At 44.2% G+C, this 57,671-nt stretch carries 52 protein-coding genes (1 of these 52 only partly in view); 27 read left to right on the top strand and 25 right to left on the bottom strand.

Annotated elements, in window-relative coordinates:
• The 3 genes from JO154_RS07985 to lpdA all read left to right on the top strand — a co-directional run.
• A protein-coding gene (locus tag JO154_RS07985) for a DNA translocase FtsK (RefSeq protein ID WP_291943513.1) crosses the window boundary here: on the top strand, window positions 1-1,242 show its final stretch. The gene continues 1,428 nt to the left of window position 1, outside the view; the window shows 1,242 of its 2,670 coding nt (coding positions 1,429-2,670); its start codon lies off the left edge, out of view; the stop codon is at window positions 1,240-1,242.
• A gap of 131 nt (window positions 1,243-1,373) precedes the next feature.
• On the top strand, window positions 1,374-2,039 hold the full coding sequence (locus JO154_RS07980) for an outer membrane lipoprotein carrier protein LolA (RefSeq protein ID WP_291943511.1): 666 nt from the start codon (window positions 1,374-1,376) through the stop codon (window positions 2,037-2,039).
• Window positions 2,040-2,107: 68 nt separating this feature from the next.
• A complete protein-coding gene (gene lpdA / locus JO154_RS07975; RefSeq protein ID WP_291943508.1) occupies window positions 2,108-3,514 on the top strand; it encodes a dihydrolipoyl dehydrogenase in 1,407 nt (468 codons plus the stop codon).
• A gap of 74 nt (window positions 3,515-3,588) precedes the next feature.
• On the opposite strand, the gene JO154_RS07970 is transcribed toward lpdA, so the two are convergent.
• A complete protein-coding gene (locus tag JO154_RS07970; protein WP_291943505.1) occupies window positions 3,589-6,408 on the bottom strand; it encodes a S8 family peptidase in 2,820 nt (939 codons plus the stop codon).
• A gap of 503 nt (window positions 6,409-6,911) precedes the next feature.
• Between JO154_RS07970 and JO154_RS07965 the strand changes: the two genes are divergently transcribed.
• On the top strand, window positions 6,912-7,736 hold the full coding sequence (locus JO154_RS07965) for a M57 family metalloprotease (RefSeq protein WP_291943502.1): 825 nt from the start codon (window positions 6,912-6,914) through the stop codon (window positions 7,734-7,736).
• A gap of 305 nt (window positions 7,737-8,041) precedes the next feature.
• Here JO154_RS07965 and JO154_RS07960 read toward each other — a convergent pair whose 3' ends face one another.
• Both JO154_RS07960 and JO154_RS07955 read right to left on the bottom strand, forming a co-directional pair.
• On the bottom strand, window positions 8,042-8,308 hold the full coding sequence (locus JO154_RS07960) for a LytTR family transcriptional regulator DNA-binding domain-containing protein (protein ID WP_291943499.1): 267 nt from the start codon (window positions 8,306-8,308) through the stop codon (window positions 8,042-8,044).
• Between the two features lie 27 nt (window positions 8,309-8,335).
• The gene (locus JO154_RS07955; protein ID WP_291943496.1) at window positions 8,336-9,433 is read right to left on the bottom strand and encodes a sensor histidine kinase; all 1,098 of its coding nucleotides are present in this window, start codon (window positions 9,431-9,433) and stop codon (window positions 8,336-8,338) included.
• 130 nt (window positions 9,434-9,563) lie between these two features.
• On the opposite strand from JO154_RS07955, the gene JO154_RS07950 reads away from it, so the two are divergent.
• The gene (locus JO154_RS07950; protein ID WP_291943494.1) at window positions 9,564-11,729 is read left to right on the top strand and encodes a S46 family peptidase; all 2,166 of its coding nucleotides are present in this window, start codon (window positions 9,564-9,566) and stop codon (window positions 11,727-11,729) included.
• A gap of 171 nt (window positions 11,730-11,900) precedes the next feature.
• Here JO154_RS07950 and JO154_RS07945 read toward each other — a convergent pair whose 3' ends face one another.
• Both JO154_RS07945 and JO154_RS07940 read right to left on the bottom strand, forming a co-directional pair.
• Entirely contained in the window at window positions 11,901-12,788 is an 888-nt protein-coding gene (locus tag JO154_RS07945) for a class I SAM-dependent methyltransferase (RefSeq protein ID WP_291943492.1), read from the bottom strand.
• 48 nt (window positions 12,789-12,836) lie between these two features.
• Entirely contained in the window at window positions 12,837-14,384 is a 1,548-nt protein-coding gene (locus JO154_RS07940; RefSeq protein ID WP_291943489.1) for a methylmalonyl-CoA mutase, read from the bottom strand.
• Window positions 14,385-14,405: 21 nt separating this feature from the next.
• Here JO154_RS07940 and JO154_RS07935 point away from each other — a divergent pair, with 21 nt between their 5' ends.
• Entirely contained in the window at window positions 14,406-15,386 is a 981-nt protein-coding gene (locus JO154_RS07935) for a M23 family metallopeptidase (protein WP_291943486.1), read from the top strand.
• Window positions 15,387-15,414: 28 nt separating this feature from the next.
• On the opposite strand, the gene JO154_RS07930 is transcribed toward JO154_RS07935, so the two are convergent.
• From JO154_RS07930 to JO154_RS07915, 4 genes are all read right to left on the bottom strand, one after another.
• Window positions 15,415-15,942, bottom strand: a complete 528-nt coding sequence (locus JO154_RS07930; RefSeq protein WP_291943484.1) for a hypothetical protein — start codon at window positions 15,940-15,942, stop codon at window positions 15,415-15,417.
• 136 nt (window positions 15,943-16,078) lie between these two features.
• A complete protein-coding gene (locus JO154_RS07925) occupies window positions 16,079-17,272 on the bottom strand; it encodes a pyridoxal phosphate-dependent aminotransferase (RefSeq protein ID WP_291943481.1) in 1,194 nt (397 codons plus the stop codon).
• A 144-nt stretch (window positions 17,273-17,416) separates the two neighbouring features.
• On the bottom strand, window positions 17,417-18,130 hold the full coding sequence (locus JO154_RS07920) for a DUF4397 domain-containing protein (RefSeq protein ID WP_291943478.1): 714 nt from the start codon (window positions 18,128-18,130) through the stop codon (window positions 17,417-17,419).
• Window positions 18,131-18,182: 52 nt separating this feature from the next.
• Entirely contained in the window at window positions 18,183-19,376 is a 1,194-nt protein-coding gene (locus tag JO154_RS07915; protein ID WP_291943474.1) for a serine hydrolase, read from the bottom strand.
• A gap of 217 nt (window positions 19,377-19,593) precedes the next feature.
• Between JO154_RS07915 and secDF the strand changes: the two genes are divergently transcribed.
• Complete coding sequence (gene secDF, locus JO154_RS07910; RefSeq protein WP_291943471.1) at window positions 19,594-22,764, top strand: protein translocase subunit SecDF; 3,171 nt, start codon at window positions 19,594-19,596, stop codon at window positions 22,762-22,764.
• Window positions 22,765-23,026: 262 nt separating this feature from the next.
• On the opposite strand, the gene JO154_RS07905 is transcribed toward secDF, so the two are convergent.
• The 5 genes from JO154_RS07905 to nusB form a co-directional block, all read right to left on the bottom strand.
• Complete coding sequence (locus JO154_RS07905; protein WP_291943468.1) at window positions 23,027-23,326, bottom strand: iron-sulfur cluster assembly accessory protein; 300 nt, start codon at window positions 23,324-23,326, stop codon at window positions 23,027-23,029.
• Window positions 23,327-23,375: 49 nt separating this feature from the next.
• On the bottom strand, window positions 23,376-23,975 hold the full coding sequence (coaE, locus tag JO154_RS07900) for a dephospho-CoA kinase (protein WP_291943465.1): 600 nt from the start codon (window positions 23,973-23,975) through the stop codon (window positions 23,376-23,378).
• An 87-nt stretch (window positions 23,976-24,062) separates the two neighbouring features.
• Complete coding sequence (yajC, locus tag JO154_RS07895) at window positions 24,063-24,407, bottom strand: preprotein translocase subunit YajC (RefSeq protein ID WP_291943462.1); 345 nt, start codon at window positions 24,405-24,407, stop codon at window positions 24,063-24,065.
• Window positions 24,408-24,436: 29 nt separating this feature from the next.
• Window positions 24,437-24,874, bottom strand: a complete 438-nt coding sequence (locus JO154_RS07890; RefSeq protein WP_291943458.1) for a DUF1573 domain-containing protein — start codon at window positions 24,872-24,874, stop codon at window positions 24,437-24,439.
• Window positions 24,875-24,910: 36 nt separating this feature from the next.
• Window positions 24,911-25,807, bottom strand: coding sequence for a transcription antitermination factor NusB (gene nusB / locus JO154_RS07885; RefSeq protein ID WP_291943455.1), 897 nt, complete (start codon window positions 25,805-25,807; stop codon window positions 24,911-24,913).
• A 295-nt stretch (window positions 25,808-26,102) separates the two neighbouring features.
• On the opposite strand from nusB, the gene JO154_RS07880 reads away from it, so the two are divergent.
• From JO154_RS07880 to JO154_RS07865, 4 genes are all read left to right on the top strand, one after another.
• Complete coding sequence (locus JO154_RS07880; protein ID WP_111590811.1) at window positions 26,103-26,384, top strand: co-chaperone GroES; 282 nt, start codon at window positions 26,103-26,105, stop codon at window positions 26,382-26,384.
• Window positions 26,385-26,445: 61 nt separating this feature from the next.
• Window positions 26,446-28,080, top strand: coding sequence for a chaperonin GroEL (gene groL / locus JO154_RS07875; protein ID WP_291943451.1), 1,635 nt, complete (start codon window positions 26,446-26,448; stop codon window positions 28,078-28,080).
• 131 nt (window positions 28,081-28,211) lie between these two features.
• Window positions 28,212-28,709, top strand: coding sequence for an FKBP-type peptidyl-prolyl cis-trans isomerase (locus tag JO154_RS07870; RefSeq protein ID WP_291943448.1), 498 nt, complete (start codon window positions 28,212-28,214; stop codon window positions 28,707-28,709).
• Window positions 28,710-28,765: 56 nt separating this feature from the next.
• The gene (locus JO154_RS07865) at window positions 28,766-29,272 is read left to right on the top strand and encodes an FKBP-type peptidyl-prolyl cis-trans isomerase (protein WP_291943447.1); all 507 of its coding nucleotides are present in this window, start codon (window positions 28,766-28,768) and stop codon (window positions 29,270-29,272) included.
• Between the two features lie 81 nt (window positions 29,273-29,353).
• Here the strand turns inward: JO154_RS07865 and JO154_RS07860 are convergent, their stop codons facing one another.
• Window positions 29,354-31,654, bottom strand: coding sequence for a S41 family peptidase (locus JO154_RS07860; protein WP_291943444.1), 2,301 nt, complete (start codon window positions 31,652-31,654; stop codon window positions 29,354-29,356).
• A gap of 192 nt (window positions 31,655-31,846) precedes the next feature.
• Between JO154_RS07860 and JO154_RS07855 the strand changes: the two genes are divergently transcribed.
• Window positions 31,847-33,274: an L-serine ammonia-lyase gene (locus JO154_RS07855; protein WP_291943441.1), complete on the top strand. Its 1,428-nt coding sequence runs from the start codon at window positions 31,847-31,849 to the stop codon at window positions 33,272-33,274.
• A 134-nt stretch (window positions 33,275-33,408) separates the two neighbouring features.
• Entirely contained in the window at window positions 33,409-36,210 is a 2,802-nt protein-coding gene (locus JO154_RS07850; protein WP_291943438.1) for a hypothetical protein, read from the top strand.
• Here the strand turns inward: JO154_RS07850 and JO154_RS07845 are convergent.
• The 4 genes from JO154_RS07845 to JO154_RS07830 all read right to left on the bottom strand — a co-directional run bounded on the left by JO154_RS07845 (window position 36,176) and on the right by JO154_RS07830 (window position 40,976).
• Window positions 36,176-36,661 carry a hypothetical protein gene (locus tag JO154_RS07845; protein ID WP_291943436.1) on the bottom strand — a complete coding sequence of 162 codons (486 nt, stop codon included), beginning with the start codon at window positions 36,659-36,661 and terminating at the stop codon, window positions 36,176-36,178. The two genes, JO154_RS07850 and JO154_RS07845, sit on opposite strands and share 35 nt — an antisense overlap.
• Window positions 36,662-36,677: 16 nt before the next feature.
• Entirely contained in the window at window positions 36,678-37,157 is a 480-nt protein-coding gene (locus tag JO154_RS07840; protein WP_291943433.1) for a hypothetical protein, read from the bottom strand.
• Between the two features lie 54 nt (window positions 37,158-37,211).
• Window positions 37,212-39,860, bottom strand: coding sequence for a valine--tRNA ligase (locus JO154_RS07835; RefSeq protein ID WP_291943431.1), 2,649 nt, complete (start codon window positions 39,858-39,860; stop codon window positions 37,212-37,214).
• A 99-nt stretch (window positions 39,861-39,959) separates the two neighbouring features.
• Complete coding sequence (locus tag JO154_RS07830) at window positions 39,960-40,976, bottom strand: GntG family PLP-dependent aldolase (RefSeq protein WP_291943429.1); 1,017 nt, start codon at window positions 40,974-40,976, stop codon at window positions 39,960-39,962.
• Between the two features lie 329 nt (window positions 40,977-41,305).
• Between JO154_RS07830 and JO154_RS07825 the strand changes: the two genes are divergently transcribed.
• The 4 genes from JO154_RS07825 to JO154_RS07810 all read left to right on the top strand — a co-directional run bounded on the left by JO154_RS07825 (window position 41,306) and on the right by JO154_RS07810 (window position 44,599).
• A complete protein-coding gene (locus tag JO154_RS07825) occupies window positions 41,306-42,163 on the top strand; it encodes an RNA polymerase sigma factor RpoD/SigA (RefSeq protein ID WP_012793808.1) in 858 nt (285 codons plus the stop codon).
• Window positions 42,164-42,369: 206 nt separating this feature from the next.
• The gene (gene trxB / locus JO154_RS07820) at window positions 42,370-43,320 is read left to right on the top strand and encodes a thioredoxin-disulfide reductase (protein WP_291943427.1); all 951 of its coding nucleotides are present in this window, start codon (window positions 42,370-42,372) and stop codon (window positions 43,318-43,320) included.
• Window positions 43,321-43,395: 75 nt separating this feature from the next.
• Complete coding sequence (locus tag JO154_RS07815) at window positions 43,396-43,746, top strand: dihydroneopterin aldolase (RefSeq protein WP_291943424.1); 351 nt, start codon at window positions 43,396-43,398, stop codon at window positions 43,744-43,746.
• 97 nt (window positions 43,747-43,843) lie between these two features.
• Entirely contained in the window at window positions 43,844-44,599 is a 756-nt protein-coding gene (locus JO154_RS07810) for a tetratricopeptide repeat protein (protein ID WP_291943423.1), read from the top strand.
• A gap of 62 nt (window positions 44,600-44,661) precedes the next feature.
• Here the strand turns inward: JO154_RS07810 and JO154_RS07805 are convergent, their stop codons facing one another.
• Entirely contained in the window at window positions 44,662-45,993 is a 1,332-nt protein-coding gene (locus JO154_RS07805) for an MATE family efflux transporter (RefSeq protein ID WP_291944174.1), read from the bottom strand.
• A gap of 90 nt (window positions 45,994-46,083) precedes the next feature.
• On the opposite strand from JO154_RS07805, the gene JO154_RS07800 reads away from it, so the two are divergent.
• The 5 genes from JO154_RS07800 to JO154_RS07780 all read left to right on the top strand — a co-directional run bounded on the left by JO154_RS07800 (window position 46,084) and on the right by JO154_RS07780 (window position 49,932).
• A complete protein-coding gene (locus JO154_RS07800; protein WP_291943421.1) occupies window positions 46,084-46,959 on the top strand; it encodes a DUF3822 family protein in 876 nt (291 codons plus the stop codon).
• Between the two features lie 44 nt (window positions 46,960-47,003).
• The gene (locus JO154_RS07795) at window positions 47,004-47,504 is read left to right on the top strand and encodes an RsmD family RNA methyltransferase (protein WP_291943419.1); all 501 of its coding nucleotides are present in this window, start codon (window positions 47,004-47,006) and stop codon (window positions 47,502-47,504) included.
• 25 nt (window positions 47,505-47,529) lie between these two features.
• A complete protein-coding gene (gene coaD, locus JO154_RS07790) occupies window positions 47,530-48,006 on the top strand; it encodes a pantetheine-phosphate adenylyltransferase (protein ID WP_291943416.1) in 477 nt (158 codons plus the stop codon).
• An 11-nt stretch (window positions 48,007-48,017) separates the two neighbouring features.
• A complete protein-coding gene (locus JO154_RS07785) occupies window positions 48,018-48,449 on the top strand; it encodes a hotdog fold thioesterase (protein WP_291943415.1) in 432 nt (143 codons plus the stop codon).
• 175 nt (window positions 48,450-48,624) lie between these two features.
• Window positions 48,625-49,932: a hypothetical protein gene (locus tag JO154_RS07780; RefSeq protein WP_291943413.1), complete on the top strand. Its 1,308-nt coding sequence runs from the start codon at window positions 48,625-48,627 to the stop codon at window positions 49,930-49,932.
• 42 nt (window positions 49,933-49,974) lie between these two features.
• On the opposite strand, the gene JO154_RS07775 is transcribed toward JO154_RS07780, so the two are convergent.
• Window positions 49,975-50,616 (bottom strand): NUDIX domain-containing protein, encoded by a 642-nt coding sequence (locus JO154_RS07775; RefSeq protein WP_291943411.1) that lies wholly within the window; start codon window positions 50,614-50,616, stop codon window positions 49,975-49,977.
• Between the two features lie 84 nt (window positions 50,617-50,700).
• Between JO154_RS07775 and pyrE the strand changes: the two genes are divergently transcribed.
• Together pyrE and JO154_RS07765 are read left to right on the top strand one after the other, a co-directional pair.
• Window positions 50,701-51,336, top strand: a complete 636-nt coding sequence (gene pyrE, locus JO154_RS07770; protein WP_291943407.1) for an orotate phosphoribosyltransferase — start codon at window positions 50,701-50,703, stop codon at window positions 51,334-51,336.
• Between the two features lie 48 nt (window positions 51,337-51,384).
• Window positions 51,385-51,756 (top strand): heavy metal-associated domain-containing protein, encoded by a 372-nt coding sequence (locus JO154_RS07765; RefSeq protein ID WP_291943405.1) that lies wholly within the window; start codon window positions 51,385-51,387, stop codon window positions 51,754-51,756.
• Between the two features lie 103 nt (window positions 51,757-51,859).
• Here JO154_RS07765 and JO154_RS07760 read toward each other — a convergent pair whose 3' ends face one another.
• Complete coding sequence (locus tag JO154_RS07760; protein WP_291943403.1) at window positions 51,860-52,315, bottom strand: LEA type 2 family protein; 456 nt, start codon at window positions 52,313-52,315, stop codon at window positions 51,860-51,862.
• 394 nt (window positions 52,316-52,709) lie between these two features.
• Here JO154_RS07760 and JO154_RS07755 point away from each other — a divergent pair, with 394 nt between their 5' ends.
• Both JO154_RS07755 and JO154_RS07750 read left to right on the top strand, forming a co-directional pair.
• Window positions 52,710-53,339, top strand: coding sequence for a WbqC family protein (locus JO154_RS07755; RefSeq protein ID WP_291943401.1), 630 nt, complete (start codon window positions 52,710-52,712; stop codon window positions 53,337-53,339).
• A gap of 244 nt (window positions 53,340-53,583) precedes the next feature.
• Window positions 53,584-54,987, top strand: coding sequence for an arginine decarboxylase (locus tag JO154_RS07750; RefSeq protein ID WP_291943398.1), 1,404 nt, complete (start codon window positions 53,584-53,586; stop codon window positions 54,985-54,987).
• A gap of 414 nt (window positions 54,988-55,401) precedes the next feature.
• On the opposite strand, the gene JO154_RS07745 is transcribed toward JO154_RS07750, so the two are convergent.
• The 3 genes from JO154_RS07745 to JO154_RS07735 form a co-directional block, all read right to left on the bottom strand.
• On the bottom strand, window positions 55,402-55,737 hold the full coding sequence (locus JO154_RS07745; RefSeq protein ID WP_291943396.1) for a hypothetical protein: 336 nt from the start codon (window positions 55,735-55,737) through the stop codon (window positions 55,402-55,404).
• A gap of 21 nt (window positions 55,738-55,758) precedes the next feature.
• The gene (locus tag JO154_RS07740; protein WP_291943394.1) at window positions 55,759-56,292 is read right to left on the bottom strand and encodes a hypothetical protein; all 534 of its coding nucleotides are present in this window, start codon (window positions 56,290-56,292) and stop codon (window positions 55,759-55,761) included.
• A 184-nt stretch (window positions 56,293-56,476) separates the two neighbouring features.
• Entirely contained in the window at window positions 56,477-56,917 is a 441-nt protein-coding gene (locus tag JO154_RS07735; protein WP_291943392.1) for an Hsp20/alpha crystallin family protein, read from the bottom strand.
• Between the two features lie 238 nt (window positions 56,918-57,155).
• On the opposite strand from JO154_RS07735, the gene JO154_RS07730 reads away from it, so the two are divergent.
• Window positions 57,156-57,569, top strand: coding sequence for a BrxA/BrxB family bacilliredoxin (locus JO154_RS07730; RefSeq protein WP_291943390.1), 414 nt, complete (start codon window positions 57,156-57,158; stop codon window positions 57,567-57,569).
• Window positions 57,570-57,671: the final 102 nt, after the last annotated feature.

Genomic DNA, 57,671 nt, shown 5'->3' with positions numbered 1-57,671 from the left:
TTAAGTCTTTCTGCGTTGGGTATCCGTATCATAGCGCCTATCCCCGGAAAAGGTACGATCGGTATTGAGGTGCCGAATGTGAAGAAATCCATCGTTTCGTTGAAAAATCTGCTGGCTTCGGAAAAATTCCAGAACAGCACCATGGATTTGCCGATCGCCATTGGTAAAAAGATTGATAATGAGAACTTTATAGCGGATCTGGCCAAAATGCCACACTTGCTGATGGCCGGTGCTACCGGTCAGGGTAAATCCGTGGGTATCAATACGTTACTAGTATCTCTACTCTATAAAAAGCATCCTTCCCAACTGAAGTTTGTATTGGTCGATCCGAAGAAAGTGGAATTGTCTCTTTACAAATTGATTGAAAAGCATTTCCTGGCCAAATTACCAGGAGAGGACGACGCCATCATCACGGATACCAAGAAAGTTATCCATACGTTGAATGCACTTTGTATAGAGATGGATTTGCGCTACGACCTGCTGAAAGAAGCCGGTACCCGCAATATCAAGGAGTATAACGCCAAGTTCACCCAGCGTCGTCTCAATCCGCAGAAAGGCCATCGTTACCTGCCGTTTATCGTACTGGTGGTGGATGAGTTTGCGGATTTGATCATGACAGCAGGTAAAGAGGTGGAAATGCCGATAGCGCGACTAGCGCAGTTGGCCCGTGCCGTGGGTATTCACTTGATCATTGCCACACAACGTCCGTCTGTAAACATTATCACCGGTACCATCAAAGCGAACTTCCCGGCTCGTATAGCCTTTAAGGTATCTTCCAAAATAGACTCCCGTACCATCCTGGATATAGGCGGTGCGGAGCAATTGATTGGTCAGGGGGATATGCTGGTATCCTTTAACGGGGAGCTGGTGAGGCTGCAATGTGCTTTCGTGGATACACCAGAAGTGGAAAGCGTGGCTGAATTTATCGGGAATCAGAAAGGGTATCCGGAAGCCTTCCTGCTGCCGGAATATGTGGACGAAAAAGATCCGGAAGGCAGGGAATTTAGCCTGAGCGATCGCGATCCATTATTCGAAGAAGCTGCCCAGGTGATTGTACAGACCCAGCAGGGCTCCACCTCATTGCTGCAACGTAGGATGAAGTTGGGATACAACCGTGCAGGGCGACTCATGGACCAGTTGGAAGCAGCCGGTATTGTGGGCCCGAATATGGGAAGTAAAGCCAGGGAAGTATTAGTGAAAACAGACTCAGAGTTACATGAAATTCTTAATGATTTGTTATAATCAATTAAGTAAAATGTGAATATGACGTCGCTTTCATTGAAATATCCGATTTTTGAGGCACTAAAATGACAATATTGACCTGTCGGCATACCATTTGACAAGATAGGTCAACAAATAAAAAAAGAACTACGATGAAGAAATTTGTATTAACAGGAATGTTGCTGAGCGGCATTATTTTCGGCGGTATGGCACAGGCCCAGAGCAAGGTTGCGAACGACCCTAAGGCCAAGACTGTACTGGATGGAGTAAGCGCCAAGTTTAAGACCCTGAAATCCGTAGTCGCCAATTTCGTATTGAAAGTAGAAGGAGCCAATAACAGTGTAACCGAATCTAAAAAAGGTACGGTGTATATGAAAGGCCCTAAATACAAGGTGACCATGGAAGGCCAGGAGATCATCAGTGATAATAAAACTTCCTGGACTTATGCAAAGGATGTCAATGAGGTAACTATCAACAACGTAGATCAGAGCAGTGGTTCCATTACCCCGGCGAAACTGTTCACCAATTTCTACGACAAAGACTTCCTCTACCGCCTGAACTCAGAAACCACCGAAAAGGGCAAGGTGCTGCAGAACATTGAAATGACGCCTACAGATAAATCTAAGAATATCTTTAAAGTGATTGTTTCTGTGGACAAAAAAGCCCAAAATATTGCCAAAATGAAGGTTTTTGAGAAAAATGGCAATCATTACACGTACGAAATCACCAATTTCACACCCAATGCGCCAGTTACAGACGCTACTTTCATCTTTGATGCGAAGAAATACCCTGGTGTAGAAGTGGTAGACCTGAGGTAATTAATTCCAAATACCGGAATTCACAATTAATTTCTACCTTTGGCAAGTTTCAAATAAAAATAAACAATATGGCATACGACGTAATCGTAATTGGTAGTGGGCCCGGCGGATATGTGGCTGCTATCCGTGCTTCTCAGCTGGGATTTAAAACCGCTATCGTGGAAAGAGAAAACCTGGGTGGTATCTGTTTAAACTGGGGCTGTATTCCTACTAAAGCATTATTAAAATCTGCACAGGTATTTGAATATATGCAGCATTCCAAAGATTATGGTATCTCCGTTGCGGATGCACAGGTTGACTTCCCGGCAGTGATCAAACGTAGTCGTGGCGTTGCTGATAAAATGAGCAGGGGCGTTCAGTTCCTCATGAAAAAGAATAAGATTGATGTGTTGATGGGTAATGGTAAATTAAAGGCGAAAGGCCAGGTAGAAGTTACCGATAAAGACGGTAAAGCTACTGTTTACGATGCCAAACATATCATCCTCGCTACAGGTGCACGCGCTCGTGAGCTGCCTAACCTGAAAATCGACGGTAAAAACGTTATCGGTTACCGCGAAGCACTGGTACTGCCAGAACAACCTAAATCCATGATCGTGGTAGGTTCCGGCGCTATCGGCGTTGAATTCGCTTACTTCTATGCTACTCTCGGTACTAAAGTAACTATTGTTGAGTTCATGCCTCGCATCGTACCGGTAGAAGATGAAGATATCTCCAAAGAACTGGAAAAAATCTACAAGAAGAAAGGCATTGAAATCATGACCAATGCTTCTGTAGAAGCAGTAGAATCTACTGGCAAAGGCGTTAAAGCTAAAGTTAAAACCGCTACTGGCGAAATCTCCCTGGAAGCAGACGTAGTATTGAGCGCTGTTGGTATCGCTGCCAATATCGAAAATATCGGTCTGGAACAACTGGGCGTTAAAACCGACAAAGGTCGCGTAGTAGTGGATGGTTACTACCAAACCAACGTTAATGGCGTTTATGCTATTGGTGATATGGTTCCTGGTCAGGCACTCGCACACGTTGCTTCTAAAGAAGCGATCGTTTGTGTGGAAGCTATCGCTTACAACGAGAAGAAATATGCACACAAACCTGCTACCATCGACTATATGAACATTCCTGGATGTACTTATTGCGCTCCTGAAGTAGCATCTGTAGGTTATACTGAAAAAGCTGCACGTGAAGCTGGTTACGAAGTGAAAGTGGGTAAATTCCCATTCTCTGCTTCCGGAAAAGCTACTGCTGCTGGCGCTCCAGAAGGTTTCGTAAAAGTAATCTTCGATGCCAAATACGGCGAATGGCTGGGTACACACATGATCGGTGCAAACGTTACCGAAATCATCGCGGAAACAGTAGTTGCTCGCAAACTGGAAACTACTTACCAAGAAGTGCTGGATTCAATCCACCCGCACCCTACTATGAGCGAGTCTGTAAAAGACGCGATCGAAGTAGCTTACGGCGAAGCAATCCACCTGTAATGTTTACTTACTTAATTAAGCATACACGAAAAAGCCCTCGCTTCTGCGAGGGCTTTTCTTTTTCAATGATATCATTACTGTTTTACAAATTTCCGCGTGAATATCCGGGCGCCATTCCAGTAAATAACGCAAGTATACATGCCCGCCGGCAATGCAGCCACACTAATGCCCTCTAAGGTATTGGTAATCGTAGCCCTAATTCGCACCTTTCCGCTCATATCTGTGATGACTACTTGTCGCTCTCTTACCTGTGCATCCATAATGCCCAGCGTAGTTACAACAGGGTTAGGGAATAGCAAGATATTCCCAGAAATAGGCAGTTGCACCGTAGATATGTCAGAATAAATGGTACGTCCATCGGTGGTGGTGAGCATTACCCGGTAATACATGATGCCTTCCCAAGTATGGGTATCGGTGTAATAATAGAGGAGGCTACCACTAGAAGGAACTGTTTGTAATGTTTCCCATGTTTTGCCGTTATAACGTTGCCAGGCAATAGTTTTCAATTTGTATTCCGTAGCAAGCGTTAAGGTGAGCTGTACGGAGTTGTCTGATGTTCTGTCGGCTATCAAGGCACGCACATAACAACTTACTCCTTGTTTGGTAAAATCGAGCGTATAGCCGCGCTGACCTTCCCATCCGGATTGGTGTATGGGACTCACCGCGAAATAGGTAGAATTCAATTGGGATTTAGGTATTATGAGGAAGGTATCCCGGAGTTGCTTAAAAGGCTGCAATGCGGTTTTTCCCATGGTGTACAACTGGTATGCGGAGGCATTTGTAACAGGGCTCCAGAAAAGCAATACACTGTCGGCGCAATTGAATCCTACTTTAATATTAACCACCGGAGAGATCCCAAATACTGGCGAAATGAAGGCGGTATCTGGCAGTTGAAATTTCAGCATCGCTTTACTGAAAACAGCCGGTGTAAACCAGCCCAGGTGTTCCGCACTGATAGGGAGTCCGCTGATAATAGTACTCCAGGTACGACCACTGTCAAGACTATACGAAATAGCTCCATTTCCTGTATAAGTTGTTTCCCAATAGAAATTAACATCTGTGTTGGCAGATAACAAGGTATTGGTGTCAGGTTGTTGCCATACGAAGGTTTGTTTAGGAATAAACTCGTAGGCGATGTACCAAGATTGATTACCGCGTAATTGTTTGGCTTGTACCGCAATATGGGCGATGCCGGCAGCGGGATTATCGATGGTAACCTGTTCCACATTATTCAGCGTGTCTATACCTCGTTTGGCTGAGGCGGCGAGGGAGTCTGCTTGTGGGTATGGGTTCAGTACCCAGGGTAGATAAGTTTGTCCATCGGTACCGGTTACACGTAGATCCAGGTCGTTGATCAATGCTTTAGGGGCATTGGCAGCGGCTGCGGGGTCATTCCAGCAGAGGGTAATTTTTACCGTCTGTGTGTTGGCGGGAATGGTAATATCACTGGTAGTAGTATTGTTGTTGGTGGCTCCGCCGATGATATATCTTTTGTCCTGAAGGGTTTGCAGGGCGTGGGCTGCGTGTAGGTTACCAAAACCAGATTTATAATCCGGCATTGCCCCCGTCGGGCGTTTGGCGCTATTGATCAGGATGGCTTTGAGTAAAGCAGATGGCATGGCCGTAAAATGTAGTTGACGCCAGGCATCTTGTACCATCGTTACCACCCCACTTACTGCCGCGGCAGCGCCAGAAGTGCCGTCTTGACCGAAGGCGGAGATCTCTGGTTTAATACGCCCATCATAGGCGGGGCCATGAGAAGCGAGCGAAAGAAATCTGCCGTCAGCATCCGTACCACCCGTAACGATTACATTTTTTGCCTGTTTGAAATTGCCAGAGAGATTCGCATACACGAGGTTTTGGTAGGTTCCTGAAGTCGGAGTCTGGGTACCGATATTACCGGCGGAAAACACGTGTACGATGGTATCTGCAGTAGCTATTTGCTGGTCGTAGGCAGCGGCCTCGTTGCCATAATAGTTTTCAATCGTAGTACCGTAGGAGTGGTTTTGAATGGTAATGTTATAATTACGATAGTAGGTACTGGTATCGGGTAGCAGACTTTTATTAAAATCCGAACTGCTGATACCAGCGCCTGGAGCGGCGCCTAACCCTAGTGCGCCCGTATTACCTGCCCCCGCGATGATAGTGGCCATGGTACTGGCGTGGGAGGTAACATTGGGAGAGGCATCCGGGTTATATATGATTCTTCCTGCAAGGTCAATATCAGTGGTGTCAAACCGATCCTCTTTAACGGAAACGGCTATACTTTTTCCATTGAAATTGGGAAAGAATTGTTGCGCTACATTGATCCGATTGACGTATGGATTGGCGGTATTGACAATCATTTCAATATGGGCTTTCCTGACCTGGTCGGCAAAGTGGATCTGCTCTTGGCAGATGAATGCTTGCCAATCGGCTACGGCCAGCCTTATCACCGCAGTGTGATAATCTTTCCGGTAGCTGATGATATGTGTAGCAGGTGTGTTAGGAAGCGAATCTTTGAAACTAACCTGAACGGCTATACTATCAGTTGCAGGGAGTAGCGTTATACTTGTAACCAGGTTGTCGCTGGCTTTCCAGTTGCAATTAGCGATATCAGCATAGTCCATATTTTTTTTCAGGTGAAGATCTCTAGGAATTGCAGATAATATAAAGCAATTGCTGCTAAGTACTTTCAGGAGTCCGTACGGAGATAATTTCAATACAGGTACGGATTTATTGAATTTCACGAGGTAATAGGTTCCTGGCTGTTGAGCGAGCGTATCCGCTGGGCGTAGGGTACTGTAGCGCAATCGCATGCTGTCAGTTTTTCCCGCATCCTGCGCAGCGGTCATAATGCAGGAAAATGCCAGGAAAACCAGCAGGAAAGGGAATTTGGGAAGATAGTAGTTCATGCGGGAAAAACAAAAAAGCTGTTATTTACTTGGCTTCAAACGTCAATAAAACTATAGAAATAAAACGTGTATCCCAATTTTTTTCTGAGAGTTTGCAAAATGTTTTTTTTAAATTCAGCGAAAATCGTAATATTGGTAACATAAGTTGTAAATGAAAAACATCGACAAAATCTAAGCTTGATCGCACAACATTTTAGTGTTAGTTAACTTATACGAAGAGCAAATCTGATAACCAGTCAAACTGGTAACCTTAAATCATCATCAATCATTAGAAAAGCTGCCGTTTTTGGATAAAACCACGTGACTGTAGTTTGCTTAGCATTAATTATTGATAAATCTGAGAGCCGTTAAATTGAGCAAACAAGCACTGTACAGCACTATAGTCATCACCGTGTATCCTCCATGAATGATAGTTCAATACTGTTGAATTATTGATCTGCCTGTTTATTAAAAAAACAGTAGTCAGGAATATTTTTTATTCTAAAAACCCAAAATCTGAGTCTATGAAAAAACAGACACTTAGTGTTCTTTTCTGTCTGATGGCTGTATTTGCCATTGTTTCCTGTAACAAAAACAATAGTAAAACCGAATCCAAACCCCAAGAGGTTAGCGATGCGACTTTAGCCCAGATCAAAGCCTATGGCTTCTCTACAAACGATGTTCACGCCACTGACAATGGTGTAATTGTAGAAGGAGATATCTTCCTTTCTCATGAGCAATTAGCACAAAAAGTTAGTGGTCCTACTTTGCAAGTGGCTAATACAGAGCAGTATCGCACTACCAACCTGGTAACTGGTCTGCCTCGTACTATCACTGTACTGGTAACTGGTCTTGGTAGCGCATTCATCGCAGGTGCTGATACCGCTATCGCCCGTTACAATGCACTGGGACTGCGTATCAAATTCCAACGCATTACTTCTGGTAAAGCTACTATCACTATTCAGGGCTTTAACCAAGGTCCATCTGGTGGTTACATTACTTTAGGTTCTTCTGGTTTCCCTACTAGCAGCGGCAACCCTTATGGTACAATCAAGATGAATACCAATCAGTATGCTTATGGATCTAATCCAAATGTTCTGTATGTAGGTTCCGTTATCCAACACGAAATTGGCCACTGTATTGGTATGCGTCATACCGACTATATGGACCGTTCTTATAGCTGCGGTGGTACTCCTACCAACGAAGGCACTGCAGGTGTAGGCGCTATTCAAATCCCTGGTACTCCTAGCGGTCCGGATGCTAACTCCTGGATGCTGGCATGCTCCAACGGTGGCAACCGTACTTTCAATGCCAATGATGTCATTGCAATGAACTACCTGTATCACTAATCGATTATAGGTGTAAGTAACTGGGAGATGCAGCCCGGGTTTCCCCCAAGACTAATTTTGGGTGTAAATCTGTCGAGCACATTTGGTTGCATCTCCCTAATACTTCCTGACAATACTTCCCACCGGTTTATCTAGTTTTTTTCTTTTTATCTCCATGGAAAAGAACCTTTGAGAAAAATCAATTGCATCAATATCCTGAATGTAAATAATGGCTGTAAACCCCTGCCAAACACAAGAGTAGACATCGGGCATTGCGATAAGGATGGTTACTACTACGGCTATACGAAAAATGAATATTTAGGTGATCATATCTCCCTAACAGCTACAATAAAACTACGATGTATTCTACTGAACCTATTGGTAGGAAGATGGTCTACCATTTTCTTCAAGATCATTAAAGTCATCACCGGTGGCGCATCATGCAGACGTATCCGGAGGTAGTCTTTCAGCCTTTCAATATATTTTATGCGATGCGTGTTGATTTTTAGCTCCTGGTAAGACGAGTGTACCACGATGTAATCCGTTTCCTTTTCTTCCGGTCGCTGTGGCATCAGTACAAACACTTTCTCCATCGAGCGCTCAAACGCGCTAGCGGCTCATCATCTATCACTATGTATTTTATCTCCATATAGTCCATCCAGTATGAGTGATACGAAAAAGATCCCATTCCGACTTTCAGTGGTCAACTGGTATCTTTCAGGATACAGATGTTCTAGCCGTTGCTTCGTATTGGCAATCCCAATGCCGGTGCGGTTTTCCTGCGGAAAGGATTTAAAAACGCGATTGGTACATTGGAAATGTACTTGGTCTGCGGTGATATCCAAGCGGATCTGAATTTCTGTTGCTTCATGATTACTGACACCAAATTTGAAGGCATTCTCCACAAAAGGCAGTAAGACCAATGGTGCAATACACTTAACACCAGGATCTCCAGTGATGGTGAATTGTACCTGTGTTTGTTTGCTAAGACGTAACCGTTGGAGATCAATGTAATCCGTCAGACATCCTATCTCTCCTTGCAATAACACATAATTCCGATTTTCTTCCGTTACATATCGCAACATATTCGACAGCTTCATGATACTGGGAGCAGCGAATTCATTATGGGTGATGGCCAGCGAATAAATATTGTTGAGTGTATTAAATAAGAAGTGCGGATTAATCTGCGCCTTCAGAAATGATAGCTCCGCCTGTGTTTTACGGGTTTCTGCATATAAAGCACGCTTCTCTGTTTGTCGCCAGCGATGTGTTGTTTCAATCGCCGCACTCAATGCGATGGTTAGCATAAACAGGAAGAAACTGATGTAATCCGGATGGAATCCCATTCTTACTGGCCCCGGAGGAAATCCGGGTGGGATGGGATGTCCTGCTGGTGGCTGCATACGAGGCGGATGCGGAAACCGCATCAACAAATGATCGAAGGGCTGCATCAGGTTGACCATCAGCAGCAACAGGATGATGGAAAGAAAATATAACAGGTACTGTTTCCTGAAGAACAATTGAGGCAACAGAAAATTTGTATGAAAATAAAAGAGTGCCGAATAAGTGATGACAAAAACAAAGAATTCCGGAGAGAATAATATGGCAAGTGCACGATTGCCATCGGTTTGTCCACCGACAAACAGCAGAGGTAAACTAATAAGTAGTAGCCAACCCGTTAGGTGGGCCAGCACAACAGAAGATTTTAACTGCATCATGCACGACAGAATTTAATACGCTTTTGAAATTTGGTTCAAAACGGCCAATATTCTGCTATTAACTCTGTAAACAACGGTATTATGTCGATGAATGATGTAAATTGCCAGCTTTATTAAAAGAATATAGGATATGTTGCTAAAATCAGTGAAGTCATGGATGCTGCTGGTACTTGTAGTACTGACGCAGCAAGTTTATGCTACTGAGGGAATGTGGTTACCGCAGTTGCTCTCCAATCTCAATGAAAAAGAGATGAAAGCTATGGGTATGAAAATCAGCGCCTCAGATATTTATAACATCAATAAAGGTAGCTTGAAAGATGCTATTGTTAGCTTTGGAGGTTTCTGTACTGCTGAAGTAATTTCCTCTCAAGGATTACTGCTGACTAACCATCACTGTGGTTATGATGCTATCCAGAAGCATTCTTCGCTGGAACACAATTACCTGGATCATGGGTTCTGGGCCAGAACAGCAGCCGAAGAATTGCCAAACCCAGGTCTTACCGCTACTTTTATCGTACGCATAGACGATGTGACCAAAGCTGCTACCCAAAATGTGAAAGCGGGTATGACAGAAAAGGAAAGACAGTCTGCCATTGATAAACAACTGGAAATCATCAAGCAACAGGTGAAGAAAGAATCCTGGCAAGACGCGATGATCAAACCTTTCTTCGAAGGCAATAAATACTATCTCTTTGTAACGGAAACTTATAAGGATGTAAGATTGGTAGGTGCGCCTCCCTCTTCTATCGGTAAATTCGGTTCTGATACCGATAACTGGGTATGGCCACGTCATACAGGCGATTTTAGCATGTTTCGCATCTATGCGGGTAAGGATGGTAAGCCAGCTCCTTATTCCCAGGATAACGTGCCTTTAAAGCCTAAATACTTCCTGCCAATTTCCATGAAAGGGGTGAAGAAAGATGATTTTACCATGGTAATGGGCTTCCCTGGCCGTACCACGGAATATCTCCCTTCTGAAGCGGTAAAACAAACCGTAGAGGTCCTGGACTTTGCAAAAGTAGGAATGCGCGACGCTGCCCTGAAAATCTGGGATGGCTATATGCGTAAAAATGAGCAAATCAAAATTCAATATGCCGCCAAATATGCTTCTACTGCCAACTACTGGAAGAAATGGCAAGGAGAGATGCTGGGGGTGAAAAAAACAGACGGTATCGCTAAAAAGCAACGTTATGAAGCGGAATACAATCAGTTGCTGAATGCGAATCCAGCTCTGAAACAACAATACGCTGGTGTACTGGATACCCTGAACGCACTGTATATCAAAATCAATCCATACGCACAGGCTCGTGATTATTACAACGAACTGGTGAAAAATGCGGAAATCCTGACTGCTGTGGATAAACTCATCGCTTTTGCGGATGATGTGGAAAGTCAAGGTGCTGGCCAGTATAATACCCTTAAAGATAAATTCATGGCATCCATGAAGGCTTTCTACCAGAACTATAACGCTGGTGTAGATAAAGATGTATTTATCAGCTTAATGGATATTTATGCTGCAAGAGTTCCAGCGGATTTCCGTAGTACCCGATTCAATACTTTATGGAGCAGCTTTAACAGCGATAGCCGCAAACTGGCGGATCAAGTATTTGCGTTGTCTAACCTGACATCCATGGATAAACTGTCGGCCGTAATGCAACAGCCGCAACAGGCTGCCCTGGCTACACTGGCAAAAGATCCTGCTGTGCAATTGGCTATTGTATTGCGTGAAGGTTATCGCGAGAAAGTAGCACCAGACTTAAATGCCCTGCAACTGGACATCAACAAGCGTCAACGTACTTATATGCAGGCGCAAATGGATGTTTTTGCGGGTAAAAAGAACTTCTACCCAGATGCAAACAGCACCTTGCGTGTTACTTACGGTAAAGTAGATGGCTACACGCCGGCAGATGGTATCAAGTACGATTACTATACCTGGTTGGATGGTGTAATGGAAAAATATATTCCTGGAGATTATGAGTTTGATGTGCCTGCAAAACTGATAGAGCTATATAAAAACAAAGACTACGGCAAGTATGGCGTAAATGGCAGAATGCCGGTATGTTTTATCGCGTCTAACCATACTACAGGCGGTAACTCTGGAAGCCCTGCGCTGAATGCAAACGGCCAACTGATCGGCCTGAACTTCGACCGTACCTGGGAAGGTACCATGTCTGATATCAACTATGATCCGTCTATCTGCCGGAATATCATGGTGGATATTCGCTATGTATTATTTGTAGTGGATAAATTCGCCGGTTGCAAACGCCTGGTGGATGAAATGAAATTGGTATACTAACAAAACTCTTCTGTCTGTCGTCCCTGCCCGCAGTGTATGGACGAGGAAAAGAGGATTTATCAAAAAGCATGTTGTCCCTGCCCAGCGGGCAGGGACAACGAAAAAAAGAGAGAAGGGAATTGATGTCGCAGACATCAATTCCCTTCTCTCTTTTTTTATATTTAGATCAGCTTACAGTTTACATTCGTAAACAATAGAACTACATCTGTCTACTTCCTTCAGTCCTCTTCTGTAAGAGCGTAAGCCCTGGAAGAAACCGGCCAGCAGCCTGCTTTTCCCGGTCTTATATTTTTCACTCAGCAAGCTTACATAGAACCCATCGAACACCATCGGATGTTTTTTAACTACCTTGATGTTATGTTGTGCCAGTAAAGATTCCATAGAAGTAGGAGAGAAGTGGTACAGGTGACGAGGTACATCGTAAGCCGCCCAGAATGCTTTATAATAGCTAGCATCCAGGGAGGTATAATTAGGTACGGCAATAATGATAGCACCGCCTGGTTTTACCAATTTACGGAGTTGGTCCAGGTAGTGGTGAAGGTCGTGTACATGTTCCAGTACATGCCACATCGTGATAGCATCGAATTCCTCTGCCGGGAGGGAGAAGAGTTGCTCTATTGGGAGCGCTTCTATACCGTACAATTGTTTGGCATTGGCACGGGCGGTTTCATCTGGTTCTAGTCCGGTTACGTCCCAACCTCCTGTTTTCATATAATGCAGGAAGGCGCCAGTTCCGCTTCCGATGTCCAGCAGTTTGCCCTGCTTTAGGCCAGTGGCAGACCTTACCCAGTTCTGTTTGGAACGCAGCGTGATTTTTCTAACGCTGTGATACAAGCGGTTGATTAAACCTTCCCTGGTTTCTGTGTGAGAAATGTATTCCTGTGACTGATAGTATTTGCCAATGCTGGCGCCATCTGGTACATTTTGTGTGAATCTTCCAGAACAGCCTCCGCAATGCCAGATACCGAAATTTTCTTTAGATACAGTGTAGTCTTTAGCAGTAAGCACTTCGTGAATTTGTGAGGAACCACAAAGCGGACAAGTATTACGGTAAATCAAAGTAATGCAGTTATTTTTTTGGCAAGTTAATATTAAAATATTTTATCCTTAGTGGTATTCTCCCCATTCGGCGCGTAACGCATCTGCAATTTCGCCGAGCGTAGCCAGATTTTCCACTGCTTCCACTACGAGCGGCATCAGGTTTTCATCTGTGTGTGCAGCCGCGCGGATACGTGTCAGTAAAGCGTTTACAGCGTCATTATTACGACGGGAGCGAAGATCTTCGAGGCGTTCTGACTGTACCTTCCGGATACTGTCATCCACGCGGAATACTTCCGGCGGTGTATCATCTTTCGTGGTAAATTTATTGACGCCTACTATTATTTTTTCATTGTTCTCAATTTCTTTCTGGTATCTGTAAGCACTCTTGGCGATTTCATCTTGCACAAACCCTTGTTCGATTGCGCTAACAGCGCCTCCCATGGCATCGATTTTTTGAATCAGTTCCCAGGCTTTGGTTTCCACTTCGTTGGTCAATGCTTCTACATAAAAAGATCCGGCTAATGGATCTACCGTATCAGCAATGCCACTTTCAAAACCTACGATCTGTTGTGTACGCAGGGCTATACGGGCAGCTTCCTCTGTTGGCAGAGACAAGGCTTCATCATAGCCATTGGTATGAAGGGATTGGGTACCGCCCAAGGTGGCAGCCATTGTTTGCACGGCTACACGTACTATATTGTTCAACGGTTGTTGTGCAGTGAGGGTACTGCCGCCCGTTTGTGTGTGGAATCGCAGCATCTGCGCCTTTGCATCCGTAGCGCCCAGTTCTTTAGTGATCTGTGCCCACATACGTCTGGCAGCACGGAATTTAGCCACTTCTTCAAAGAGGTGATTATGTGCATTGAAGAAGAACGACAAGCGTTTGGCAAATACGTTAATGTTCAGGCCTTTTTCAATAGCAGCTTTCAGATAGGCCTTCCCGTTAGAAAGGGTGAAAGCTAGCTCCTGTACTGCATTGGCACCGGCTTCACGAATGTGATATCCAGAAATGGAAATGGTATTCCACTTAGGTACTTCCCGACTACAATAATCAAAGATATCTGTGATTATACGCATGGAAGGTTTGGGTGGGTAGATGAAAGTCCCTCTGGCGGCGTATTCCTTCAATATATCGTTTTGTATCGTTCCTGAGATTTGCTTCAGATCTGCACCTTGTTTTTTAGCAAGTGCGATATAGAGTGCCAGCAGGATGAAGCCTGTGGCATTGATGGTCATAGATGTAGAGATTTTTTCCAGTTCAATTCCTTTGAACAATCGCTCCATATCTTCCAGCGAATCGATGGCTACTCCTACTTTTCCTACTTCTCCTTCTGACATGGCATGATCAGAGTCATATCCAATTTGTGTGGGAAGATCAAAGGCCACACTAAGTCCCATAACACCCTGACTTAGCAGGTAATGGTATCTGGCGTTAGAAGCTTCTGCAGTGCTGAAGCCAGCATACTGGCGCATTGTCCAGAGCTTGTCGCGGTACATGGTAGCATGTATACCTCTAGTAAACGGGAATTCTCCCGGCAGTTCGTGCATAGGCACTTCCTGGGTATACACCGGTGCGATAGAGATGCCTGAATCGGTCTGAATATTTTTTTCCATCTTAACTATAGTATCATTGCAATGTTACATAATTATTACGGTACTTCGTGGCTGGGAAAAATATTGATATTTGCAGATAAGTTAACTTCGTCTATGATTATCTACGCCTTATTGGGGTTGACCTTATTACTGGCTTTTGTCAGTCTGCGCCTGATATGGAAGGCGGGAAGCCGTCCCCTGAGGGTATCGTATAGTTACCTGGTAGCAGGCATTTCCCTTGGTCTGTTTCTTTATCTCTATGGTACCTGGGTTTATCTCAGTATTTATGCAAATTATTTGTTTGGAATACTCGCCCTGTTGTTTTTGTTTACTGGAATTTTTAGGAAGAAGAACAAAGCCGCAGTAGCACCAGCCTCTTGGCGTTTCCGTGCCAACCTTTTAATGTCGATGCTCCTCCTGGGCCTGACGGTGCTTTACTTTACTGGCACCACCGGTAGCAGCGATGTAGTGAGCCTTTCATTTCCGTTTAAAAAAGGTAATTACTTCGTCTTACAGGGTGGGAAAGGCTTACCCACTAACGTATTTCATTTTAGTCTGCGTGGGGCTGTGTATGCCATGGATATCGTAAAACTCAACCAGTATGGAGGTCGGGCAGACAAAGTGTTTTCAAAACGGTTGTCTGACTACGAAATTTTCGGCGATACATTATATGCACCGTGTAACGGTCGAATAGTGAGGGCTTATAGTAACAATCCGGACAATATTCCACCCAATATGAAAAGGGGCCCTAAAAATACGAATCAGGTACTGCTGGAAACGGATAGTACTTATATTTTCATGGGACATCTGCAGATGAACAGTGTGTTGGTGCGGGATGGGCAGGAGGTCGTGGCTGGTCAGCCGCTGGCTTGTATTGGGAATTCAGGCTTCAGTACAGAACCGCATTTACATATTCAGGTACATCGCCGCCAGGAGGGGATTCCCTGGTACTTGGGTCGCCCGATGTATATTCATTTCAACGGAGAAGGCTACCTGTTGAATGAAGTAATTCATAACAGATAGCCTTCAGTTGTGTGCAGTATTACCGCACTTATTTCATAATTTTTTTTGCTTCTGCGTTGATGATCTGTGCTACAAGCTCAGAGGGAGAGGCGCCTGCTTCCACGAATACTTCCAGGATATGTTTGTTGAGATCCATGGCCTGCGCTTCTGGGCCCAGACCTATGGCCACCTGGTTGATGACCGTAATGGTCTGATCTTTCAGGGTTTTAACGGCGTCCCATGCTTGGCTGGATACATAGATCTGCTGTGTTACATTGTGTTCATATTCCGCCTTGATATGGTGTACCAGGGCCATTTGCATGTCTACAGCACTCATACCTGGCTGGTAGATACGACCGATCAAGTTCTGTGGCGCAATACGGTCTACATACAACGCCATTCTTTCATAAGCCTGCAACTGCAAGGGAAGAATGGTACTGCGTTCGCCGCTGGTGGTCGCAACAGCCGGCTCCAGTGGCTGGGCAGGTTTCTTCTTGATCATATCCTTAACCGTACTGTATACCATCCAGATAGCTCCCGCGGCAAGTACGATATACAGTAATTTCTGCGTATCCATTGTATTGATTCAGGTTTTGAAATACAAATATAGAAAACAATTATATATAACTCTATTCACTAAAAAGGGATTTTTTAATTTTCGCTGTTATACAGTCCGAAAATTAAAAAATCCCCAGCATATTGGAAAACGAGGATTATTTCAGTTTGCCAAGCCACTCCTTCATGCGCGCTGCGCCTGCCTGGAGTTTGTCCATGGAGGTAGCGTAGGAGAGACGGATGCAATTAGGCTGCTGGAAGGCGCTACCAGTAACGGTAGACACATGTGCACGGTGTAAGAGGTACATGCAAAGGTCATCTGCATTTTTAATCATGTCTCCTTCGAAGGATTTGTTGAAGTAGGCACTAACATCCGGGAACATATAGAACGCTCCTTCCGGATCATTCACTTTCAGTCCTGGGATGGCTTTCAGCGCCTCATGAATATACTCCCGACGTTTTTTGAACTCGGCTACCATTTCATGAGCGGAGTCGAGACTGCCGGTGAGGGCAGTTACAGCGGCTTTCTGGGTAATGGAGCAGGTAGCGGAGGTAAACTGGCTCTGGATTTTATCGCAGGCTTTAGCGATTTCCAGTGGCGCAGCGAGGTAACCCAGGCGCCAGCCTGTCATCGCAAATCCTTTACTGAGGCCGTTGATAATGATCGTTCTATTTTTCAGGTCACCAAATTGAGCGATACTTTCGTGAGCGCCCACGTAGTTGATATATTCGTAAATCTCATCGGAAATGATGAAGATCTCAGGATGCTTTTCAAATACTGCTGCCAGTGCTGCCAGTTCATCTTTTGAGTAAACAGAACCGGTAGGATTGCAGGGAGACGAGAACATAAACAGCTTGGTCTTTGGCGTAATAGCCGCTTCCAACTGTGCAGGTGTTATCTTGTAATTGTTTTCAATGCTGGAGGGTACGAATACTACTTCGCCTTGGCAAAGTTTCACTTGTTCGGAATAAGTTACCCAATATGGAGTAGGGATGATGACCTCATCACCAGGATTTACCAATGCCAGTACAGCATTAGCTAAGGCTTGTTTAGCGCCGGTGGTCACTACGATCTGTTCTGGCGTGTATTCAAGACCGTTATCACGTTTCAATTTATGCACAATAGCTGCACGCAGGTCAGCGATACCAGCTACTGGTGTATAATGGGTAAATCCTTCGTCGATGGCTTTCTTGGCAGCCGCGCGAATATGTTCGGGCGTATCAAAGTCAGGTTCTCCAATACTAAGGTCCACAATGTCTATTCCCTGGGCTTTCAGCTCACGTCCGAGCTTGGCCATTTTGATTGTCTGCGGCTCTGAAATGCGAGAGAGCCTTTCTGCAAGTTGATTCATAAGCTAAATGTAGGATTGACCTGAGCAAACCTACAGAAAAAAAAGAAAAATATCTTCGAAAGATATTGGGAGGTGCCGTATAAACGCAGAATGGACCGGATGTCCGGTCCATTCTAGGTTTGCTGGTAGCAATATTTTCAGGGCTTAGTAAGCCGCATAAATAACGTTGGTGCTCAGTTTGTCATTACCAGTGCTGTTAGCATTGCCAGTCAGGTAACCGGTATACACTGCACCAGTAGTCATAGAACCTACTGAGAGGGAATTATTGGTGGCCAGAACGGAGTCGCTACCTGCTTTTTTCACAGTAATAGAAGTCACGTTCACCAGGTTGGTCAGCAGTTGCAGACTAGGGTCGAAGCTGTCTCCCACAAAGTTTACATTGGAGGCAACTTTGTTACTACCTAGGAAAATATCCACAGGACCCGCATTTTCAGACATATTGTAGAAACGGAAGTTCACTGCAGTAGCACTGTAGTTAGACAGGTCTGTGCTAACAATAGCGGATCTGATAGGCTTAATGCCGTAGATGAACAATGAATAGTACTTCAGGCTATCCAACTGGGCAGAAGAAGATGTCAGCACGGAATCAGAGGTTCCGTCAGTCACTTTGTAAGTGTATTGTCCGCCATAATTTCCGAAAGCAGAACCGATAGGGCCCGTGAGTGCGGTTTTGTTCTTTTTAGTTCCATTTTCATACAGGTTGATGGAACCTGGATAGGTAGACGTATTAGCTAACATCATCCAAAAAGTAGGTCGTTGGTTGGCAACGTTTACATTGTTTTTCAGACAGGAAGTCAGCCCCAGTGTGGTGGCTATGAGCATAACAATAGCCCCGATACGCATTTTCTTAGTTAGCATCTCTCAGTTTTTATTTTGTATGAATTTTTATCTTTTTTCAGTTGTTCTCGACTTAGACCTTTGGTTGAAAGCGGCTCAGGTCTGGTATTACTTTCCTCGGCCTTTCCAGTTCCATCTCATAAATCATTGCTCCTAGTGCCTGTAGGAATGGTTTTCCAATATTTTCAAATGAATGGTGGTCATCACCTAAGATGCCATCCTTGTTGACATAGACCGTGGCTGACAAGAGGAATTCAATATTATTTCTAAAGTCAGCAATATAAGCAGTGTCCGTCAAAAATCCATATGCCCAACCTGGCTTATTGAATATCCGTATATCTGACGGGATGTTTGCTTGTTTGTTGCCTCCGTACAGTAAGAACTTTACATAAGACTGGTGGTACTGTTGTGGATCATATACAGGATCGGTTGATTCCGCAGGATATTGCGACATACAACGATACAAAAAATCATAATCACTTTCATTTAAACGGTAACGTTGCTCATTTGTTACAGCCTCCGGAAAAAAAATACTGCGCATGATTTCATGGAGGGATGCCAAGGGTAACCGATTGCGGATGGAGAAGTCCATCGGACCTTCCTGTAACACGCCTTTATGGTCATACCAGGCTTTCCCGATGCGGTCTTCTCTGGCGGCAAAGGCCAATTGGCTACAGGTATCAGGCTGCTCATAAATCACCTGATCCTGGTGTTTGAATTGCATGCCATTGGAATACCGGTTCGCTTCCTCGTGCAGCGGGAGGCCTACCCGATGCCGGATTTGCACATCTCTGTATCCGTTTTCCCATAGTCGTCTATTAAAAGCCTCTTGGCCAATGAACTCATACAGGCGGTTATAGGCGTCGTTATCACTAATCAGGAATATTTTTTTGATATAGTGTGCAATGGATGCCTGTCCAGATGCCGCTGAATGGTCTTGCTGCACGCCGGTATTGACGCCTGGAATAGAATTAATATATAATGGTGTATGTATATTTAAATTATTAATATCTAAATCTCGAATCTTTTCCATCGCCAGGATGGCAGCAGGAAGTTTGACCGTAGAAGCGGGGTAGAAGTAGCCGCCCGTCTGGAAATGGTAATCCCGGAACAGTGGTCGTTGCTGTTCATTCCGGTCAATCCGGGTATAAATGATTTGTAGCCGGTAATCTTTTGCCTGGCTGAAAATAGCCTCCAGTATACCTTTTCTATGCCTCCACCAGGATTCCCGGAAATTATCTATTGGTCGATAATAAAGGGTTTGCATATATTTGTCGGTATTAACGCGCTGTAAAGCAATGGAAATATATTGAATTCCAATAGAAACCAGAATCGCAGATTTGTAATTTTTTTGTGCCAACATACCCGTAAACACAAGCCGGTAGCTAATTTGCGCCTATTTTCGAAAGGGCTTTAATATATCAATTTAAATTCTATCTTTGCAACTCTTAAAAATTTTTTATTATAAACCCGAAACAAACAATATGCAACTTAAAGGACTGGTAAGATTTTTTGCCATCGCACTGATCCTTATCTCTTTGTACCAATTGTCCTTCACGTTTTTGGTGCGGAACTATGAGAAGAAGATAGAGCAGCAGGCCGAAACCGATGTGGCCAAAGAATATCCCTCCGCCGACAAGAAATATCCTGGTGATTCTACATTACAGGGGTTCTATTCTGATACGCTGAAGGGTTTTGTAAAACAAAGAAGACAAGAGATCGTGGATAGCACCAGCAATAAAGAGATTGCAGGGTTTCCATGGAACGTTACCTACAACAAGGCGAAAGAAAAGGAACTGAACCTCGGTCTGGACCTCGTGGGTGGTATGAACGTAGTACTGGAAGTAAGCGTTGAAGATGTAATCCGCGCTTTATCCGGTCAGTCCAAAGACCCAGCTTTCAACAAAGCACTGGACCTGGCTAAAGAGAAAAGAAAAACTAGCCAAACAGACTTTGTTACTTTGTTCGGGCAAACTTATGCGGAGGTTGCTCCAGAGGGCAAACTGGCGAACATCTTCGCAAACGCATATCAGAAAGATATCAATTTCAACTCTTCCAACCAGCAGGTACTGGACATGATTCGTAGAGAATCACGTGCTGCCATTAAAAATACCTATATCGTACTGCAAAAACGTATTGATAAATTCGGTGTGGCACAACCAAATATCAGCCTGGATGAAAATAAAGGTCTTATCTCTGTAGAACTGGCCGGTGTAGACAACGCTGAACGCGTTCGTAAATACCTGCAAGCTACCGCTAACCTGGAATTCAGAGAGGTATACAAAAACAGCCCTGAAGTATTCCAGACCATTCTGACCCCTATGAACGAGGCGGTTAAGAATTCTCTGGGTAATGCTCCTGAAAAAGTAGATACCGCTAAAGCGGCTACTACTACTGCTGCCAACACTAAAGCTAATCCTGCTGATACTTCAAAAGACGGCAGTCTGAGCGACTACCTCGCTAAGAAAGACTCTGGTAAAGGCGCTAAAGCTGATACCGGTCTGATTGCTAAAGATGCTAAACTGAAAGCTGCACAGAAAGAAAATCCGCTGTTCACCATCCTGTTCCCTCGCCTGGATCAGAACAATAACATTGTTCCTTCTCCTAGCGTTGGTTTCATGATGCCTAAAGATACAGCTACCTTCCGTCGCTACCTGGCGATGCCTGCAGTACAAGCGGTTCTCCCTAAAGATGCCGTTTTCGCTTTCGGTCCTGAAAACAAAACTGATAAACACGGCCCGCTGGAAGTTTATATCCTGAAAGTAAACCCAGCTAACCCTGCTCCACGCGTTGGTGGCGATAGAGTGATCGAAGCGCACCAAGACGTTGACCAGAACAACCAGCCTGAAATCAGCATGACCATGGATAACCAGGGTGCACACGAGTGGAGAAAACTCACTGCTGAACTGGCTCCAACCGATCATAACAATCCTGCTACCTTCAACTACGTTGCGGTAGTACTCGATAACATCGTTTATTCTGCTCCTTCTATCCAGAATGAAATCGCTGGTGGTCGTTCTTCTATCACTGGTAGCTTCACTCCAGAAGAAGCAGGTGACTTGGCTAATATCCTGAAATCAGGTAAAATGCCTGCTCCTGCAAAAATCGTTCAGGAACAAATCGTAGGACCAACCCTGGGTGCTGAATCCATCGCGGCTGGTGCTAAATCCTTCCTGATCTCTTTTGTTATCATCTTCGTACTGATGCTGGTTTACTATAACAGCGCTGGTTGGGTTGCGAATATCGCACTGATCCTGAACCTCCTGTTTACCTTCGGTATCCTGTCGTCCCTGGGCGCTACGCTCACAATGGCTGGTATCGCGGGTCTGGTACTCACTATCGGTATGGCTGTGGATACAAACGTAATCATCTTCGAAAGAATCAAGGACGAACTCACCCACGGTGAATCTTATCAATCCGCTATCGAAAAAGGTTACAAAAGATCACTGGCTCCTGTATTGGATGGTCACGTAACTTCCTTACTGACAGCTTGTATCCTGTTCTACTTCGGTCTCGGTCCTGTACTGGGCTTCGCAACTACCCAGATCATCGGTCTGTTACTGTCCCTGTTCTGCGGTATCCTGGTTTCCCGTATGGTTACTGACTGGTGGACTAACAAGAAAAGACACTTCGAATACTTCACGCCAATTTCTCGTAAAGTATTCAAACACGCTGCTTTCGATTTCGTTGGTAAACGTAAAATCGCTTACGTGATCTCTGCATTCGTAATGGTAGCTGGTATCTCTTCTTTCTTCCATGGTTTCGATCACGGTATCGATTTCTCTGGTGGTCGTAGCTTCACCGTTCGTTTCGAACACCCAATGAACTCTGACCATGTAAGAGAAGCCCTGAAACAAGAATTCGGTTCTGAACCTTACGTGAAAACAATTGGTAACACCAACCAGTTGAACATCACTACTGCTTACAAAATCGAAGAACAAAGCATTGAAGTAGATAAAGAAGTTACAGATAAACTGTACCACGGTCTGAAAAAATACTACAATACGAACGTAACACCTGAAGTATTCGCTTCTCGTTATATCGTTGGATCTCAGACAGTATCTCCAACTATCTCCGATGACCTGCGTGCAGGTGCGGTAAAAGCAACAGTGCTGTCTATCGTAGTAATCTTCCTGTATATCCTGCTGCGTTTCAGCAAATGGCAATATTCGATCGGTACTATCTTCTCCCTGCTGCACGACGTACTCGTTACCCTGGCAGTATTCTCTTGGTGCAGAAGCTTCGTTCCATTCACATTGGAAATTGACCAGCACTTCATCGCGGCTATCCTGACCGTTATCGGGTTCTCCATGAATGATACCGTTATCGTGTTCGACCGTATCCGTGAATACTTCCGTACCGGCGCACATGGTAGAGACCGCGATACTGTTATCAATAAAGCGATCAACGATACCCTCAGCCGTACAGTGATGACATCTCTGACTGTATTCCTGACCATCTTGATCCTGTTCATCTTCGGTGGTGAAGTAACCCGTGGCTTTGCATTCGCAATGTTGATCGGTGTAATCACCGGTACTTACTCCTCTATCTTCGTAGCGGCTCCAGTACTGGTAGACTTCGACAAGAAAAATGAACTGGCGAACGAAAGCGATGTACTCGCTGCTTCTAAGAAAGATCTGGCTAGCAGCAAATAGTAAGCTTCCTATTAGAGAAAATGTTTGATAGATATAAGGCTGTCTCTTCGGAGACAGCCTTTTTTATTTGGTTGCCTTCTCCTGAATCCTGCTGCCAGCGCAGCGCCACCGCCCGAAGGGCGGAATAAAAAAACCAACATCGAAGATGTTGGTTTAAATACAATAATTCATATTGTTGAACAGTAAAGTTGACATCTTCGATGTCAACTTTCGAGGTTCCGGGCTTCGCCCGGTTGCTGCCGCAAAGGCAGATATGTAAAGACTATTGCGGCGTAATAAATACAAATCCGCTGCCCTGGTCATTTTGCTGGTAATCTACCTGCATCCCTGCCAGGTACATACTATGTGCTTTCTTGATAATGACCGGAATGCCTTCAATATCCAATAACTGGTCATCTTCAGCTTTATCGTCAAATCCAATCATATAGCCCATGCCGGAACAGCCGCCACCTTTTACGCCTATACGTAGATAGGGGAAGGATGCGGTAGTAGCCAACAACTGTTTCACCACCAATTGCGCGGCGGGAGTCAGCGTTAGGAGCGCCATCTTGCCTGCTTCCATTTTTCAAAGTTTAGAAGTCAAAGGTAGGAAATGGACCGCTGAAAAAAGGTTATTGCTTTTCCTTTGCGAGGGCGAGGAGCTGCTCGTGTAATGCCAATACCTGTGGGATGACCATATGTTGCTCATCATTATAGACCACATAGTCGCACAAACGCATTTTAATCACTTCATCTATTTGTTTATAGACGCGTGCCAGGACGTCGTTACGGGAGATATTGTCCCGCTTCATCACTCTATGTACACGAAGGGGGAGTGGTGCGCTTACGCCAATGATTTTATCCAAGTAATGGAAGGATTCTGTTTCAAAGAGGAGAGCGGCTTCCTTGAGTACATAAGGGGTTGTCTGTTCGGCAGCCCATTTGTCGGAATCGAGGATGGTAGCCGGATGTACAAGGGAATTCAGGAGTTCGAGCTTACTTTTATCGTTGAAAACGATCGTGGCCAGGTGTTTCCGGTTTAGCGTGCCATCGGCGCCATAGACCTGGTCCCCAAAATGATAGCTTACCTTGTTTGCCAGGTCTTTATCCCTGACAAGAATATCTTTTGCTTTTTCATCGGCGTAATATACCGGTACGCCCAGTAATTCAAATATTTTGCTAACGGTGCTTTTGCCCGAGCCGATGCCTCCTGTGATTCCAACCTTTAACATACTATCCAATTTAATGAAAAATGCATAAAACAAAGCCGGTGCAAAGAATTTATTCTCTGCACCGGCTGAAATATGTAAGCGGGCTAATTAAGCCTTAACGCCAGTAGTTCTTTGTTGTAACTGTTGGGTGTATTCCATGCTGATAGTAGAACGCTCGATAGTCAGGTAAGTACCTGCAGCTACTTCCAGTACCATTGTACCATCATCATTGAATTTTTTCACTTTACCGTGAATACCAGCAATGGTAACGATTTTATCACCCTCTTTCAGGTTTTCGATAAACAGTTTTTGCTGTTTAGCTTTTTTAGTCTGAGGACGGATCATGAAAAAGTACATTACTACGAACATACCACCAAAGATCAGCAGAGATGGTAAAGAGCTAGCACCACCGCCTTGTGCAGGAGCTGCTAATAAAACATTCAGCATTGTCATTTATAATTGATTTTAATAGTTTAATTTAATTACTTGCGGATAATATTACAGCGGATAATAGGCCCTTCCTGGAAAGCGCCGCCATTGTTCAAACGGAGCGATACTTCTTTCTGGGTATATCCTTCTTTACCTGCACTGTCAAATATTACCTTAATGAAGCCGGATTGTCCTGGTTTTAGGGGCTCTTTAGGCCATTCTGGTACTGTACAGCCACAGCTAGAGATGGCATCCTCAATCACTAGATCCTGTTTGCCAGTATTGGTAAACTTAAAGGAGTATTCTACTTTCTCACCTTGGGTGATCTCACCGAAATCATGGATCTTCTCCTCAAAAGTGATCGCAACATCTTTGTTGACGATGGTTTTAGACTGAATGGAATCCATAGCAGCAGCTTTCCCAACGGCATTGCCATTACAGGCAGCCAGGAAGAAACAACCAGAGGCAAGGAGATAGCACAGTGTTTTCATTGTTGATGCTATTTTTAGTGAAAATAGTGTTTCCGCTTATTTTTTAGGGCGATCCTGTTTTTTTACCAACTGTTCTTTTTCCAGATCTTTCAGGATATTATCCAGGATACCATTGATAAATTGACCACTCTGCGGGGTGCTGTAAGCTTTCGCCAGGTCAATGTATTCGTTGATGGTTACTTTAGTAGGGATGGTAGGGAAGTAGAGGAATTCACATACACCCATTTCCATCAGTAACATATCTACGGCAGCAATACGTTCCGGATCCCAGTTCTGCAGCTTAGGCTTGATGAGCTCCAGGCAGTATTCTTTTTTATCGATTACTGTCAACAGCAGTTCCTTTGCATAATCCAGCTTCTCTTTGCTGATTAGCTGCATGAAATTGAACAGGTGCGGTTTGTTGAAATAATTACTGAGAAGGATATGCATCATCTCTTCATCATCGCCCCAGTGGAGGAAAGTATCTTCCATGTGCTGGATGAAGAGCTCGTTTTTAGCCAGTATCTCTTTATAGATGAACTCCAGTATTTCTTTTTCTCCGCCCTTAGTCCGCTGTTCATCCGCAATATAGGCTTTATATGCGTCTGTGGCAATTAGCAGATTGTACATCTTGCGGATCAAGTCTTCATCCACCAGGCGTTTCATTTTCCATTGTTCCAAATTTACCTGGAAACCACGGTCATTTATAATCTGATAAATGAATTCATTGCCTGCAATTTTAGTATTTACCTGCAGGTCCTCAGCGGAGGGTAAATGTTTGGAAGCACGGGCCTGCGCGTCTGTCTCTGCATATTGCGCCACCTGTGCCACGGAATAAAGTAAATAAGTAAAGATCTGGCAGGTCTGATCCAGCTTTTCATTCAAAAGTCTGGTAGCCGTACCCGGCTTAATACTGCTTTGCTCCATCGTTTCCAGGGCATAAAGTGTTTGCATTACTTTAACCCGGATATTTCTTCTACTGATCATCGTATAAAAAAGAACTGGTATAAGGGCGCAAAACTAGAGAAAAAAATCGATATTTACGGATTCAGGACCTTTTCCGGCACTTAAATTCATAGATTCCAGCATGGTCCTGTCATTTTTTCCTGGTCTCAAAGCTGATTTGTCAGTGTGAATGACATAGTTAGACAGTCTTAGCTGAAAATTTGACCCAAACAGGCCCTTGGCATAATTCTCGAGGGCGATCTAAACACAAAAATTCAACTGAATTCTTTAAATAAAAACTACTATGGCTAAAAAATTAAGTATTAAACCTTTAGCTGACAGGGTAATTGTGAAACCTGCAGCAGCAGAAGAAAAGACAGCTGGTGGTATCATTATCCCAGATACTGCAAAAGAAAAGCCTCAGAAAGGCACTGTTGTAGCGGCTGGTCCTGGCAAAAAAGATGAGCCTGTAACTGTTAAGGTGGGTGATACTGTACTCTACGGTAAATATTCCGGAACTGAGATCAGCATCGAAGGTGACGACTACTTAATCATGCGTGAATCTGACATCCTGGCTGTAGTTTAATACAAGCAGGAATTTTCCCCGGTTAATTGTTTTAATCTCTAAATTTTTACTCTAAAGAATTATGGCAAAGCAAATATTCTTCGATATAGAAGCCCGCAACAAAATGAAAAAGGGCGTTGACGTACTGGCTGACGCAGTGAAAGTAACCCTGGGTCCTAAAGGCCGTAACGTAGTAATCGAGAAAAAATTCGGCGCTCCTGCTGTTACCAAAGATGGTGTTTCCGTTGCTAAAGAAATCGAACTGGAAGATCCAATCGAAAACATGGGCGCACAAATGGTGAAGGAAGTTGCTTCCAAAACCGCAGATCTGGCTGGTGATGGTACTACCACCGCTACCGTTCTGGCTCAATCTATCATTGGCGAAGGTCTGAAAAACGTAGCTGCAGGTGCTAACCCAATGGACCTGAAACGCGGTATCGACAAAGCCGTTAAAGGTATCGTTGAGAACCTGAAAAAACAATCTGAAAAAGTTGGTAACGACAACAAAAAAATCGAACAGGTTGCTACTATCTCCGCTAATAACGACAGCGAAATTGGTAAACTGATTGCTGAAGCAATGAAAAAAGTTACCAAAGATGGCGTTATCACTGTAGAAGAAGCTAAAGGTACTGATACTACCGTTGAAGTAGTAGAAGGTATGCAGTTCGACCGCGGTTACCTCTCTCCATATTTCATTACCAACAGCGAAAAAATGCAGGCTGAACTGCAGAACCCTTACATCCTGATCTACGATAAAAAGATCAGCACCATGAAGGATATTCTGCACATCCTGGAGAAAGTTGCTCAACAAGGCGCTCCACTGGTGATCATCTCCGAAGATCTGGAAGGTGAAGCACTGGCTACCCTGGTTGTAAACAAACTGCGTGGTACCCTGAAAGTTGCTGCTGTTAAAGCTCCTGGCTTTGGTGACAGAAGAAAAGATATGCTGCAAGACATCGCTGTTCTGACCGGCGGTATCACTATCTCTGAAGAACAAGGTTATAAACTGGAAAACGCTGACCTGACTTACCTGGGTCGTGCAGAATCCGTTACCATCGATAAAGACAACACTACTATCGTAGGTGGTCGTGGTCAGAAAAAAGATATCCAAGCTCGTATCGGCCAGATCAAAGCACAGATCGAAGTAACTACTTCCGATTACGATCGTGAAAAATTACAAGAACGCCTGGCTAAACTGTCTGGTGGTGTTGCTGTTCTCTACGTAGGTGCTGCTACCGAAGTAGAAATGAAAGAGAAAAAAGATCGCGTTGATGACGCTTTACACGCTACCCGCGCTGCCGTTGAAGAAGGTATCGTTCCTGGTGGTGGTGTTGCTTACATCCGCGCTATCGAAAGCATCGAAAAACTGAAAGGTGAAAACGAAGACGAACAAACTGGTATCGCTATCGTTAAACGCGCTGTTGAAGAACCGCTGCGTCAAATCACCGCTAACGCTGGTATCGAAGGCTCTATCGTAGTTCAGAAAGTAAAAGAAGGTAAAGCGGACTTCGGTTTCAACGCTCGTACCGAAACTTACGAAAAAATGCTGTCTGCGGGTGTTATCGACCCAACTAAAGTGAGCCGCATCGCTCTGGAAAATGCTGCATCCATCGCTGGTATGCTGCTGACCACCGAATGCGTTATCGCTGACAAACCAGAACCTAAATCCGCTGCTCCTGCTATGCCAGGCGGTCACGGTATGGGTATGGACTACTAATAAGTACTCTCCTTATAGAAAAAAACTCTTCCAGACATGGAAGAGTTTTTTTTATGCGTTAATTTAACTTCCTTGTAACTTTCCCCGATTACTTCCCGTTTAAAAGACAGAAGTGTAAAATTATGACGCGGATGAAATATTTATTACTGTTCACTACTTCTCTTATTGTATTCATTTTCAGTAGCTGCACCAAAAGAGATAACTTCTCCATACGAGAGTATCAGGCAGGTATAGCCCAGAGCGACAGTAATCTGTTGAAAGTCGTTGATGCCCGGAACGACAGACCGGTTATCAGAGATTCATCAGGTATGTACTATAAAATATTGATACCAGGCGATTCTATACATTATCTCACTTCCACCTCCATACCCGTTGTTAGTTATACCTATCAACTGCCTGCCGGACAAATAGTAGTCAGCTCTTTTGCCCCTACCGATTTTAATAGAACCCCACTGAATAAACATATTTTAGGCTGGCAAATTGGCCTGCGCAAAATCTCCAAAGGTGGCCGTATTCGCATGTATCTCCCTCCAGAACTGGCCTTCGGCGATGCTGGCGTACCTAACCTAGGCATCCCGCCTAATGCCATCATTATCTGCGAAGTGGAACTCGTAGATATTTTAAAATAACAAGCAAATTTTTATACATTCGTCACACAACTAAAAACTTAAGCCAATTACTTACAATGAAGAAATTCTTATTCCTGGGGATCGCATGTCTCGCACTGCTGGCAGCTTGTAAAAAAAATGATACACCCCCACCTTACGATCCATATCCGCAATTTGTAATTGATTCTACTAAAATTCAGGCTTACCTGAAAGCTAATAACATTACAGATGCCAAAATGGACGCCTCCGGCGTATTCTACCAGATTTCCAAGCAAGGTACTGGTACCGATTCCCTGAAACTAACCAGCTATCCTACTGTAGGATATGCCGGCTATCTGATGAACGGTACCACGCTAGGCACTAAATTCGATAGCAGCGATTCTACGAACTTTAGTTTCCAATACCAAATGCGTGACCTGATTCCTGGATGGTATGCAGGTATGAAATATTTACGTAAAGGTGGCCAAATGCGCATGTATATCCCTTCTGTATGGGGTTATGGTACAAGAGGTATGTCAACTATTCCTGCCAACTCTGTACTCATCTTCGATGTAAAACTCATTGATTTCACATCAGGTAACTAATTTTCCAAAAATCTCTTTCTTGTCACCCCTGTCCAACTGGGCAGGGGCGACTAGAAAATGAAAAAGGAATTGGCAGCACCACTATTGTGCGGCTAACTGCAACGCTTTTTCCAGTACATCATCCTTACCAGCTGCCAGTCCTGCCAGTGTAGGCGTTACCGGTACATTTGGCACGATTCCCTTCAAATGATGCTTACTGCCATCATGATTCTTTACCACTAAGCCACTAAAGGTAAAAATATACCCTCCTGGCATGGTGATCATATTGATGTCCCCATTCGTACCCGCTGTAGGCTCCCCGATAATCGTTGCTAAATGCTCATCCTGTACATATCCCATATAACTTTCAGCATAGCTGATAGCGCGACTGTCTGTCAGAAAAAATACTTTTCCTTTTATGTGCGGCGACTTAGGGCTTAAATTCCATCCACTTTCTGCATAAGTGGTACCATTGAACTCCGGACGAATATTCAGTGGTTTAAACATCCACTTCGCATCATCTTTCTTTTTCAATAGATATTGCAGTAATTCATGGTTGCCGTTGGGATAACCCCGCAAATCACAGATCAGGGCTTTGGCGTCGGCAATCTCCTGGATATGAGTGCTGATACTGTCCATCGGTTCTCTGTCTAAATCGATGTAGAAAATGCCAGGTTTAATCCAGCCCATCGGAGTAGTTCGCTTGGCATCATTGAAATGCTGCTGCGCTTTAGCTGTACGTGTAGCCGTTACCGTAACAGCCTGACCATTATGCAGTACGCCCAGTTCCAGGGTCGTATTAGGTGCGCCCGAACCCAAATTATTGATCCCTCGATTATCCTTATGTTGAGGAGAGCCACTGATGCATGTTTTCAAGTCGGACAGATAGGCTTCCGCAGGTTGGCCGTCTACACTGGTCACTACATCACCCGCTTGCAATTTGCCTTTTAAATTTTCATCCAACACCGCTGCCACAGCTATTTTCCCATCTGCCCGCGTAAAGAGTACTTTCAGATAGTTGACCGGTGTCTCCCCTTCTTTATGCACATATATATGGCCATCATTCAATTTGGCAGTCATTAATTTGATCGTATTGGTGAAATCATCTGCCGTTTTAGTGGCTGCTGCTGAAATGAGCCCGTCTTGTAACCATTGATCAGGCTTTTCTGCTGCATCTTCCCAGTAAGGAAAGAAATGACGCAAAATATTCCAGGCAACAATAATACCTCCTAACCTGGTGTTGAGAGAATCGCCACTAACGCTATCTTCCGTCGCTTCCAGAGCGGCTGTCAGGGATTGTAACAATAGGGAATCCCCAACAGGGTAAGTATGATCTGGATTGCCATACAATGCCAACGGAATAGCACAGGATACGCCAGAAATCAGCGTTTTGCGGATATACTCTCCCGGTAGCGGATAAGCGGCAAAAAGTGGTTGTGCAAGTGCTCCATGTTTCGATGGCAGAACACTGGTAATAAGGAGGGAGGATTTCCCTTCTTTGGCCTCTTCCTGATTACAAACAATTGCATAACTGCTGCTTTGTGGACTGATACCCCAACCAATGGGATATTGCTTTTCTCCATTTTCTTCAAAGCCGGTATTTTTCAATGGTATTTCCTTCCAGTTATCGCCGTCTTTTACCTCCAGTTTAAGCCCATCAAACCAGGCTTTTCCCTTGCCTTGCAGCATAGAACCGAGAATTATTTCTTTACCGTCAGTGTCAATGCGGCCGGTAATGGTGAACTGTTTCCAGGTGTTTTCCCTGGCAGGGTTCTGACTCATGTTGTTAAAGAACCCCATGCCCTTATCTGTATCTACCCGAAACCATAGCAAACCAATTCCACCTTTGTCTGACGCTACTTTTACCCAACCTGAATACCGAAACTCTTTACCCTGAAGGGGTTTGGCATCCAGTTGCTGATAGGTGGCGGAGAAATCGGTTGCTGTATTGCTTTCCAGAGGCGCCGGGCGATTAATACGCAGGCTTTTGTACGTATTGTTGTTGCCTTTTACCAAATAATTAGGCAAGCCTACGCCTTTATGTTGCCAGGCGATCAGTTTATATTGACTGGTATCTGGGGGGATAATGGATGGAAGGCCGGGTTCTTTACCACTGTAAACCAAAGCAGCAGGTGCAATAGGCTTAAACAGTTTATTCAAGGTTTGAATCAGTTCCAGGTTGCTTTTTGCATGTAGCACTTCCTGGCTGCCATAAACGGCGAAATTTTCCCAAGAAATACTGCTGGCCTCATCAGAAGGATGGAAGAAACGCACATATCCATACATTTTCGCAAAGGCGGTGAGGTTATCAGTTTCCCTGGTACTGAGTTGATGCTGCGCCGACACGGATCCGCCGAATATTGCGGTTACACCGGCAACGAGTAGGGTGGGGATTAATTTCATAGTAACTGAATGGCGATTTAGTTTCCTGAAAATAAGGATGAAAATTATACCAGGCTGTACCGCCTATAAAACTTTAACGATTTTAATGCAGCATATTGTCAAGTGGTACGAAGAAATTATTGCAACCGCGGATGTAGGGCGGATTTTATCTGCTTAAGTTGCCTTAATTTTACAGGAAATCAATTATTACTAGTGGCACACGAATGTATATCCGTATTTGATATTTTTAAGATAGGCGTAGGTCCATCGAGTTCGCATACCCTCGGTCCATGGCGCGCAGCACTGCGTTTCCTCCATGATCTGGAAACCGAAGGCAAGCTCCCGGCCATTTCCCGTTTACAGGTGCTCCTGTACGGTTCCCTGGCTAAAACGGGCCATGGACACGGTACAGACATTGCCGTTTTGCTTGGCCTCTGTGGCGATGATCCTGTTACCTTCGACGTAAACCAAATCACTCCCAAGATTGACGCTATACGCCGCAACCGTAAAATGACCGTTGCCGGCAAATATGAGATTGACTTCGACCCAATGGAAGATGTAACCTTCCTCTTCGAAGAATCCCTGCCTTTCCACCCGAATGCACTCACTTTCCTGGTCACCTTCAATGATGGCGATCAACGAGCTGCTACCTATTACTCCATTGGTGGCGGTTTTGTGGTACAAGAAGGTGAAGGTAATTCTGCAGGATCCTCTGTAGACTTACCTTTCCCAATTGATACCGCTCGTCAGTTGTTGCAATTTTGCATCAAAACAGGATTCAGTATCTCTGAAGTGGTGATGGAAAATGAACAGGCTTGGCGTCCAGAAGCGGAAACTAGAACAGGCGTACTCAATATCTGGCGCGTGATGCAGGAATGTACTTTCCGTGGCTGTCATACTACCGGAGAGCTGCCTGGCGGCCTCAAAGTAGCCCGCCGCGCTGCTGCCCTGAATAAGAAACTGCTGCAAGGACGTACCTATACAGATTATACCTCTTGGATTGAAGCCATCCGTGCTGGCGGAGAACATTTCTCCTATACACTGGATTGGGTAAGCTGCTTTGCCCTGGCGGTAAATGAAGAAAACGCTTCCTTCGGACGCGTGGTAACTGCCCCTACCAATGGCGCTGCAGGGGTTATCCCGGCCGTATTGCAGTACTTCATTGCTTTCTGCGATGGCCTCCACGAAGATAAAATCATTCAGTTCCTGCTAACTGCTTCTGAAATCGGCAGTATCTTCAAGAAACGCTCCACCATCTCGGCTGCCATGGGCGGCTGTCAGGCGGAAATTGGCGTGTCTTCTGCTATGGCCGCTGCTGCACTGACGGAATGCCTCGGTGGTTCTCAACGACAAGTGTTGATGGCGGCAGAAATAGCTATGGAACACCATCTGGGACTTACCTGCGATCCAATCGGTGGACTGGTACAGGTTCCATGCATCGAGCGTAATACCATGGGTGCTATCAAAGCCATTACGGCTTCCCAGTTGGCATTGCAGTCAAATCCTGAACTGGCAAAGGTTTCCTTGGATGCAGTTGTGAAAACAATGTGGGATACGGCCCTGGATATGAACTCCAAGTATAAAGAAACATCAGACGGTGGGCTGGCTGTAAATATTCCTATCAGCCTTTCTGAGTGCTGATTACAAAAAGCTCCTACGAAAAAGATAAAAAACCGGCAAATGACGTCGCAGACGTCATTTGCCGGTTTTTTTGATACTATTTACGATGCATTGGCAGAAATAAACTATATTTCATACCTGCTTATTTGAATCCTATGCGTTTTTATTTCGCTGCTTTTTTGCTCCTGGCAAACCTACAACTCGCTGCTCAACAATTCGGGGGAAATCCCTCTAGTCTTAAATGGCAGCAGATCAACACGGATACTGTCCGGGTCATTTTTCCCAAAGGAATGAGCCAGACAGGGGAACGTGTAGCCAATATCGTTACTTATCTCAACCGCAATACCCGTCAGTCTATCGGCAATCGGCAGCAGAAAGTAAGTATCGTGCTGCAAAACCAGACCATGGAGTCCAACGGTTATGTGGCGCTGGGGCCTTTCCGTTCGGAGTTCTATCTCACGCCGCCACCTACTTCTTTTGATCTGGGTTCGCTCAACTGGGCAGAACAACTGTCGCTGCATGAATATCGGCACGTACTGCAGAACATGAACTTCCGACAGGGCGTGTCTAAAGTGGCTTCTTGGGTAGGCGGACAACTAGGACAAGCAGCAGCCACCAATATTGCTGTTCCAAACTGGTTTTGGGAAGGAGATGCGGTTACGATGGAAACAGCCCTCAGTAACCAGGGGAGGGGCCGACTTCCGGCTTTCTTCGATGGTTTCCGCGCGCTCTCGCTGGCAAACAAGGATTACCGCTATATGAAAATACGCGGTGGATCGTATAAGGATTTCCTGCCGAACCATTACCCTTTAGGCTACCTGATGAGCATTTATGGACGTGACCATTACGGTCCTACGTTCTGGAAAGATGTTACGAGAGACGCGGTTCGCTACAGAAGCGTCTTTTACCCAATGTCTCGCGCCATAAAACGGCGTACAGGCATGAACGTTACTGGCTTCTATCATGCCATGATTAGTCATTATGATTCTATCTGGAATGCCTGGGCACAAAGACCAGCAATCACACCTGTCAGAACAGTATCGCCGAAAGCAAAGGTCTATACCGATTATAAATACATGTATTCCGCAGGGAATCACGATTTTATCGTCCTGAAAGGCTCTTGGAACAAGGTGCCCGCCTTTTACCTGTTGCGTCAGGATGGCTCAGAAGAACTGCTGACCTACCCGGGTATAGTCTTCGATGATTATTTCAGCTATCGTAATAACAGGATTGTCTGGGCTGCTGCTAGATTCGATGTTCGCTGGAGCTGGAAAGAACTTTCCGTTATCAGGGTCTATGACCGCAATACGGGACATACCAGCACGGTTACTGGCAGAGGGAAATTCTTCTCCCCAGATATCAATAATGATGGTTCTAAAATCATTGCTACGGTTGTTTCTCCGGAAATGAAATACAGTTTGCAGTTGATCAATGCCGAAACTGGCACCGTGGAAAAGGAATTGCCCAATCCAGACAACTGGTATTTTGCCAATCCTCGTTTCACTGCTGGGGAAGATGCCGTGATTGCCGCCGCTCGCGATAAATCCGGTAAAATGGCCTTGGTACAGCAATCCCTAACTACGGGTCAAATTACCACCCTGTCAGACTTCAGTTTTAATGTGATCGGCGCGCCTACTATTTATGGCGATACCGCTTATTTCATTGCTGGTGGTAAAGACGTGAACAACGTATACGCGATGACGTTATCTGACAGGAAAACCTACCAAGTAACAGATCTTCCGAATTCAGCACTCTTCGCGGCGCCTAACCAGGATAGTCTGCTATTCAGTGAGTTTACGGATAAAGGATATAAGCTGTTTCAGTCCTCCCTATCTACCACCAACTGGAAACCCGCCGATCTGACAGTCCGCAGTAGCAGTGCTTGGCTGAATCCGGAATTCCATGAGGGAGGAAATGTGTTGAGTACCGTGCCGCATGATTCCCTTCCTGTTGAAAAATACCGGAAAACCACTGGCACCTTTAATTTTCACAGTTGGGTACCATCGTTTAATGATCCGGAGTATAGTATTAGCCTCTTAGGGAATAACGTTCTCAATACAACTGCTACTTCCGTCGGTTATACCTATAACAAAAACGAAGGTACTTCCGATTTTGGCGCTAGCTTCCTGTATGGTGGCTGGTTTCCGTGGCTAGGTACCGGTGTCGACTATACGATAAATAAAAGTGGATATACCTCTAAAGGCCAACTTGTCTACTGGAATCAGCTCAGTTGGCATGCTGGTTTTACGATACCGTTGAATTTTTCGTCTGGATTATATGGTCGTTCCTTGACTTTATCTTCCAATTATTATATTCAGCAGTTATACGCAAATGGTTTGCGTTTCCGCGTGAATCCGCAGCAGTATGCATCTACCGCCCTGGTGTTTAATAACCAGCGTATCCGTGCTGCCCAAAATATTTACAGCCATTTCGGTCAATATCTGGTGCTTCAGTATAATAATTCTATCGGTGGTGCCCGTGGAAACCAGTTCTACGGCCGTTTTGATCTGAGTCTACCAGGATTATCCAGGAACCATAGCCTGGTATTACAGGCAGCTTATCAACGCCATGATACGCTAGGAAACTACAGCTTTACAGATCGTTTCGTATATGCGAGAGGGTATAACAAACCATTCTATAACCGTATTTATAAGCTAGGCGCGAATTACCATTTCCCGCTATGGTACCCTGACTGGGGATTTGCGCAGATCATGTATATCAGTCGTGTTCGTGCAAATGCCTTCTTTGATTACAGTCGTGCCAACGATTATATCCGCCATGTAGATAATACTTATCGTTCCACTGGTGGGGAATTATACCTGGATACGAAGCTGGGGAATACTATTCCGTTTACATTCGGTATGAGAATGAGTTACCTCCTTGATCCAGACCCAGTAGATAATGCGAAAGTCAGAGTGGATTTCATCCTCCCGTTACAACAACTTTTTTCTTACTGATAATGTGAGAGCGTCCATACCGGCAAATGGTTTCCTGTAGTGGCAGTTCCATGCAGTCATCGATGGATAGCGCAAGAATACTTGGGCTACGTCTCCCTTGGCGATAATCCTTTAATAAATGTCGCCAAGAGGATGGATAAAACCAAAGAAGAGATAGGAAAAAGACCAGGCATGGCCAGGTAAAATTACCATTGCCAATCAAATAAGCCTGCATGCGTATTTCATCAGGCATCGTATAAGCATAGCCTAAAAGCAGATGCTTCAAATCATGGTCTTCAAAACTTGGAATTAATCGGTATCCATTGGTGTCCAGAAGGTTTGCCAAGGTAAATCCAGTAGTGTGCGGAGGGAGCGTACGCATATATGCAACTTTCCGCTCTAACTTATCGGTATTGTATAATTTTTCCAGTAGGAATATAGATATGCCAGTAATTTTCATTTCATAGGTCAAAAATGTGATCTACTGTTTACCTGATGATGAATTTCAGCGAAGGCGCTTTATAAATCTTTTCAGGGGTATACTGGATAAGGATTTCATCAAAATACAGGATATCTCCTTTTTCAAGTTTTTCCTTCATTCCTTTGCTCCAGGTAGGACTCATTTTGGCAGATTTGAAATTATCACCAGTAAAGTCTTTATAGATGCCGGGTTGCCCGGTAGTATCATTTAGGTAGACTTCATGTTTTTCGTAGGTAAAAGCAAATGAAATCACCGGATATTTAGCGCCTTTCTCATCGCGCACTACCAGGGTAGAATCCAGGAGTTTCACCACTTCATTTTTGGGCAGGGAATCACTGAGGAAAATTCCCCAGGTACTAATCAGTTTCTTGGGGTGTTTATCCGTGGTGGCAACTGCGGCTGGTTTCTTTACAGGCGTTTTGGACGACTGCGCAAAGCCGGCGTAGCCTGTCAGAAGCAGTGCAGAAAGTAACAGGTGTTTGATCATAGTATTGGCGGGAAAAAAATCGCCCGGTATAGAACGACCGGGCGATTGAAAAAATTATAAGGATTTCAGACTTTCCTCTATCGCCTTAATTTTGGCTTCGGCGTCTTCTTTCTTCTTACGTTCTACATCCACTACTTCCGGTTTCGCGTTCTGAACAAAGCGTTCATTGGCGAGTTTCTTTTCTACGGAAGCAAGGAAGCCTTGCAGGTAAACCAGGTCTTTCTCCAGGGTTTCTTTCTGTGTGCTGTTATCCAGTTCTGTTTCTGTACCCAGGTAGAATTTATCTTTCTGTACTACCAGTGTAATACATCCTGGAACTGCTTCTTCAACATAGATAACTGCTTTTGCATTCACCTGTTTAGCGAGGATGCTCTCAATTTGTTTGAAAGCATTTTCGTGTTTGGTTTCGATATGCAATACAATTGGATCCTTTGGTTTGATCTGGTGCTTCTGTCTAGCCTCACGGATGCTGCTGATTACTTCTTTCAGCAGAATACCTTCTGTCAAAGTAGCATGGGATGGCGCTTCTGGTGTGCTGAATTGCAGCAACATCAGGGAATCATCTTCATTGCGTACTTTCAGATGCTGGTAAATTTCTTCCGTGATGAACGGCATGTATGGGTGCAGCAGTTGCATCAGTTGTTCGAAGAAACGAATCGTGTGCTGGTAGAGAGAAGCCGCGATTGGCTGTTCAAAACCAGGTTTCACCCATTCCAGGTACCAGGAGCAGAAGTCGTCCCAGATAAGGCCGTACAATGATTTCAGTCCTTCGCTGAGGCGGAAGTCGTTGTGTAGATTTTCTACTTCCGCTTGTACTTCGCGCAGGCGGCTTTCAAACCATTTCACCGCAAAGTGATTCGCAGCGATATTAGTTTGATCTACTTCCTGGTTCTGTTCCCACATTTTGATCAGCTTCAGGGCGTTCCACATCTTATTACCGAATTTGGAACCCTGGTCACAGCTAGCGTTATCGAACAGCAGGTCGTTACCGGCAGGGGAGGAGATCATGATGCCAAAACGAACCGCATCGGCGCCATATTGGTGGATCAGTTCCAGCAAGTCAGGGGAGTTACCAAGTGACTTACTCATCTTGCGGCCTTGTTTATCGCGTACCATACCAGTGAAGTACACGTCGCTGAAAGGTTTTACTTCTTTGTATTCCAGGCCGGCCATGATCATGCGGGCCACCCAGAAGAAGATAATATCCTGACCTGTTACGAGTACAGAGGTAGGGTAGTAGTAGTTAATATCAGCGTTATCTGGTTTAGAGATACCATTGAACACTTCCATTGGCCAGAGCCAGGAAGAGAACCAGGTATCCAGGCAGTCTTCATCCTGTTTGAGATCCGCAGCAGCAACGGTGATACCGCGTTTCGCGAATTGTGCCACCGCTTCAGCAGCAGTAGCAGCCACTTCGAAAGCGCCCTCGTTGGTATACCATGCAGGAATTTGTTGTCCCCACCAGAGTTGACGGGAGATACACCAATCCTTCACGTTTTCCATCCAGTATTTGTAGGTAGCCATGAATCTGTCGCCGGGATGGATTTTAACATCACCGTTTACAACGGCATCCAGTGCAGGTTTTGCCATGTCTGCCATTTTCACGAACCACTGGGTAGAGATACGAGGTTCCACCACGGTGTCAGGGTTACGTTGGCTGTAACCGAGGCGGGTAGTGTATTCTTGTTCTTTTTCCAGAAGGCCGGCTTCATCGAGGGCGGCTACTACTTTCTTACGTGCAACGAATCTGTCTTCACCAACGAATACCACAGCGGCTGCGCTGAGGGTACCGTCGTCGTTGAGGGTATCGATTACTTCCAGGTTATGTTTCAGACCCAGGTTGTAGTCATTGATATCATGTGCAGGCGTCACTTTCAGGGCGCCGGTACCGAATTCTTTGTCAACATAGGTATCGAAGATTACTGGAATACGGCGGTTCACCAGTGGCACTGTAGCATAGAAGCCTTGCAGGTGTTTATAGCGTTCATCATCAGGGTTTACGCAGATAGCGGTATCGCCCATGATGGTTTCAGGACGCTGGGTAGCGATCGTGATGAACTCACCGGTAGGCGTGCCTTCAGCGTTGGTGATGGCGTATTTAACATGATACAATTTACCTTGGAGGTCTTTGTATTCTACTTCCTCATCGCTGAGCGCAGTCTTCGCCTTAGGATCCCAGTTGATCATACGGGCGCCGCGATAGATGAGTCCTTTATTATAGAGGTCTATAAAGACTTTAATAACTGCTTCGTAGTAGTGATCGTCCATGGTAAAGGTAACACGGTCCCAATCGCAGGAGCAGCCCAGTTTTTTGATCTGGTGATAGATGATGCCACCGTATTTGTCTTTCCACTCAAAAGCGTATTTCAGAAACTCTTCGCGGGTCAGTTGCGATTTCTCGATGCCTTTCTCGCGTTTGAGCATATCTACCACTTTAGCTTCAGTAGCAATGGAAGCGTGGTCAGAACCGGGTACCCAGCAGGCGTTGAATCCGCTCATGCGGGCACGGCGTACCAGGATATCCTGAACGGTTTCGTTGAGGGTATGGCCCATGTGTAGTACACCGGTAACATTGGGAGGAGGGATGACGACCGTAAACGGTTTACGTGAATCCGGAGTAGAACGGAAATAGCCTTTTTCCATCCAATGTTGATACCATTTTTCCTCAACCGTCGCAGGTTGGTAATTCTTAGAAAGTTCCATGCTATTCATAATATAAGTCTGCAAAAATATAGAAAAAAGCGAAGTGAGAACAGATTAACCCGCAGTTTTAGCACTGAATCCCGGGTGAATGTTGTCTCCCTAACTCATCGCTGCTATCACTTTGCAGGTTTTGTCTACCATTTCCGGCGTTACATCCAGGTGCAGCACCATTCTTACCTGTGTGGCAGAAATAGGGATAACGAGGATGTTATTGGCTTTTAGATGATCCGCAAATTGTTGTGGTGTCAGTCGGCCTTTTACTTCAAATATGAGAATATTGGTTTCCACTGGCAGGAATTCACCGATAAAATCGTGTTGTGACAGTTCGGCAGCAATTTTTTTCGCATGCAGGTGGTCTTCAGCGAGACGTGCTATATTGTTCTCCATAGCGTATATTCCAGTAGCAGCCATATATCCTGCCTGGCGCATACCTCCGCCCAATTTCTTACGAATGCGGCGAGCAGCGCGGATATAATCGCGGTCGCCCATTAGTACAGACCCCATCGGGCAGCCCATGCCTTTGTTGAGGCAAACGGAGATGCTGTCAAATGTTTGGCCGTAGGTTTTAGGATCTTGTCCGGTGGCTACCAGTGCGTTAAACAAGCGGGCGCCATCTAAATGCAATTTAAGATTATGCTGCGCACATACATTGCGTATCGCTGCTATATCTTGCCAATTATAACAGGCGCCTCCGCCTCTGTTGGACGTATTTTCCAGGCAAACGAGGCTGGTATTGGCGCGGTGGATATCATCTGGTTGAATGGCAGCCTGCACTTGGTCTGCAGTGATCATGCCTCTGTCGCCGTGTATGGTATGGGCTTGCGAGCCGGAGTTGAAGGCGATACCCCCTCCTTCATAGACGAATACGTGGGCCAGGTGGGAGCAGATGACTTCATCTCCTGGGCGTGTATGTACATTGATGCCAATCTGATTGGACATTGTGCCGGAAGGGCAGTAAAGGGCTGACTCTTTGCCAAAGTAGTCTGCCATCATGGCTTCCAGTTTGTTAACACTGGGGTCCTCTCCGAAAACATCATCGCCTACTGGGGCGGTAGTCATGGCCTGTAACATGCCATGGGAGGGACGTGTAAAAGTGTCGCTTCTAAAATCGATCATATCGTTGGAAAATTTGCAAATTCAGGATCAATAAATTAGTGAACGGTTTTAATTTATGAAGATTTTTTTTCAATTGTTAAAATTTGACTAAAGCTACGTTGTACAAGAACTAAATGGTTATGAAATTCCGTTAATAAAAGGTAATTTGTTATTAAGTCCAGCAAAGTAAGGAAGATTTGGTAGAGTGATTCGTTAGCACGATCTTTGCAGGCTAATTCGAAACAGGAGATAGATAGAGCGGGAAACTTTGTAAGTTATATAATTTTGGTATTTCGAACAAAAATTTTCTTTCTCTGTTACTTTATTTATAAACCAATACAATTTTTCATATGAGGCAACTTAAAATTGCCACCCAGATCACCAACCGTGATTCGCAGGCGGTAGAAAAGTACCTGCAGGAAATCTCGAAGATCCCTTTGTTAACACCTGAGGAGGAGACCGTTTTGGCGCAGCGTATAAAAATGGGCGATCAAAAGGCTCTTGAAAGATTGACTACAGGAAACCTTCGTTTCGTAGTTTCTGTGGCAAAGCAATATCAACATCAGGGGCTCAGCCTCAGTGACCTTATCAATGAAGGTAATTTAGGTTTGATCAAAGCCGCGCAACGATTCGATGAAACAAAAGGTTTTAAATTCATTTCCTATGCTGTATGGTGGATTCGCCAATCCATTCTACAGGCGTTAGCGGAACAAGGTCGTCTTGTTCGTCTGCCGCAGAATAAAATTGGTACTTATAATAAGGCGAACAAAGCTTACATGGCGTTTGAACAGGAAAACGAGCGTGAACCTTCTACCGAGGAACTCGCAGAAATCCTGGAAATGTCAGAATCGGAAATTAACAATATTTTCCAGAGCAATACCCGACATATGTCACTGGACGCACCAGTACATGAAGCTGAAGACGTAGCGATGGGTGATCTGCTGGAAGGTGGAGACATTACCGACGACGATGTTATGCGCGACTCACTACGCGAAGAAATACGCAGAGTACTGAAGTCACTCAGTCCACGTGAAGCTGAAATTGTGAACGCTTATTTCGGTCTGGATGGTGAAAATGGGGCAACAATCGAACAAATCGGTCAGAAATATGATCTGACAAAAGAAAGAATCAGGCAAATTAAGGAACGCGCTATCAAAAGGCTGCAGAAAGCTCGCTATAGTGGCGCTTTAAAATCCTACCTGGGATAATTTCATTTTGGAATTCTCTTGATCCTGAAACCGTTATCACGGTTTTTTCATCGGATAATAAAGAAATCTACATATCCTCTTTATTCTATAAGTACACCGGCCTTGTAATTACATGGCCGGTGTTCTTATATTAATACATACTCGTATTTTTGCAGGCTAAAATCGTACACCAATCATTAGATACATTTATACAGTAATTTAGAAGTATGGAAAACAAGAACCAGCAAGAGCATGTGCATTTACTGATCATCGGTTCCGGCCCTGCCGGGTATACCGCAGCGATATATGCCGCAAGAGCTAACCTAAAACCTGTACTCTATCAGGGTATCCAACCAGGCGGTCAGCTTACCATCACAACAGAAGTAGAAAACTATCCAGGCTATCCAGAAGGTATTCAAGGACCAGAAATGATGGTCGACTTCGAAAAACAAGCTACCCGTATGGGAGCAGATATCCGTTACGGTCTCGCTACTTCCGTTGACTTTAGCCAACAACCATATAAAGTTATTATCGACGAAGAAAAGGAAATCACTGCTGATGCTGTGATCATCGCTACCGGCGCCTCCGCAAAATGGCTCGGTATTCCTTCCGAACAACGTCTCAACGGTAGCGGCGTTTCCGCTTGCGCTGTGTGCGACGGTTTCTTCTTCCGTGGTAAAGAAGTAGCTATCGTTGGTGCAGGTGATACTGCTGCTGAAGAAGCACTGTATCTCTCTAAAATGTGCAGCACTGTTCATATGCTCGTACGTCGTGATGAAATGCGCGCCTCTAAAGTAATGCAAGACCGCGTACTCAAAACTTCCAATATCATCGTTTACTGGAATTCTGAAACAGATGAAGTACTCGGAGAAAATAAAGTGGAAGCCATCAGAATTCGCAACAACAAAACCGGCGACCTGAAAGAAGTACCAGTAAGCGCCTTCTTCGTCGCCATCGGCCACCAGCCAAACTCCGCTATCTTCAAAGATTACCTGGAGCTGGATGAACAAGATTACATCGTTACCGTTCCTGGTACTTCCCGTACCAATGTGGAAGGCGTTTTCGCTTGCGGCGACGTGCAGGATAAAATTTACCGCCAGGCTGTTACCGCTGCAGGTAGCGGTTGTATGGCTGCCCTGGATGCAGAAAGATACCTCTCTGCTAAAGGTCATCACTAATATTTTATCAAATCATATGCAAATGCCGGATAAGCTGCTATGCCTGTCCGGCATTCGCTTTAATCATCTCTACCCATGCTTACCATTGCTCTGGAAAAAATTAGCTTCCATGCCTTTCATGGCCTATTCCCGGAAGAAACTATCATCGGAAACGAGTTTATCCTCGATATCTTAGTTCGTATACCCGGTACCGTGCCCATCGATGATCTGGCCAATACGGTAAACTATCAGGGTATCTATGAAATCGCCCGTGAAGTAATGGAAGTTCCCAAACCCTTGCTGGAAGAGGTAGTATACCAGATCTCCGATACTATCAAACAACGTTATCCTGCCATTACACATAGCACGGTTACCCTTCGGAAAATGAATCCCCCCATGGGCGCTAGTATCCGTAATTCGCTCGTATCCCTGGAAAAGGATTATTAATAACTTGTAGATAAACCGTGGCGGTTATAATCTGTTATTTTCGTAGATTTATAGCTATAGGTTCATCAACAAATTATCTAAACTTAAAACCTGCCCTATGGTGAAGAAGATTATCACTGTTTCCCTGCTGCTCCTGGCAACCCTCGTCACTAAAGCCCAAACGGTGGAAGAGATGGTAACCCAGGCCAAACAACTGGAAACACAAATGAAAGAGCAGGAGGCATTCGATAAGGATAAGGAAATTCTGAAAATACAACCCACCAACCTGGACGCCCTCGTTCAGGCCAGCGAAATGGCTTCTCGCATTGGTAATCGCCAGAAAGATAAATCTACTAAAACAACCTGGTTCAATCAGGCGAAAGACTACGCTGCCGCTGCCTTAAAGGTAAATCCCAATAGCGCTCCCGCCAACTACGCCATGGCTGTAGCAATGGGCCGCATGGCACTCATCTCTGGCGCAAAAGAAAAAGTGGCCGCCTCCAAGGATGTGAAAAAATACGCGGAACTCGCTATCAAATTCGATCCAAAAATGGGCCCCGCCTACCATGTACTGGGTAAATGGAACTACGAAGTAGCTAACCTGAATGTATTCGAAAGAGGCGCTGCAAAAATGCTCTTCGGCGGACTCCCAGATGGCTCCCTCGCCAACGCTATCACCAACTACGAGAAGTGTCGCCAATTAGATCCAGGCTTTATCCTCAATTACTATGAACTGGCCAGAGCTTACAAAGCCAACGACCAGTCAGACAAAGCAATTGAGGTACTGAAAAAGGCGCTGACACTGCGCAACATCACCTACGACGATGCCAGTATCAAAGCGGATTGTCAAAAAATGCTGAACGACCTGCAATAAAGATATTGACTATAAAAAGAAAGGACCTGCCTCTGGCTGGTCCTTTCTTTTTATAGCATTGATTAAATCACTTTTCCTTTCCAACGTCCACTGTTCAGGTACCAGACACTCATGGTTAATATGATAAACCAGTAAATGAAATCCGCCCCCCAGGCCAGGTGCAATGGACTCCGCATGCGTTCTATGACGATATCGCAATAGACCAGGTAGCCAATCACGGCCACGATTTCCGTGATGAGGTTCATACGGGTATTACCAGTACCGGTTACGCCACTGAGTACAACCGCCGAAACAGCCATCACCAGGGTACTTAAGGAGATGATCCGGATGGAGAGAATGGAGTCTGCAATCAAACCGGCATCTGTTGTATATATATGTAATAGGGTATAAGGGAAGATATTTACCAGTGCACATACCACTAATGAACATACAACGCTGAACAGCACTATCCGCCGGATAGCCTTAAAAACCTGGTCCTGCTTACCTTGGCCAATAAGGTTACTCACCATCGTATTACAAGTGGCCGCCAATGCCCAGGTGAAAATACCAAAGAAGCCAAATACACTACGCAACATATTGGAAATCGCCAGCGGACGCTCTCCCAGGTGTTCTATAAATATGAAAAATACAAACCAGCTACCAATACTGAATAAGAACTGTACAATGATCGGCGCCGATACATTCAGGATATTTTTCAGAATGTCCCAGGATGGTCGCAGATAGCGAAACAGGCTGTAAGTAAGATAGTATCTCTTTAAAAATAAAATACTATATGCCACTGTAAATCCAGTAGCTTCGGCAATAATACTGGCTGTAGCCGCACCATTCAGTCCCATTGCGGGAAGCCCCAGTTTGCCGAAAATCAGGCCATAATCAAAGACAATATTTACAATTTCTTGGCAGAAAGAGGTGACAGCCAATACCTTGGAATGCCCGCTGCCGATGTAAAAGGCATTAGCCATACTCAACATCATCAGCAAAGGCAAGCCCCAAATACGGATACGTATAAACGAAATGGCGGCTTCATAAATTTGAGGGTTATGAAGACTATGTGCAAAGAAATATGGAGCTGCCAATAACGTAATACAGATGGCCACCAAAGAACAACAGAAGCCCAGTATCAACCCGTTGGAAAATAACTGACCTATCCCCGCATACTGCCGCTGTCCGGCTCTACGGGCAATCAATACCTGCATACCGTTGTTGAGGCCATAAGCAATCATGTACATTACCAGGTAATAAATACCAGCGATCCCATTGGCGGCCAGCTCAAATTCTCCGAGCCTACCCAGGAATGCGGTATTCGTCATGTGATTAATCTGGGGTATAATTAAAGCCAAACATATAGGTGCTGCTATCTTTATAATATCCCTGTTCGATACTTCCAGTTGCATGGTGCGGGTCTTGCTGGGGGCAAAGATATACTTCCTGCGAGGCAATTAAAGTAAAAAGTTTATTATTGTATTTCATTTAGATTCTATAACATGCCTGTGGCCTATAACATCCATCCTGCATTTACAGTAGACGATGAAACGCTGCTGGAAACCGATCTTACCTCTTGCCACCTTTTGGTGCTAGTAGGAACCGGCACTTTCAGCTATGTGGTGTATGAGCCTGTTGCAAAGAAATTCCTGGCATTAAAATCCTATCATTTCCAACCGCAGAAACTAGCACTGGCGGACCTGGAGATGATTGAGGAGGTTTTTGAAATAGATAAACTGCTATTCACGGCCTTTAAGTCGGTATTACTGTCTTTCGACACCGGAAACGGTGTCCTGGTACCACAGCAGTATTTCAATTCCGCCATCAAAAAGGATTACCTGCACCTGGTGCAGCCGGAAAAAGTACAGGAAGCGGTACTTTCAGATCTCATTTATGGTCAGCCTTTTGTAAATGTATACAGTCTGGATAAAGACCTGGTAGGATTCCTTCGAAAGGAATTCTCTTCAGATCTGGTATTACATGCTAATTCCGCACTGCTATTAGCATACCCGAAGGACCTGGACTACTACAGCGAGAACGGAGTGGTGTTCGTGGAGGTACAACGACATGCCATCACTATTACGGTATATAAAGGAGGAAAATTATTAATCCAACAGCGTGGTGAATACCAGACAGGACTAGATGCAGTATACCTGTTGATCAGTACCTTAAGGCAATTAGAAATAAATGAACAGCAGGTGAAGGTAAAGCTGTCTGGAGCCCTGGTAAAAGATAATGCTGTTTACCAGGAAATGTACAAGTTTATCCCGAACCTGGAATGGGCACAACGCCTACCGGGATTCAATTACATCGGAAAGATGCAGGAAATTCCGGGTTATTATTTTCATAACCTGTATGCGTTAGCATTATGCGTATAATCGGAGGAGCGAGTGGGGGCAGGAGATTTCAGCCGCCGGCCAAAATGCCTAATACCAGGCCTACTACAGATATCGCCAAAGGCGGCCTTTTTAATATTATTGAGAATAACCTGGATATTCCATCCTTAAAAACACTGGACCTCTTCGGGGGGACAGGTAGTATCAGTTATGAACTGTCGTCCAGAGGGGCTACAGACATGACCGTAGTGGAGAAAGATCCATCTATGGCGGATTTTATCAGTAAAACTGCCAAAGCGTTGGATATTACCACCCTGAAAGTGGTGAAAGCGGATGTATTCAAATACCTCCAACAGTGTAACGAACAGTTTGATTTTATCTTCGCAGATCCGCCATATGCCATGGACACACTGGATAAACTGCCATTGGTGGTGTTCGAAAAGCAACTGCTTAAACCGGAAGGATGGCTGGTCATCGAGCATACAAACCACAACAATTTTAAAAATTATTCATACTACCGGACAGAAAGAAATTACGGCGCAACTATTTTCACCATCTTCATTAACAGGGAAGAACTGAAACGCTGATTAGTCCGAGAAATCTGAACCCTTTATGAGAATTTGTCTTTTCCCAGGCACATTTGATCCAATCACGCTGGGCCATACAGATGTGATAGACCGCGCACTGGACCTTTTCGATAAACTGGTTATTGGAATTGGCTATAACAGCGCCAAACAACCCATGTTCCCGCTGGAACAACGTATGGAATGGATTCGTCAGCATTATAAAAACGATAGCAGGGTGGAAGTGGCTTCCTATCAGGGGCTGACCATCGATTTCTGTCGGAAGATCGAAGCGCGTTTTATCCTGCGTGGCATCCGCGGTGTGGGCGATTTCGAATACGAAAAAGCCATTGCTGATGTGAACCGTACCATGGAACCGAGTGTAGAAACCATTTTCCTTTCCTGCTCACCACAATATGCTAGCATCGCATCTACGCTGGTAAGGGATATACACCGCCATGGTGGCGAAGTTTCGCCATTTGTACCGAATGCGGTACTGGAAGGAATTAAAAGTCTTCAAAAATAAAACTGCTGCATATGAAAGCAATCTGGCATTCACTGGATGTATCACTGGATCAGTTGAACGAGATGGGCAACAATACCATGGCTGAGTATTTGGGCATGGAGTTCACAGAAATTGGATCAGACTATCTGAAAATCATGATGCCTGTGGATAATAGAACCACCCAGCCATACGGACTACTCCATGGCGGCGCTTCTGTGGCATTGGCAGAAACAGCAGGTAGCGTAGGTTCTGCCTTAATTATAGATCAGGCAAAGTCGATTTGTGTTGGTATGGAGATAAATGCCAATCATGTCAGAGGGGTTAAAAGCGGCTACGTTCATGCAACGGCCAAACCATTGCATATCGGTGCTTCCAGCCATGTATGGGATATCCGTATTACAGATGATCAGCATCAACTGGTTTGTGTAAGTAGGCTTACAGTGGCTATCCTCGCTAAAAGATAACCCGACTATCATCCTATTTTCACGCTGAAAAAGCGTGCCTCCCATAAAACTTTCCGGTCTGTCGTCCCTGCCCAGCGGGCAGGGACGACGAAAAAGATCAAAAACTAAATTGACATCGTAGACGTCAATTTAGTTTCGATACAACATCATTGTTTATTCCTGACCAACTAACTATATGAGAAAATCCATCTGCCTGATCTGGTGCCTCTTTGTGGCTACTGTTGCTTACTCCCAGGATAAATCTCCCATTATTACCACTGATCTTCCATTGTTCTGGAAAGCATATGATGCTATCATGAATACAACAGATAGTAATCAGCAGGCGACACTGTTGCAGACGATGTATATAGACAAAGGTTCGCCGGGATTAAAGGCGATGATGGAAGCTCGGAATTATACCGTTGCGGACTATCTGACGGCCATTCACCGTTACCCCGAATTCTGGAAGTCAATTCGGCCGAATATGTTACGGGCAGATAAGTATGCCAGTGAAATTCAAAAAGGAATCACGACATTAAAAAAGCTTTACCCAATAAGGCCCGCGAAGATTTACTTTACAGTAGGCGCCCTCCGTTCCGGCGGTACTACGCTGCAGGATAAAGTGCTGATCGGAAGTGAGATCGCATTGGCGGATTTCTCCACAGTGTCTACCGAGTTTCCCGAACAGTTGTCTCACCTGAAAAGCTACTTCAAACTCAATCCTGTGAAGGATATCGTTTTCCAGAATGTACACGAGTACGTACATACGCAGCAAGACACTACCATCGGTGATTACCTGCTGTCACAGTGCGTATTGGAAGGTGTAGCGGAATTTGTGGCAGTAAAAGCCATGGGCGTAGCGTCTCCAAATCCACCGATCGCCTTTGGCAAAGCCAATGACGCCGCCCTTAAAACGGCGTTTTCAAAATGTATGTTTTCGCCATATACCAATAACTGGTTATACAACAGCCCTAAAAATGCTTTTGGCATGCGAGACCTAGGTTATTATATGGGATATGCCATTTGTGAAAAATTCTATGAGCAAGCAGCAGACAAGAAGGCAGCCATCAAATACATGATAGAACTGGATTATAATAACGATACGCTTTTGTACCATTTTGTAGATAGTTCCCGTTATTTCGATAAACCGATGACCGAGTTAAAAGCAGCGTATGAAGCGAGTCTGCCTACGGTGAGTAGTATTTCTGGGCTCGACAAAGGCATTACCGGATTGGTGGCTCCTGGGAAGAAGCAGATTATTGTTGAGTTTTCTCAGCAGATGGACCCAAAGTATTTCCGCAGTTTTGGTTGGGGGCCGGCAGGAGAATCAGCCATGATGAAAGTGCAGAAGGTAGTCGGGTTTAATACCAATTCCATTGCATTGATAGTGGAGGTAGATTTACAGCCCCAGCGACATTATCAATTGCTGATAGGGGAAGGGTTCCGTACTAAAGAAAGTATTCCCCTGCGAAAATACCTGATCGATATCAACACAGGGGAATAGTGGGAAGAGTGCTTCGTGTCTCCCTATAAAAACTTAATAATATTACTTAATACTAAGAGAACCAGTAGTTTCAGCGGCTTTGAATACATCACGGATATTCTCATAGGAGAACTGGAGGTATTTGCTGACATTATGCGGTTTCACCCATTGGATATCGAGGATATCTTCTTCGATCTGCGGAACGGTTAATTCTGTGCCAGTAAACTCCATGCGGTACCAGTAGGTATGTTTCAATACCTTCTTGTTTTTCATGGGGTAGTAGTGGTAAGTTTCAGTGACTTTGCCCGTCAGCTCGATGGAATGCAGTCCGGTTTCTTCAGCTACTTCCCGTACCGCGCAGGTTTCTAGATCTTCCCCTGGGTCCTGTTTACCTTTTGGCAGGTCCCATTTTCCTCTACGGAACATCATCAGTACCTCGCCTTCCGGGTTGGTCACGAGGCCACCGGCAGCCACTAAAACTGTAAAGTGGAGAGAAACTTTTTTCAGCAATTGTTTCACATCTTCCCGGATAAAAACAGCATGGTGTTTTTCGCCTTCTTCCAGTTCTAGTAATACTTTATCAATGGTTTCTGTGTTTGGATCTTCGTATATGGCTGTTTCTTCGAAGCCAGCGGGGATTGCATCGTGGCTCGGACATAACAGCAGTGGACGTTCGTTCAGATATATCGTGATGGTCGTTTGCATGAATGCAAAAGTAATACGGATGAATTAAATCAGATGTTGCATTCTGGAATTATTACGAATTAAATCAATAATTTTGGCGCTTGTATGACTAAGATAAGCGAAAAACAAGTTGCAGAAAAGCTGCTGCAGGTGCAGGCAGTAAAGTTGAGTCCGGCCCAGCCTTTTACCTGGGCGTCTGGCTGGAAATCTCCCATCTACTGTGATAACAGGAAGATATTATCCTATCCATATGTAAGGGATTATATCAAATCCGAGTTATGCAATGTGGTATTTGAAACATTCCCGGATGCAGCCGTAATTGCGGGTGTAGCCACTGCGGGTATACCTCATGGCGCACTGGTAGCAGATCAGTTGAAGTTGCCATTTATTTATGTTCGTTCGAAACCGAAAGAACATGGAATGGGTAACCAGATTGAAGGCGTATTGCAGGCTGGTCAGCAGGTAGTTGTTATCGAAGACCTTATTTCTACCGGAAAAAGCAGTCTGGAAGCCGTACAGGCTATCCGTGCTGCTGGTGGCGAAGTAGTAGGCATGGTGTCTATCTTCAACTATGGTTTCGATGTGGCAGTTAAAGCATTTGAAGCAGCAGGCGTGCCTTTCCACTCCCTGAGCAACTATAATGCGATGATTACCCTGGCAGAAGAAAAAGGCATTGTAAGTGCAGATGAGATTGCTACTTTACAAGCTTGGAGAACTGCTCCAGATCAGTGGGGTAAATAGTCGATATATATAGGCTTTTTTGTATATTGGATGCGTAAATCTAACATTATGCGTACGTTAAAATTAGTTCTGGTCCTGATGCTGGCAACCTTCGGCATTGCAGCGGCCCAGCAGCAGAAATCCATGGCGACAGTAAAAATCAATACGCCAACTGTGCAGTGCGAGTCCTGCAAGAATCGTATTGAGAAGTACCTGTCTCGCGAAGAAGGGGTACAGTCTTCCAAAGTAGATTTCAAGAAACATGTAACTACGGTGAAATACTGGACAGACAGAACGAATGTGGAGAATATCAAAACAGCGATTGCGAATTGTGGGTATGACGCAGACAATGTTACTGCCAATACCGAGTCTTACAACAAGCTGCCATTATGCTGCAAAAAGCCAGAAGATGGTGGCGGCATGGATCCGAAAAAGCACTAAATCAGGGATAATTCCCTAAAAAGATAAAAATCCCCCTTCCATTTCGGAAGGGGGATTTTATTTTGATTTCCGGCAGAGCCGGATATGAATAGAGGAAAAATTATCAGAAGAAGTTGAGTGCCTGTTTGGTTTCGCATTTAATAGGGAATGGCACGTAAACGCCGCCTTTGCCTACTTTACACTTACCCATCGCCTTGATGGTTACTTCTTTATTAGAGAAGGCAGACATCGCATTTTTCAGGACATTACCCATATTTACCTCCAGGCGCACAGGAAAATAGAAAGTATCCCTGGCAGGGATTTGAATGATCGTGTCTTGGGTGGAATGGCCTACTTCTGTATCATCGATGAAGAGATCGAAGTTGGCGTCTTTGAGTTGCAGTTTATAATTATTTGGATTGTAATAGGCGAGGGTGAGACGAACGGTACTTTTGGACATGCCGAGCTCTCCCATTTGTACGCCAGCTACTCTGACGAACTGTAAATCTTTTGTTTTTTCGCAAGCAGAGGAGATGCCCCATATTGTAAAAACAATCAATATAACACGAAATATTTTCATGATAGAATACTGTAATAAAATTTTACCAAACCTAATTCAAAGGATTTATATCGCAAAGGAAGGGGATGTTTTTAGGAAACAATTAACGTAGGGGAGTTGACAAGTAAATTTTATGATTTATATAAAAAAAGCCTGTTTTTAGGAAAAACCGTTATCTTTGAAATCTCCGCACAGTTCGTTTAAAATCAATTCGTAAGCGACTAATTTCTTTAGTATTTTTGCATTTCTGGAAAAATTCCGGCTTTAAGTAAAATACTAACATCATTAGCATATTTATTTATTTTCTATGATTTGTTAGCCAGTTACTTAAAGTAAATCATTAAGTGTTTAATTTTAACTAACAGCAGCACCTGGAAAACTGATTTTCCAGTGTAGGAGCTTAAATTTTGACAACATGTCAGTGAATGAAAATAACTCAACCTTATTAATTGAATCACAGTATTTTCCATCAATTGATTTCTATAGTACTTTAATTGAACACGACATATTGCAATTAGAGAAATATGAAAACTATCAGAAGGTCAGTTATCGGAACCGTTGTTATCTAGCGGGTCCAAATGGCAAGATGATTTTGAGTGTTCCACTGACAAAAGGGAAGAACCAGCGGACGATTATGAAGGATGTGCGGATTAGTAATGAAGAGAGATGGCAGTCGCTCCACTGGAAAACGCTCGTGTCTGCTTACCGTCGGTCGCCTTGGTTTGAATATTACGAGCCGGAGCTGGAGGCGCTCTATGAAAAGTCATTTAATTTTCTGATTGATTGGAATATGGCTTGCTTGGAATGGGCCAATAATAAACTGGGTATCCGTCAAACAATATCATTTACCGATGGTTATCAAAAGGAAGTCCCTGGTGTAACAGATATGCGTGATAAATTAATTCCCGGCGAAGTGCTCCACCCTGAAATTCAATATCCACAGGTATTTGAAGATCGTACTGGATTCCTTCCAGGCCTCAGTATCCTGGACCTGCTTTTCTGCGAGGGAAAACAGGCGATTGAAATCATCAAATCGGCAAAATAAAATATTAAATAATCTTATTTAATTATCTGACTTATAATTGTTTGTATATTTGCGGTTTGCTCGGATGTGATTTTGCAAAAAAATTACTGTAGCAATCGACAAAATATTTAGCTTTGCAACCAATTTTGCTGGGGTTCGAACTGACGTAGGTGTGTAAACCAGGAGTTTTCCAGCGAGGAAAAGGAGCATTTATCCTGAAGTTTAAATTTTATTTCTAATTCCTAAAATTCATTCTCAGCAGTAAATGAATAGCACCTACACAGACCTCGTTAACCAGACTTTTGAATTTCCTCAGGAAGGATTTGCTGTAAACGAAAATTTCCTGGAGTTTAACGGTCTGGATATTAAGGCGTTGATCGACAAGTACGGGACACCATTCAAGCTGACTTATCTGCCTAAAATTGGTATGCAGATAAACAAGGCCAAGAAGATGTTCAATGATGCCATCAAGAAGAACAGGTACGACGGACAGTATTTTTATTGTTATTGTACCAAAAGTTCCCACTTTTCTTTCATTATGGAAGAAACGTTGAAACATGGTATTCACATCGAAACTTCTTCGGCATACGATATTGATATTATCAATAAGCTGTATGAGCGAAAGAAGTTGAACAAAGAAACCTACGTAATATGTAATGGCTTCAAAACCAAGCCTTACACCAGGGCTATTTCCAAATTGATCAATTCAGGGTTTAAGAATGTAATCCCTGTATTGGACAATAAGGAAGAACTGGAAGAGTACCAGAAAAACATCAGAGCCACTAAGGAAAAGGTAAAGCTTGGCCTTCGTATAGCTGCAGAGGAAGAACCTACCTTTGACTTCTATACCTCTAGATTGGGTATTCGTTCCAGGGATATTCTGGAGTTTTACGTAGACAAACTGAAGGGTAATCAGAAGTTTGAGCTGAAAATGCTCCACTTCTTTATGAATAAAGGGATTAAGGATGATATCTATTACTGGAGTCAGTTTAATAGATCTCTCAACCTTTACTGCCAGTTGAAAAAAATCTGTCCTGAATTGGATAGTATCAACATCGGTGGCGGATTCCCAATCAAGCACTCCCTTGGGTTTGATTATGACTACAATTATATCGTTAATGAGATTGTAGCCAATATCAAAACCATGTGTAAGAAAAACAAGGTGCCAGTACCAAATATCTATACGGAGTTTGGGTCCTTCACTGTGGGAGAAAGCGGCGCCGTGATCTATAGTGTGGTAGGTGAAAAAATCCAGAATGACCGTGAGATCTGGTACATGATCGATAGTTCATTCATTACTACACTGCCGGATACCTGGGGTATTGGGGAGAAATTCCTGATGCTACCCATCAATAAGTGGGACCAGGAGTACCAAGAGGTACATCTGGGGGGTATTACTTGCGACGGATACGACTTTTATACATCTGAAGAGCATATAAATGCTGTGTTCCTGCCAAAGCAGGGTGAAGATAAAGAACCACTTTACATTGGGTTCTTCCACACCGGCGCTTACCAGGATCAGCTTAGCGGTTATGGTGGAATCAAACACTGTTTGATTCCTTCGCCAAAACATGTGATCGTTGGTTATGATAAAAACGGTCAGCTAAAAGATTGGCTCTATGCGAAAGAGCAAAGTGCTCAGAGCATGTTAAAAATTTTGGGTTATTAAAATAATGGGTTAGTAATCCTGCAAGCCCCCCGATTTTTCGGGGGGCTTCTTTTTTATGGCCACTTATGGGCATAAAAAAAGGCTTTCATTCAGGATGAAAGCCTATCACGGCATAGGTTAGATCTAGATTATTTCTCGGTATAAGGACAATAGGAATGTTTTTTTCTAACGGCACAAAGGTACTATTGGTGGGATTTACTGATAAGCCCAAAAAGTTGTAATTTTTATAATACGACAATAATATGGTCATGATAAACGTTCTCGGCCGAGAGGCCAGACAGCGTTGAAAAGAGGGAATATTTCAACGATTTTTCTGATCGCAGCACAATGAAATATTAATTCAAATTCTCACACGTCCGTGTAGTATTCTTCAATTGAGGGCTAAATCTGATTGTTTTTTAACTTAGGCAGGTGTTATTTTGATATGATAGTGTTTGTATGTAATAGTGATTTACGGGGCGTCTCTTGTGATTTCTCTTCTTTGGATTCGTTCAAGTAGTCCATTGCAATGGCACATTCCTTTTCAATTTCTGTAAAGCAGGCTTCCAATAATTCCAGTTCTCCATTATTGAAGGCATTTTTTCCCGATCTAGAGAATCCTTTTATCAGCAGGAAATGTTTGGTAAGATGTTGATGGATGAGAGACAACTGCTGCTTTTGTTGTAGGAGTGTACGTCTGCGCTCCATGGCAATGACATTCTTATAATACATCCCCATAGACCGGATCATGAACAGTAGGTATACGGCCATGACAATAGGGTTGGAGACAAACTAAAAGGGTCTGGAGAAGCCAGAGGCCACATATACCTGGATCCCGTGTAGCTTCATGTAGGCCACTGTTCCCAGGTATAGAATAATCACCAGCGACCAGATCAGCGAGGTGGCCAGGTTGACGGTGATATAGCATAGCAGCACACTTATCATCCAGATAGTGGCATATTTGGGGCTGACGTCCTGGTTGTTGAAAAAGGAAGACAGCAATGGCATGAACAGGGTAGTCATGGACGTGAGGGTACCCACAATGCGGGCGGATAACCCTTTCCGCAACAAGACCAGGCAGATGCAAAGCATGCCAGCCATGAAAGGAATCAAGGTTAGATTGACGTCGTTGACGGTAATTAATGCCATGAGTCCCACCGGTAGGAGCGACAGGCAGTAAAAAAATATGTAGTCAAACAGGAGTTTTATTTTCGCCTGTTCGTACAGGTCATGGGTACGGTTAACCACATCACCGATAGCAACATTTTCTGCACGGTAATAAATGCTCTTGATGAATAGCCAGGTACCCCTGAAGAATTTGATCATTACTTCAAGCTTAGATAAAGCAAATTATTGCATAAAATCCAAGCGGGGATTCAACGTTTGTGTGAATTATACACGATTATGGATGCAGTAAGGGTATAAAAAAGGGCCGCATTACTGCGACCCTTTTGCTTTCTAAACCCCCATTTCGATAGTTATTTCGTTAGAAATCACTACTTATTAACCCTTATTCAACTACAATTGATTTAGGTGCTTCCTGTGTATTTTCCTTTTTAGGAAGGGTTACTTTCAGGATACCATTTTCATATTTTGCTGCGATTTTCGCAGTATCGATCGCTTCACTGATGGTGAAGGAGCGTTTGAATGATTTAAAAGAGAACTCACGGCGAACCTGTTTTTCGTTCTCATCTTTCGCTGCTACTTGTTTCTCTGCGCTGATGGTTAAAGCCTTAGCGTCTGCGTTGATTTTAAAATCTTCTTTATTAAATCCAGGTGCTACAACGTCCAGTACAAATCCTTCTTTGGTTTCAGTAATGTTTACTGGAGGATGAGCGGTGAAATAGTCATTGGTCAAAAAATCGTCTTTTGCCACTTTATTCCATCCATTAGTTAATATATCGCCTACCAATCCATTGATGCTTCTAGGTCCGAATGTTACGTGTGTCATAGTATTACTTATTTTTTTGGTGTTAATTCAAATTTTGTTTTACACCTGATGCAGATCAAATGGGATACCATGCCAATAAAACTGCTATTTTGTTAGTAAAAACATTACAGATTATGACATAATGACCGATTGATTGTTTGTGAAATGTCAAAAAGTCAAGTTATGGTGGCATTTTTTTACATTTTGGATAGCAATGATTAACTTTGTTGGAAATTTCAACTAAAAAAAACTTTATTATATGTATCCAGCGGAATTAGTACTGCCTAGAAAGGCTGAGCTGACCGATTACGGTTTTGAAGAATTATTGACGAAAGCACAGGTAGATGAAACATTGAAGCAAGCAGGTACAACCCTGGTGGTGATCAACTCAGTATGTGGATGTTCCGCAGGTACTGCACGTCCGGGTGCGCTGTTGGCAGTAGCTCACAGTGAGAAAAAGCCAGACAGACTGACTACCAGCTTTGCAGGTTTTGATGTGGAAGGTGTAGCTGCTATTCGTGAGCATCTGTTACCTTATCCTCCATCTTCTCCAGCTATTGCACTCTTCAAAGATGGTCAGTTGGTGCATTTCATCGAACGTCATATGATTGAAGGCCGCTCTGCTCAAATGATTGCAGCGAACCTCGCAGACGCGTTTGAACAATATTGCTAACTTAATCTTTACAAATTTGAATTCTTAAATTCAAATTTGCTACGTACTTTGGTGGTTTGATTTTCCTTTTGATAATTCGGCTTTGTTCATAGGAAAACTCAG

This window comes from Chitinophaga sp. (assembly GCF_019236475.1).
Classification (GTDB): domain Bacteria; phylum Bacteroidota; class Bacteroidia; order Chitinophagales; family Chitinophagaceae; genus Chitinophaga.
Note: the sequence above shows the minus strand (reverse complement) of the source record. Positions and strands in the feature narration are given on the sequence as shown.

Excerpts from the sequence above, each read along its gene's own strand:
- JO154_RS07980 (WP_291943511.1), top strand. The coding sequence starts at position 1,374 with ATGAAGAAATTTGTATTAACAGGAATGTTGCTGAGCGGCATTATTTTC.
- lpdA (WP_291943508.1), top strand. The coding sequence starts at position 2,108 with ATGGCATACGACGTAATCGTAATTGGTAGTGGGCCCGGCGGATATGTG.
- JO154_RS07970 (WP_291943505.1), bottom strand. The coding sequence starts at position 6,408 with ATGAACTACTATCTTCCCAAATTCCCTTTCCTGCTGGTTTTCCTGGCA.
- JO154_RS07965 (WP_291943502.1), top strand. The coding sequence starts at position 6,912 with ATGAAAAAACAGACACTTAGTGTTCTTTTCTGTCTGATGGCTGTATTT.
- JO154_RS07960 (WP_291943499.1), bottom strand. The coding sequence starts at position 8,308 with ATGGAGAAAGTGTTTGTACTGATGCCACAGCGACCGGAAGAAAAGGAA.
- JO154_RS07955 (WP_291943496.1), bottom strand. The coding sequence starts at position 9,433 with ATGATGCAGTTAAAATCTTCTGTTGTGCTGGCCCACCTAACGGGTTGG.
- JO154_RS07950 (WP_291943494.1), top strand. The coding sequence starts at position 9,564 with ATGTTGCTAAAATCAGTGAAGTCATGGATGCTGCTGGTACTTGTAGTA.
- JO154_RS07940 (WP_291943489.1), bottom strand. The coding sequence starts at position 14,384 with ATGGAAAAAAATATTCAGACCGATTCAGGCATCTCTATCGCACCGGTG.
- JO154_RS07935 (WP_291943486.1), top strand. The coding sequence starts at position 14,406 with ATGTTACATAATTATTACGGTACTTCGTGGCTGGGAAAAATATTGATA.
- JO154_RS07930 (WP_291943484.1), bottom strand. The coding sequence starts at position 15,942 with ATGGATACGCAGAAATTACTGTATATCGTACTTGCCGCGGGAGCTATC.
- JO154_RS07925 (WP_291943481.1), bottom strand. The coding sequence starts at position 17,272 with ATGAATCAACTTGCAGAAAGGCTCTCTCGCATTTCAGAGCCGCAGACA.
- JO154_RS07920 (WP_291943478.1), bottom strand. The coding sequence starts at position 18,130 with ATGCTAACTAAGAAAATGCGTATCGGGGCTATTGTTATGCTCATAGCC.
- JO154_RS07915 (WP_291943474.1), bottom strand. The coding sequence starts at position 19,376 with ATGCAAACCCTTTATTATCGACCAATAGATAATTTCCGGGAATCCTGG.
- secDF (WP_291943471.1), top strand. The coding sequence starts at position 19,594 with ATGCAACTTAAAGGACTGGTAAGATTTTTTGCCATCGCACTGATCCTT.
- JO154_RS07905 (WP_291943468.1), bottom strand. The coding sequence starts at position 23,326 with ATGGAAGCAGGCAAGATGGCGCTCCTAACGCTGACTCCCGCCGCGCAA.
- coaE (WP_291943465.1), bottom strand. The coding sequence starts at position 23,975 with ATGTTAAAGGTTGGAATCACAGGAGGCATCGGCTCGGGCAAAAGCACC.
- yajC (WP_291943462.1), bottom strand. The coding sequence starts at position 24,407 with ATGACAATGCTGAATGTTTTATTAGCAGCTCCTGCACAAGGCGGTGGT.
- JO154_RS07890 (WP_291943458.1), bottom strand. The coding sequence starts at position 24,874 with ATGAAAACACTGTGCTATCTCCTTGCCTCTGGTTGTTTCTTCCTGGCT.
- nusB (WP_291943455.1), bottom strand. The coding sequence starts at position 25,807 with ATGCAAACACTTTATGCCCTGGAAACGATGGAGCAAAGCAGTATTAAG.
- JO154_RS07880 (WP_111590811.1), top strand. The coding sequence starts at position 26,103 with ATGGCTAAAAAATTAAGTATTAAACCTTTAGCTGACAGGGTAATTGTG.
- groL (WP_291943451.1), top strand. The coding sequence starts at position 26,446 with ATGGCAAAGCAAATATTCTTCGATATAGAAGCCCGCAACAAAATGAAA.
- JO154_RS07870 (WP_291943448.1), top strand. The coding sequence starts at position 28,212 with ATGAAATATTTATTACTGTTCACTACTTCTCTTATTGTATTCATTTTC.
- JO154_RS07865 (WP_291943447.1), top strand. The coding sequence starts at position 28,766 with ATGAAGAAATTCTTATTCCTGGGGATCGCATGTCTCGCACTGCTGGCA.
- JO154_RS07860 (WP_291943444.1), bottom strand. The coding sequence starts at position 31,654 with ATGAAATTAATCCCCACCCTACTCGTTGCCGGTGTAACCGCAATATTC.
- JO154_RS07850 (WP_291943438.1), top strand. The coding sequence starts at position 33,409 with ATGCGTTTTTATTTCGCTGCTTTTTTGCTCCTGGCAAACCTACAACTC.
- JO154_RS07840 (WP_291943433.1), bottom strand. The coding sequence starts at position 37,157 with ATGATCAAACACCTGTTACTTTCTGCACTGCTTCTGACAGGCTACGCC.
- JO154_RS07835 (WP_291943431.1), bottom strand. The coding sequence starts at position 39,860 with ATGGAACTTTCTAAGAATTACCAACCTGCGACGGTTGAGGAAAAATGG.
- JO154_RS07830 (WP_291943429.1), bottom strand. The coding sequence starts at position 40,976 with ATGATCGATTTTAGAAGCGACACTTTTACACGTCCCTCCCATGGCATG.
- JO154_RS07825 (WP_012793808.1), top strand. The coding sequence starts at position 41,306 with ATGAGGCAACTTAAAATTGCCACCCAGATCACCAACCGTGATTCGCAG.
- trxB (WP_291943427.1), top strand. The coding sequence starts at position 42,370 with ATGGAAAACAAGAACCAGCAAGAGCATGTGCATTTACTGATCATCGGT.
- JO154_RS07815 (WP_291943424.1), top strand. The coding sequence starts at position 43,396 with ATGCTTACCATTGCTCTGGAAAAAATTAGCTTCCATGCCTTTCATGGC.
- JO154_RS07810 (WP_291943423.1), top strand. The coding sequence starts at position 43,844 with ATGGTGAAGAAGATTATCACTGTTTCCCTGCTGCTCCTGGCAACCCTC.
- JO154_RS07805 (WP_291944174.1), bottom strand. The coding sequence starts at position 45,993 with ATGCAACTGGAAGTATCGAACAGGGATATTATAAAGATAGCAGCACCT.
- JO154_RS07800 (WP_291943421.1), top strand. The coding sequence starts at position 46,084 with ATGCCTGTGGCCTATAACATCCATCCTGCATTTACAGTAGACGATGAA.
- JO154_RS07795 (WP_291943419.1), top strand. The coding sequence starts at position 47,004 with ATGCCTAATACCAGGCCTACTACAGATATCGCCAAAGGCGGCCTTTTT.
- coaD (WP_291943416.1), top strand. The coding sequence starts at position 47,530 with ATGAGAATTTGTCTTTTCCCAGGCACATTTGATCCAATCACGCTGGGC.
- JO154_RS07785 (WP_291943415.1), top strand. The coding sequence starts at position 48,018 with ATGAAAGCAATCTGGCATTCACTGGATGTATCACTGGATCAGTTGAAC.
- JO154_RS07780 (WP_291943413.1), top strand. The coding sequence starts at position 48,625 with ATGAGAAAATCCATCTGCCTGATCTGGTGCCTCTTTGTGGCTACTGTT.
- JO154_RS07775 (WP_291943411.1), bottom strand. The coding sequence starts at position 50,616 with ATGCAAACGACCATCACGATATATCTGAACGAACGTCCACTGCTGTTA.
- pyrE (WP_291943407.1), top strand. The coding sequence starts at position 50,701 with ATGACTAAGATAAGCGAAAAACAAGTTGCAGAAAAGCTGCTGCAGGTG.
- JO154_RS07765 (WP_291943405.1), top strand. The coding sequence starts at position 51,385 with ATGCGTACGTTAAAATTAGTTCTGGTCCTGATGCTGGCAACCTTCGGC.
- JO154_RS07760 (WP_291943403.1), bottom strand. The coding sequence starts at position 52,315 with ATGAAAATATTTCGTGTTATATTGATTGTTTTTACAATATGGGGCATC.
- JO154_RS07755 (WP_291943401.1), top strand. The coding sequence starts at position 52,710 with ATGTCAGTGAATGAAAATAACTCAACCTTATTAATTGAATCACAGTAT.
- JO154_RS07750 (WP_291943398.1), top strand. The coding sequence starts at position 53,584 with ATGAATAGCACCTACACAGACCTCGTTAACCAGACTTTTGAATTTCCT.
- JO154_RS07745 (WP_291943396.1), bottom strand. The coding sequence starts at position 55,737 with ATGGCCGTATACCTACTGTTCATGATCCGGTCTATGGGGATGTATTAT.
- JO154_RS07740 (WP_291943394.1), bottom strand. The coding sequence starts at position 56,292 with ATGATCAAATTCTTCAGGGGTACCTGGCTATTCATCAAGAGCATTTAT.
- JO154_RS07735 (WP_291943392.1), bottom strand. The coding sequence starts at position 56,917 with ATGACACACGTAACATTCGGACCTAGAAGCATCAATGGATTGGTAGGC.
- JO154_RS07730 (WP_291943390.1), top strand. The coding sequence starts at position 57,156 with ATGTATCCAGCGGAATTAGTACTGCCTAGAAAGGCTGAGCTGACCGAT.